This window comes from Butyrivibrio sp. X503 (assembly GCF_003625475.1).
GTDB lineage: Bacteria > Bacillota > Clostridia > Lachnospirales > Lachnospiraceae > Butyrivibrio.
Genome location: NZ_RAIQ01000001.1, coordinates 115,344 through 173,014, shown reverse-complemented (window position 1 = coordinate 173,014; position 57,671 = coordinate 115,344). Strand labels below are relative to the sequence as shown.

The 57,671-nt window shown below is 43.4% G+C and carries 44 protein-coding genes and 1 tRNA gene (2 of these 45 cut by a window edge); 39 read left to right on the top strand and 6 right to left on the bottom strand.

Going from position 1 to position 57,671, the window contains the following annotated elements:
* From D6853_RS00725 to D6853_RS00655, 15 genes are all read left to right on the top strand, one after another.
* Positions 1-351: the 3' portion of an MATE family efflux transporter gene (locus tag D6853_RS00725; protein ID WP_120655900.1), read on the top strand. 1,089 nt of this gene lie to the left of the window's left edge; 351 of the gene's 1,440 nt are visible here — the last part of the coding sequence; its start codon lies beyond the left edge, outside the window; the stop codon is at positions 349-351.
* 55 nt (positions 352-406) lie between these two features.
* Positions 407-1,321, top strand: a complete 915-nt coding sequence (locus D6853_RS00720; RefSeq protein WP_120655899.1) for a TIGR01212 family radical SAM protein — start codon at positions 407-409, stop codon at positions 1,319-1,321.
* A 1-nt stretch (position 1,322) separates the two neighbouring features.
* Positions 1,323-2,189: a ComEC/Rec2 family competence protein gene (locus D6853_RS00715; protein ID WP_120655898.1), complete on the top strand. Its 867-nt coding sequence runs from the start codon at positions 1,323-1,325 to the stop codon at positions 2,187-2,189.
* Positions 2,190-2,304: 115 nt separating this feature from the next.
* Positions 2,305-3,630, top strand: coding sequence for a replication-associated recombination protein A (locus D6853_RS00710; RefSeq protein ID WP_120655897.1), 1,326 nt, complete (start codon positions 2,305-2,307; stop codon positions 3,628-3,630).
* Positions 3,631-3,637: 7 nt separating this feature from the next.
* Positions 3,638-5,440: a DUF5722 domain-containing protein gene (locus D6853_RS00705; RefSeq protein ID WP_147367680.1), complete on the top strand. Its 1,803-nt coding sequence runs from the start codon at positions 3,638-3,640 to the stop codon at positions 5,438-5,440.
* 13 nt (positions 5,441-5,453) lie between these two features.
* Positions 5,454-6,602, top strand: a complete 1,149-nt coding sequence (locus D6853_RS00700) for an NAD(P)-dependent malic enzyme (protein WP_120655895.1) — start codon at positions 5,454-5,456, stop codon at positions 6,600-6,602.
* A gap of 15 nt (positions 6,603-6,617) precedes the next feature.
* Entirely contained in the window at positions 6,618-7,136 is a 519-nt protein-coding gene (locus D6853_RS00695) for a DUF4364 family protein (RefSeq protein ID WP_120655894.1), read from the top strand.
* Between the two features lie 107 nt (positions 7,137-7,243).
* Entirely contained in the window at positions 7,244-9,631 is a 2,388-nt protein-coding gene (locus tag D6853_RS00690; RefSeq protein WP_120655893.1) for a GH36-type glycosyl hydrolase domain-containing protein, read from the top strand.
* Positions 9,632-9,650: 19 nt separating this feature from the next.
* The gene (locus D6853_RS00685) at positions 9,651-11,075 is read left to right on the top strand and encodes a phosphoglucomutase/phosphomannomutase family protein (RefSeq protein WP_120655892.1); all 1,425 of its coding nucleotides are present in this window, start codon (positions 9,651-9,653) and stop codon (positions 11,073-11,075) included.
* Entirely contained in the window at positions 11,068-11,622 is a 555-nt protein-coding gene (locus D6853_RS00680) for a GNAT family N-acetyltransferase (protein WP_158588627.1), read from the top strand. Before D6853_RS00685 ends, D6853_RS00680 begins: the two co-directional genes overlap by 8 nt.
* Positions 11,601-13,247 carry a sensor histidine kinase gene (locus D6853_RS00675; RefSeq protein WP_120655890.1) on the top strand — a complete coding sequence of 549 codons (1,647 nt, stop codon included), beginning with the start codon at positions 11,601-11,603 and terminating at the stop codon, positions 13,245-13,247. Before D6853_RS00680 ends, D6853_RS00675 begins: the two co-directional genes overlap by 22 nt.
* A 1-nt stretch (position 13,248) precedes the next feature.
* A complete protein-coding gene (locus D6853_RS00670) occupies positions 13,249-14,001 on the top strand; it encodes a response regulator transcription factor (RefSeq protein WP_120655889.1) in 753 nt (250 codons plus the stop codon).
* Positions 14,002-14,085: 84 nt separating this feature from the next.
* Positions 14,086-15,027, top strand: a complete 942-nt coding sequence (locus tag D6853_RS00665; protein WP_092246768.1) for an ABC transporter permease — start codon at positions 14,086-14,088, stop codon at positions 15,025-15,027.
* A gap of 9 nt (positions 15,028-15,036) precedes the next feature.
* Positions 15,037-15,957 (top strand): carbohydrate ABC transporter permease, encoded by a 921-nt coding sequence (locus D6853_RS00660; protein WP_092246765.1) that lies wholly within the window; start codon positions 15,037-15,039, stop codon positions 15,955-15,957.
* Positions 15,958-16,000: 43 nt separating this feature from the next.
* Complete coding sequence (locus D6853_RS00655; RefSeq protein ID WP_120655888.1) at positions 16,001-17,620, top strand: ABC transporter substrate-binding protein; 1,620 nt, start codon at positions 16,001-16,003, stop codon at positions 17,618-17,620.
* A gap of 352 nt (positions 17,621-17,972) precedes the next feature.
* Here D6853_RS00655 and D6853_RS00650 read toward each other — a convergent pair.
* A tRNA-Thr gene (locus tag D6853_RS00650) sits at positions 17,973-18,045 on the bottom strand.
* A 99-nt stretch (positions 18,046-18,144) separates the two neighbouring features.
* Complete coding sequence (locus D6853_RS00645; protein ID WP_207667197.1) at positions 18,145-19,092, bottom strand: SGNH/GDSL hydrolase family protein; 948 nt, start codon at positions 19,090-19,092, stop codon at positions 18,145-18,147.
* Between the two features lie 124 nt (positions 19,093-19,216).
* Here D6853_RS00645 and glmS point away from each other — a divergent pair, with 124 nt between their 5' ends.
* The 5 genes from glmS (at position 19,217) to D6853_RS00620 (ending at position 26,263) form a co-directional block, all read left to right on the top strand.
* Positions 19,217-21,040, top strand: a complete 1,824-nt coding sequence (gene glmS / locus D6853_RS00640; protein WP_120655886.1) for a glutamine--fructose-6-phosphate transaminase (isomerizing) — start codon at positions 19,217-19,219, stop codon at positions 21,038-21,040.
* Positions 21,041-21,256: 216 nt separating this feature from the next.
* Positions 21,257-21,934: a response regulator transcription factor gene (locus D6853_RS00635; RefSeq protein ID WP_120655885.1), complete on the top strand. Its 678-nt coding sequence runs from the start codon at positions 21,257-21,259 to the stop codon at positions 21,932-21,934.
* On the top strand, positions 21,927-22,826 hold the full coding sequence (locus D6853_RS00630; RefSeq protein ID WP_120655884.1) for a sensor histidine kinase: 900 nt from the start codon (positions 21,927-21,929) through the stop codon (positions 22,824-22,826). Before D6853_RS00635 ends, D6853_RS00630 begins: the two co-directional genes overlap by 8 nt.
* Positions 22,827-22,949: 123 nt before the next feature.
* Entirely contained in the window at positions 22,950-23,633 is a 684-nt protein-coding gene (locus D6853_RS00625; protein WP_120655883.1) for an ABC transporter ATP-binding protein, read from the top strand.
* Positions 23,627-26,263: an ABC transporter permease gene (locus tag D6853_RS00620; RefSeq protein ID WP_120655882.1), complete on the top strand. Its 2,637-nt coding sequence runs from the start codon at positions 23,627-23,629 to the stop codon at positions 26,261-26,263. The genes D6853_RS00625 and D6853_RS00620 overlap by 7 nt, the downstream gene beginning before the upstream one ends.
* Positions 26,264-26,270: 7 nt before the next feature.
* Here D6853_RS00620 and D6853_RS00615 read toward each other — a convergent pair whose 3' ends face one another.
* Positions 26,271-26,783 carry a CAP domain-containing protein gene (locus D6853_RS00615; RefSeq protein ID WP_120655881.1) on the bottom strand — a complete coding sequence of 171 codons (513 nt, stop codon included), beginning with the start codon at positions 26,781-26,783 and terminating at the stop codon, positions 26,271-26,273.
* 296 nt (positions 26,784-27,079) lie between these two features.
* Here D6853_RS00615 and D6853_RS00610 point away from each other — a divergent pair, with 296 nt between their 5' ends.
* From D6853_RS00610 to nagA, 15 genes are all read left to right on the top strand, one after another.
* On the top strand, positions 27,080-28,345 hold the full coding sequence (locus D6853_RS00610) for a 6-phosphofructokinase (RefSeq protein WP_120655880.1): 1,266 nt from the start codon (positions 27,080-27,082) through the stop codon (positions 28,343-28,345).
* Positions 28,346-28,542: 197 nt separating this feature from the next.
* A complete protein-coding gene (locus tag D6853_RS00605; protein WP_120655879.1) occupies positions 28,543-28,971 on the top strand; it encodes a hypothetical protein in 429 nt (142 codons plus the stop codon).
* 281 nt (positions 28,972-29,252) lie between these two features.
* A complete protein-coding gene (locus tag D6853_RS00600; RefSeq protein WP_120655878.1) occupies positions 29,253-29,528 on the top strand; it encodes a hypothetical protein in 276 nt (91 codons plus the stop codon).
* 336 nt (positions 29,529-29,864) lie between these two features.
* Positions 29,865-31,520 (top strand): DUF4135 domain-containing protein, encoded by a 1,656-nt coding sequence (locus tag D6853_RS00595; RefSeq protein WP_120655877.1) that lies wholly within the window; start codon positions 29,865-29,867, stop codon positions 31,518-31,520.
* Positions 31,508-31,810: a hypothetical protein gene (locus tag D6853_RS00590; RefSeq protein ID WP_120655876.1), complete on the top strand. Its 303-nt coding sequence runs from the start codon at positions 31,508-31,510 to the stop codon at positions 31,808-31,810. The genes D6853_RS00595 and D6853_RS00590 overlap by 13 nt, the downstream gene beginning before the upstream one ends.
* 218 nt (positions 31,811-32,028) lie before the next feature.
* A complete protein-coding gene (locus D6853_RS00585; RefSeq protein ID WP_120655875.1) occupies positions 32,029-32,751 on the top strand; it encodes a LytR/AlgR family response regulator transcription factor in 723 nt (240 codons plus the stop codon).
* Between the two features lie 377 nt (positions 32,752-33,128).
* Positions 33,129-34,013, top strand: coding sequence for a sensor histidine kinase (locus tag D6853_RS00580; RefSeq protein WP_158588624.1), 885 nt, complete (start codon positions 33,129-33,131; stop codon positions 34,011-34,013).
* A gap of 253 nt (positions 34,014-34,266) precedes the next feature.
* On the top strand, positions 34,267-36,069 hold the full coding sequence (locus D6853_RS00575; RefSeq protein ID WP_120655873.1) for a hypothetical protein: 1,803 nt from the start codon (positions 34,267-34,269) through the stop codon (positions 36,067-36,069).
* A gap of 490 nt (positions 36,070-36,559) precedes the next feature.
* Positions 36,560-37,948, top strand: a complete 1,389-nt coding sequence (locus D6853_RS00570; RefSeq protein ID WP_199712988.1) for an MATE family efflux transporter — start codon at positions 36,560-36,562, stop codon at positions 37,946-37,948.
* A gap of 21 nt (positions 37,949-37,969) precedes the next feature.
* Positions 37,970-39,703, top strand: coding sequence for an ABC transporter ATP-binding protein (locus D6853_RS00565; RefSeq protein ID WP_120655871.1), 1,734 nt, complete (start codon positions 37,970-37,972; stop codon positions 39,701-39,703).
* A gap of 203 nt (positions 39,704-39,906) precedes the next feature.
* Entirely contained in the window at positions 39,907-40,896 is a 990-nt protein-coding gene (locus tag D6853_RS00560) for a LacI family DNA-binding transcriptional regulator (RefSeq protein ID WP_120655870.1), read from the top strand.
* A gap of 148 nt (positions 40,897-41,044) precedes the next feature.
* Entirely contained in the window at positions 41,045-43,351 is a 2,307-nt protein-coding gene (locus tag D6853_RS00555; RefSeq protein WP_199712986.1) for a glycogen/starch/alpha-glucan phosphorylase, read from the top strand.
* Between the two features lie 133 nt (positions 43,352-43,484).
* The gene (locus D6853_RS00550; RefSeq protein ID WP_120655869.1) at positions 43,485-44,600 is read left to right on the top strand and encodes a 5-methyltetrahydropteroyltriglutamate--homocysteine S-methyltransferase; all 1,116 of its coding nucleotides are present in this window, start codon (positions 43,485-43,487) and stop codon (positions 44,598-44,600) included.
* A 136-nt stretch (positions 44,601-44,736) separates the two neighbouring features.
* Complete coding sequence (nagB, locus tag D6853_RS00545) at positions 44,737-45,459, top strand: glucosamine-6-phosphate deaminase (protein WP_092246709.1); 723 nt, start codon at positions 44,737-44,739, stop codon at positions 45,457-45,459.
* A gap of 3 nt (positions 45,460-45,462) precedes the next feature.
* The gene (gene nagA / locus D6853_RS00540) at positions 45,463-46,593 is read left to right on the top strand and encodes an N-acetylglucosamine-6-phosphate deacetylase (protein ID WP_120655868.1); all 1,131 of its coding nucleotides are present in this window, start codon (positions 45,463-45,465) and stop codon (positions 46,591-46,593) included.
* A gap of 42 nt (positions 46,594-46,635) precedes the next feature.
* Here nagA and D6853_RS00535 read toward each other — a convergent pair whose 3' ends face one another.
* Positions 46,636-47,238, bottom strand: a complete 603-nt coding sequence (locus D6853_RS00535) for a TetR/AcrR family transcriptional regulator (RefSeq protein ID WP_120655867.1) — start codon at positions 47,236-47,238, stop codon at positions 46,636-46,638.
* Between the two features lie 266 nt (positions 47,239-47,504).
* On the opposite strand from D6853_RS00535, the gene D6853_RS00530 reads away from it, so the two are divergent.
* From D6853_RS00530 to D6853_RS00520, 3 genes are all read left to right on the top strand, one after another.
* Positions 47,505-49,631: an efflux RND transporter permease subunit gene (locus tag D6853_RS00530; RefSeq protein ID WP_120655866.1), complete on the top strand. Its 2,127-nt coding sequence runs from the start codon at positions 47,505-47,507 to the stop codon at positions 49,629-49,631.
* A 21-nt stretch (positions 49,632-49,652) separates the two neighbouring features.
* The gene (locus D6853_RS00525; RefSeq protein ID WP_120655865.1) at positions 49,653-52,358 is read left to right on the top strand and encodes a hypothetical protein; all 2,706 of its coding nucleotides are present in this window, start codon (positions 49,653-49,655) and stop codon (positions 52,356-52,358) included.
* 391 nt (positions 52,359-52,749) lie between these two features.
* Positions 52,750-53,814 (top strand): SGNH/GDSL hydrolase family protein, encoded by a 1,065-nt coding sequence (locus D6853_RS00520; protein WP_120655864.1) that lies wholly within the window; start codon positions 52,750-52,752, stop codon positions 53,812-53,814.
* Positions 53,815-53,830: 16 nt separating this feature from the next.
* On the opposite strand, the gene D6853_RS00515 is transcribed toward D6853_RS00520, so the two are convergent.
* Positions 53,831-55,378 (bottom strand): alpha-amylase family glycosyl hydrolase, encoded by a 1,548-nt coding sequence (locus D6853_RS00515; protein ID WP_120655863.1) that lies wholly within the window; start codon positions 55,376-55,378, stop codon positions 53,831-53,833.
* Positions 55,379-55,430: 52 nt separating this feature from the next.
* A complete protein-coding gene (locus D6853_RS00510; RefSeq protein ID WP_120655862.1) occupies positions 55,431-56,459 on the bottom strand; it encodes a glycoside hydrolase family 5 protein in 1,029 nt (342 codons plus the stop codon).
* A 210-nt stretch (positions 56,460-56,669) separates the two neighbouring features.
* On the opposite strand from D6853_RS00510, the gene D6853_RS00505 reads away from it, so the two are divergent.
* Positions 56,670-57,671: the 5' portion of an ABC transporter substrate-binding protein gene (locus D6853_RS00505; protein WP_120655861.1), read on the top strand. It continues 138 nt past the right edge of the window; 1,002 of the gene's 1,140 nt are visible here — the first part of the coding sequence; its start codon is at positions 56,670-56,672; its stop codon lies off the right edge, out of view.

The window sequence follows — 57,671 nt, the reverse complement described above, 5'->3', positions numbered from 1 at the left end:
GCGATCGCGGCGCCTTTTATACCGCAGGTTTACAATGTGGAACCTGATATAAAGTATCTTGCGACAAGATGCATCTGGGTGGTTGCGCTTTGCATGCCTATTCATGCCTATGCAAACGTATCGTATTTCACGATGAGATCGGGAGGAAAGACTGCTATCACCTTTTTGTTTGACAGTTGCTATGCCTGGATCATAACCGTACCCACGGCTTTTCTTATAAGCAAATATACGACAATTCCCGTAGTCAACGTATTTCTTATCGTTTCACTTGTTGAAATAGGAAAATGCGCGGTTGGTTTTATACTTGTAAAGAGCGGAGTATGGGTAAGGAATATCGTTGGGCAACCGTAGATAAGTGTTTCCGGAGGCGGTGTAGTTCCCGATATTTGAACCGTAAGGAGAAAAGATGGCGCGACGTCTTTCCACATACTTAAAAGAATTATACGGAGAAAAGATATACAGGTTGTCTTTGCAGTCGGGCTGTACCTGCCCAAACAGAGACGGTTCTATTGTTATGCCCGATGGAAAGAGGCTTACGGGCGGATGTACATTTTGCTCAGAGGGCGGAAGCGGAGAGTTTGCGGCGGAAGTGGCTCCGATTGAAGAGCAGATAGAAGAAGCCAAGAAGCGCATCGCCGGGAAGACGGACGCAAAGAGCTTTATCGCTTACTTCCAGTCATATACCAATACCTACGGTGATATAAACAGGTTAAAAGAGCTGTATACAAAAGCAGCAATGCGCGATGACATAAAGATCTTGTCTATCGGAACAAGACCTGACTGTGTCGGTCCTGAAGTTATAGAGATGCTTAAGGAGCTTAAAAAGATAAAGCCCGTATGGATAGAACTGGGACTTCAGACCATTCATGAAAAGACCGCACTCGAAATTCACAGAGGCTATACTCTGGATGTGTTTGAGGATGCGTATAAAAGGCTTAAGAATGCGGGAATTGAGGTCATTGTTCATGTCATAATAGGGCTTCCCGGAGAGACCAAGGAAGATATGCTTGAAACGATAAAATATCTTTCTGATCTGCAGCCCGTTCTTGATGGCATTAAGATACAGAATCTTCAACTTTTAAAAGGGACTGAGATGTATGAAGATTACAAAAAAACCCGGTTTGATGACAAAAATAAGTATGCGTTCATGTCAATGGAGGAGTATACTGATTTTGTATCGGCTTGTATAGCTCTTTTACCTAAAGAGACGGTCGTACATCGTATGACGGGCGACGGGCCCAGAAGTTTACTGGTTGAGCCCAAGTGGTCTACGGATAAGAAAAGAGTTCTTAATATGCTTACCAAGAAAGTGGGAATATAGGATGAAAAAGACATTTTTAGCAGCGAGTTTACTTCTTACTATGTGCCTTGGTGCATGTGCTTTCGAACCGGGCAGTACCAAAAATGAAAAAGTATACGAAGTTGATGAGAATTTCAAGATAGATCCCGGCACACTTTCAGTGACGGCGCTTAAGACATCCGCAGAAGATGCGTTTATTCTGGAGACCGAGAACCATACCTTTGTAATGGACACAGGTATGAACAGAAAAGGCAAAAAGCTTGTCGAGATCCTGAAAGAGCACGGCGTTGAAAAAGTAGACGCCATCATAATCTCTCACTACGACAAGGATCACGTCGGCGGAGCCGACAGAGTTATCGACAATTTCGATATCGGAACGGTCTATACTACCTACAGATCCAAGAACTCCGAAGAGATGGCTGAGTATTATGCGGCTCTTAAGAGAAAGAATCTGGTAGAGACCGTAGTTACCGAAGAAACCACATTTGAAGCGGACGGAGTTACGTTCACGATCTATCCGCCCAAATCTAAATCTTATGTAGAAGATGTAAGCAACAATTCATCACTTGCGATGAGAGTCGTAAACGGTAACAAATCGATGCTTTTTACCGGAGATGCGCTTGATGAGCGTATCGCAGAGCTTGTTAATACGCCCGGACTTGAGAGCGATATTTTAAAGGTTCCTCATCACGGCAGAGAAAAGGCGGATTTTGAGACATTTGTTAATTATATTAATCCCGAATACGCCGTTATCACGTCAAGTAAGAGCGAGCCTGCCGCACCGCAGGTCGTTGAGGCGCTTGAGAATAAAGGCGTCAAGATCTACTACACAAGAGATGATAAAATCATATTTACGATAACCTCAGACAATATCGAGGTTTCACGCTAAGAAACAAGTCAAACAGGGACGGAATGGCAGTTCATTATTTTCTTGATTGAACCGTCATTTTGTCCCTTAGTTTTTGCTTCCATTTTCCCTTTAAAAATAGTAGAATTATAGCGTTATGGATTTGTTTGAATATATGCGCGAAAACAACATGGAAAAAGAGTCTCCGCTTGCCGCAAGAATGCGCCCCAGAACCCTTGACGAAGTCGTGGGACAGCAGCACATTATTGCCAAAGACAAGCTTCTTTATCGAGCTATTTCTGCAGATAAACTTAGTTCCATAATTCTTTACGGTCCTCCAGGAACGGGAAAGACCACTCTCGCCAAGGTCATCGCTAATACGACCAAGGCGGAATTTACCCAGATAAATGCCACCATAGCAGGCAAGAAAGACATGGAAGAGGTGGTAAAAAAGGCCAAGGACAACCTTGGCATGTATGGAAAGAAGACCATACTCTTCATAGACGAGATACACAGATTCAACAAGGGGCAACAGGATTATCTCCTTCCTTTCGTTGAAGACGGCACCGTGATACTTATAGGTGCTACAACCGAGAACCCTTATTTTGAGGTGAACGGGGCTCTGATATCAAGATCTGTTATCTTTGAGCTCAAACCGCTCACGGCAGATGATATCAAGACATTGCTTAACAGGGCAGTAACCGATACAGAGCGCGGAATGGGTAGCTACAAGGCAGTTCTTGAGCCAGACGCGGCAGATTTTTTGGCGGATCTTGCAGACGGAGATGCAAGACATGCGCTTAATGCCATAGAACTTGGTATTATGACCACCGAGCGCAGCGAGGACGGTCTTATACATATAACCAAAGAAGTTGCGGAAGAATGCATTCAGAAAAAGGTTGCCAGATATGACAAAGACGGCGACAACCACTACGATACGATCTCTGCATTCATAAAGAGCATGAGAGGTTCCGACCCGGATGCTGCTGTTTACTATCTTGCAAGAATGCTTAACGCGGGAGAGGATCCCAAGTTTATCGTAAGACGTATGATGGTCTGTGCTTCCGAGGATGTCGGAAACGCCGATCCGCAGGCACTACAGGTTGCGGTAGCGGCTTCGCTTGCAGTTGAGAGGCTTGGTATGCCCGAGGCGCGCATTACACTGGCGCAGGCAGCGAGCTATATTGCTACGGCACCAAAGAGCAATGCTGCGATCATGGCGATAGATGAAGCATTGGAGGCAGTACGGGATACAGGTAATCTTCCGATACCTCCACACCTTCAGGATGCTCATTACAAGTCCGCAGCCAAGCTCGGACACGGCATCGGATACAAATACGCACATGATTATCCTGGCAACTATGTCAAACAGCAATATCTTCCCTATGAGCTTAACGGCAAGGAATTCTACAATCCTTCGGGGAATGGATATGAGAACAAGATAAAAGAACATATGAAAAAATTAAAAGGACAAGGAAAGTAACAGATCCATGAAAAGAAAAAAGCGCAGATTGCGTACAGGGAAAAGAGCCCGCCGGAATAGAAGATTGGTAATCCTGACAGGTTTAGCTGCACTAGCTGCGCTTGTTTTTGTGGTGGTTATGATCGCCACGCTTGTCGTAAGAATGAAGAGATCGGAAGACGGTCTTGCAGATGAGCCCATATTGGAGGCTTCATTGGAGGAGCATGAGACCAGACAGGTTGAATATGTCAATCCATCAATATTAAAAGATATTGTGGAGGGAGGTAAGTCTGTTTCCAGAGCGCTTTCCGAGAGACCCGCTACAGTTGATATGACTCCCGAGAATACTGCGGAGTTTGCAAATATCGGTAGCTGTACTATCGTAGAGGGCGGTAAGGTTGAGATTGCCGTTACTTCGGAAGGAATTCCAAGGAGCGACGACAAATACTACTATCTTTTTGAGCAGCCGACATATGATGATGAGTTCTCGGCGGAGCTTGAGCCTATTTCCAAGATATATAAGGGTGACGATACATCTTTTTCCATAGACCTTAAAAAGGGAGCGGCCGATTCAAGACTCTTTTCAAAATTCAGAGTTGCTGTTAAGAAGGACGGAGAATTTGTCAGCATCAGCCATCCCAAGTATATTACCAATCCCGGAGCATGTGCGGGAGGTAACTATGGCGGAATGTCACACAATTCAATAAAAGGAATACTTCCGTATCCGCTCAGACTTTCGGAGCTTGCGGATCTGGGTGTCAATTATTGTTCGTACAATATACCGCTTTCGCATATCCTTACCACATCAGGCGGAATTGAGTATTCCTATGGCGGTGTTACCTATCATTTTAATGCTCAGGTCATGAACAATTACGACGATCTGTTCAGGAAGCTCAACAGCATGGGAATAGACATCGCTGCGATCATACTTAATGATGCCAGCACCGCTGCTTTCCCTGAGATAACACATCCGAGTGCACGAAGCGGATCGACCGCTCCGTATTACATGTTTAATGCATCCGACGAAAGAGGCGTTAAGGCATGTGCGGCGATCGGAAGCTTTTTGGCGGGCAGATATTCCGGCTCGGGACACGGCAATGTCAGCATGTGGATAATTGCCAACGAGGTCAATGCCAGAAAAGAGTATAATTTCATGCAGCACGTAGACGTTGGAACTTATACCGCTGCATATACAAGGGCGTTCAGAGTCTTTTACAATGCGATAAAGAGTCAGAATGCGGGCGCCAAGGTTTACATACCTATAGATCAGAGATGGACATATAATACTGAGAAGACGGGCGATTATGATGCCAAGGACGTTATCGATATCTTTGCCGATTCAATATCGGCTCACGGCAATATCGATTGGGGACTTGCGGCACATCCGTACTCTTTCCCCAACGGAAATACGGCGTTCTGGAATCCGTCCAAGCATGTTAATCACACAGAGAGTACTCCTTGTATCACAATGGAGAACATTGATGTCCTTACCGGATATATGCAAAAAGAGCATATGCTTGATACACAGGGAAGAGTAAGGTCAATTATCTTAAGTGAGGTCGGATATTCTTCGACTTCCGGAGAAGCCGTTCAGGCAGCTGCTTTTGCTTATGCCTACACCAAGATGGTGCAGAACGGTCATATAGATGCGCTCATGCTCTCCAGACAGGTGGATGCCGGCGATGAGATCGCGGCTCTCGGACTTGCCCTCGGACTTGAGAATACCGGAGGTGGACACAAGATGATCTACAATGTATTCAAATACATAGATACCGATAAGCGAAACGAGGTAGTGGCATTCGCTTATGATATAGTAGGAAAAACGTTCTAGAGGAGAAGACATTATGAACAACGCAGAAAAAGCACTTAAGATGCATGAAGAATGGAATGGAAAGCTTGAGATATTATCCAAAGCAAAAGTTAATTCAAAAGAGGATCTTGCAATAGCGTACACACCCGGTGTTGCTGAGCCTTGCAAGCTTATCGCAGAGGATAAGAGCCTTGCTTACAAATATACGATAAAGTCCAATACCATCGCTGTAGTATCAGATGGAAGTGCGGTTTTGGGACTCGGAAACATTGGTCCTTACGCAGCAATGCCCGTTATGGAAGGAAAGGCGGTTCTCTTTAAGGAATTCGGCGGAGTTAATGCTGTTCCGATCTGCCTCGACACACAGGATACTGAGGAAATCATCAAGGCAGTTACATACCTTGCTCCCGGCTTTGGCGGAATCAATCTTGAGGATATTTCTGCACCGAGATGCTTTGAAATAGAAGAAAGACTTAAAGAAAAACTCGACATTCCCGTATTCCATGACGATCAGCACGGAACTGCGATTGTTGTTCTTGCGGGTATCATCAACGGCCTTAAGGTAGTCGGAAAGAAAAAGGAAGATTGTAAGGTTGTTGTAAACGGCGCGGGAAGCGCAGGAATAGCGATCACTAAGCTCCTTCTTCGCTACGGCTTTAAGAACGTTACAATGTGTGATAAATCAGGTATCCTTCATAAGAAATCCGCAGATCTTAACTGGATGCAGGAGAAGATGATGGATGTGACCAATCCCGATCAGCAGACGGGAAGCCTTGCGGATGCACTTAAGGGAGCTGACGTATTTGTCGGCGTTTCCGCACCCGGTATCGTGACCAAAGAGATGGCTCAGGGAATGAACAAGGATGCTATCATGTTCGCCATGGCCAATCCCGTTCCCGAGATCATGCCCGACCTTGCCAAGGAAGCCGGAATCAGAGTTATCGGAACAGGAAGAAGTGATTTTCCCAACCAGGTAAATAACGTTCTTGTATTCCCCGGAATCTTCCGCGGAGCGCTCGAAGGCGGAGCTAAGCAGATAACAGAGGAGATGAAGCTTGCGGCAGCAGAGGCTCTTGCAGGTCTTGTTGCGGAAGATGAACTCTCTGATGTAAACATTCTCCCTGCAGCATTCGATCCCAGAGTTGCGGATGTTATTTCGGCAGCAGTTAAGGCACATATTTAATTTGGAGGCATCACTGTGAGTTCACAGTATCTTACTTTATATAAGATGATCGTTCTGTACATGCTAAAGCGATGTGAAGTACCGCTTAGCAAGGCACAGATATACGATTTTATCTTAGAGAACGAATACACTACATTTCTGACACTGCAAGAGGTCTTTTCCGAGCTTGCGGTGTCAAAGCTCATTATAGAAAAGACGGTAGCAAACAGAACCTTCCTTGAGATCACATCGGAAGGTGATGAGACACTTAAGTTCTTCGGAAACAGGATCAATCCTTCGATCAGGCAGCAGATAGATGAGTATCTTCGAGCCAACAGTATGAAGCTTAGAAACGAAGCTTCGATACTTGCGGATTACAGGAAAACAGGCGACAACGAATACACAGCTCACCTCGTTGCCAGAGAGAATGGTCAAGACATAGTCGAGCTGAACTTCCCTGTTCCAACGGAAGAGATCGCACAGAGTATCTGCAACAACTGGCAGGAAAAGAATCAGGAGATTTATCAGTTCCTTGTTTCACAACTTATGCTGTGAATAAGTCTTACCAAAAATAAGCATAAAATAACAAGTACATACATTCATAATTAAATGCCATGAGACTAGAATAATTCATATAAGAGATTATATGGGAGGTCCATGGCATGAAGTATGGCTATTTTGACAACGATAATAAAGAATATGTGATCGACAGGATTGACCTGCCGACATCCTGGACAAATTATCTCGGCGTCGAGAAATTTGCCACAGTCATAAATCATACGGCCGGCGGCTATTCATTCTACGATAGCCCCGAGTATCACAGAATCAGTAGATTTCACGGAAACAGCATTCCGATGGACAGACCGGGATATTATGTATATCTTAGGGATGCCGATTCTTCCGACTATTTCACAATTTCATGGCAGCCTGTAGCAAAGGCGCTTGATAAAGCTAAATATACCTGCAGACACGGCTTATCATACACCGTTTACGAGTGTGAATATGACGGCCTTAAGTGTTCTCAGAAGATGAGCGTTCCGTTATCCGAGAACGTTCTTTTATGGGATGTCAGGGTAAAAAACACAGAGAATAAGGTCAGAAACCTTTCTATATTTTCATATCTTGAATTCTCATTCCATTCAATAGCAATTGATAATCAGAATTTCCAGATGAGTTTGTACTGCGCGGGAGCTTCATATGAAGACGGAATAATAGAAGAAGATCTTCATTATGAGCCTGACGGATTCCAGTACTTTGCTTCAAACTTCGATCCCGACGGATATGATTGCGAAAGAGATGTTTTCCTCGGAATGTATCACACAGAAGACAATCCCGTGGCAGTCGAGACCGGCAAATGTTCATCTTCGGAGCAAAAGGGCGGAAATCACTGCGGAAGTCTTCAAAAGAACTTTAGCCTTAATCCCGGTGAAGAAGTAAGATTTATCTTCATGCTCGGAGAAGGCGACAGAAGCGAAGGAAAAAGAGTAAAAGAAAAATACAGCGATCTTGCCAATGTAGACAGAGCCTACGAAGAGCTCGCAGAGTATTGGGATAAGAAAATATCCAAGCTTGTTATCGATACTCCCAGCGAAGGCATGAACACAATGATTAATACATGGACTTTGTATCAGTCCGAAATCAACGTTATGTTCTCAAGATTTGCTTCCTTCATAGAGCTTGGAGGAAGAACGGGACTCGGCTACAGAGATACGGCTCAGGATGCTATGACGATACCGCATTCCAATCCCGAGAAGTGTAAAGAGAGAATAATGCAGCTCTTAAACGGCCTTGTTTCCGAAGGCTACGGCCTGCATCTTTTCGATCCCGTATGGTTTGAAGAAGAACCCGAATCCGATGGCTTTAAGTCACCGACTGTTATTCCGGTATCTGCAAGCGACAGAGTTCACTCCAAGGAAGATGCCTGCGCAGATGACGCGCTCTGGCTTGTTCCCGCTATTACAGAGTACATAAAAGAGACGGGAGATCTCGGATTTGCCGACATGGTACTTCCGTACGCGGACGGCCCCGAGGGAACAGTCTATGAGCACATGAAAAAGATCCTTGATTTTTCCGAAAGAGAAGTCGGCCAAAACGGCGTGTGCAAGGGACTCAGAGCAGACTGGAACGACTGTCTTAACCTTGGCGGCGGAGAGAGTGCAATGGTAAGCTTCCTTCATCACTGGGCACTTACTCATTTCATAGAGCTTGCGAATAAACTCGGAAAAAGCGAAGATGCAGAGCACTACGGCAAAGTTGCCGATAAGCTTAAGGTATTAAGTGACGAAGTCCTCTGGGACGAAGAGTGGTTTATAAGAGGTATAACCAAGAACGGTAAGAAGATCGGAACCTCCAAGGACGAAGAAGGAAGAGTACACCTTGAGTCCAACGCTTGGGCTGTACTTTCCGGAGCAGCAACGGGAGCCAAGGCTTTGAAGGCAATGGAAGCTGTTGATAAATATCTTTTTACCGAGTGGGGAATCCTGCTCAACACACCTCCGTATACCAAGATAGATCCTTCTATCGGATTTATAACCAAGGTGTTCCCGGGACTTAAAGAAAACTCATCGGTATTTTCTCATCCCAATCCTTGGGCTTGGGCAGCAGAGTGTGTTCTCGGAAACGGAAATACCGCAATGAAATTTTATGATGCGCTCTGTCCTTATTATCAGAACGACAAGATAGAGACAAGAGAAGCCGAGCCGTACTCATATTGCCAGTTCATCATGGGACCTTCACATAAACAGTTCGGAAGAGCGAGACATCCGTTTATGACAGGTTCCGGCGGATGGTCATATTTCTCGGCAACAAGATATATTCTGGGAATCAGACCTTCGTATGATGAGCTTGTGATAGATCCTTGCATACCCGATATCTGGGCAGGCTTTAAGGTTGAAAGGATCTGGCGCGGCGCAAAATACTCGATTGAGATAACAAATCCCGACCACGTTCAAAAGGGAGTTAAAAAGATCATATTTGACGGCGAAGAAGTGGATAAGATACCGGCTTGCGAAGCGGGCACCGACCACAACGTCAAAGTTGTAATGGGTTAATTATGAGGAGGATGATAAAATGATCAAATTCGGTACAGGCGGATGGAGAGCCATCATAGGTGATGAGTTCATAAGAAGTAACATAGAGCTTCTTGCTAAAGCCCTTGCAACCAAGATGAAAGACGAAGGCGTTGCATCAAAAGGAATAGTAATAGGATACGACAGGAGATTCCTTTCAAAAGAAGCTATGCAGTGGTCAGCACGAGTTTTTGCAAAGGAGGGAATAAAGGCATATCTCATAAACAAGTCTGTTCCCACACCCGTAGTTATGTTCTATGTTATGAAGCATGAGCTTTCATACGGAATGATGGTGACCGCCAGCCACAATCCCGCTCTTTATAACGGTATAAAAGTATTTACCGCAGGCGGAAGGGATGCTGATGAGATCCAGACAGCACAGATAGAGGAGTATATCAAGAAAGTCGAGACAGGCGACCCCGTTGAATATATGGAATACGATGAAGTCAAAGAGGCGGGGCTTATTAACGAGATCTATCCTCTTAACGAATACATCGACAGCATAATATCAAGAATAGATATGGATGCCATCAAGGAAAAGAGCCTTCGAGTAGTTCTCGATCCTATGTACGGCGTAAGTGAGACGTCTCTTCGAATAACTCTTCAGACAGCAAGGTGCGAAGTTGAGACTATTCACGACAGACACGATACTCTTTTTGGAGGGAAGCTTCCCGCTCCTACCGCAGCTACGCTTCATCAGCTTCAGAACGTTGTTGTGGACGGACACTACGACATAGGAATCGCAACCGATGGAGACGCCGACAGGATCGGTGTCATCGACGATAAGGGCAGATTCCTTCACCCCAATGAGATAATGGCTCTTTTGTATTATTATCTCGAAGAGTTCAAAGGCTGGAAGGGTCCTGTTGTAAGAAATGTCTGCACAACGCACGTCCTTGACAGAATGGCTGAAGAATACGGCGAAAAGTGCTACGAGGTTCCCGTTGGATTTAAGCATATATCGGCCAAGATGAATGAGACGGATGCCGTTATCGGCGGAGAGTCATCGGGAGGTCTTACCGTACGCGGACATATCAAGGGAAAAGACGGTGTGTATGCCGCAATGCTTCTTGTTGAAATGATCGCGGTTACCGGTAAGAAGATGTCAGAGATCATAGAGGACCTTGAGGAAAAATATGGAAAGATCGCAATGGAAGAGAATGACTACCACTTCACTCAGGAGAAGAAGGAAGAGATCATGGACAGACTTCTCATCAAAAAGGAGCTTCCGGAATTTTCCTTTGATGTGGATAAGGTAAGCTATCTTGACGGCAGCAAGGTTTACTTTAAAAACGGCGGCTGGATAATAGCGAGATTTTCAGGTACGGAGCCGCTTCTTAGGATTTATTCCGAGATGCCCGACACCGAAGATGCCAAGAAGCTATGCAAATTATACGAGGAGTTTTTGGAACTTAAACATGAATAATAAAAAACTATTTGACACTTTATACAAGGATTTCCTATCACCCGAAAATCTGGCAAATATATCATCTGACAAAACCTATGAAGAGATGACACTTATGCTGGATTCCTATGAGGAAAACAAAGAATTATACATCCCCGAAAATATAGTATATGATTATTATAAAGGAGATTTTGAAACCTTCTTAAAAGCAGTAAGAGCGGTGGATGAATCCTGGGCTGACATATACAAACCCACTGACAGGATTTACTGTGGTTTCTGCGGGGGCAGAGTAGTCAGCTTTTGTATGATCGAAGATATGGGAATGTATGAGGAAGACGGTATTACCTACAAGGTTGGAGGCCCCGGATGTGTCGGAACAATCCCGGGCTTCAGGGAAAAAGGAATCGGTCTTAAGATGATCGATAAAGCAACCGTGATACTTAAGGAGCTTGGCTATGATATAAGCTATGTTCACTACACGGGAGTCGCACCCTGGTATTCCAAGCTTGGATATAAGACCGTCCTCAAGTGGAACAAAGAGGGTAAATGGGAAAGCGTGAGGGGTTAAGTAAAAAGAAGAGAGGCTTGTTTAGGGGTAAGCTTGGCTTATCCTCTTTACAGCGCTCTCTTTTTCTTATATTCATGGCATCGTGGATACTTCCGATCGCGGTGTTGTCTGCATTTATCTTTATCCAATATCAGGATGCATATGTAAAAAGAACAGAAAGAGAAATGGCGAATGAAGCCAAGGTCTCAGCTGTACTCATTAAATCTCAGATTGACGATGCAAGCTACAAGCTGCATAAAGAGTCGGTCGGAGGTGAATGGGAGAGACGCTCGCGAAATGAGAAATTCCTTATTTGGGCAAGATCCGAGCTAAACAGGAAATTCTACATGGACGGGCATTATTCCTGTGTTGCGCTCTACTATGAAGACGGTGAATCGCCGAGCGCATACGTCGGAAAGAACGGCTACGAGTATGATAAGTACATAAACTATATAGAGCCGGTGATCAAGGATAAGATTGATAGAAAAGAAAAGGGAACAAAGGTGGTCGTTGCCAATAACAGGATATACCTTGTTCAGAATCTTTTTTATTCCGCTTATGACAGACGCTATGCCACTATAGTCGCGGGGCTTGATAAGCAAAAGCTCTTTGCGGATATTCCGATAGACACCTCAAGCGCCATCTATATTTCTTTTGACAATGAAAAAGAATTTATTACCTACAGGGATTCGGATAAAGAGATCGAAGAAGATAAGAAGGAAGTGCTTGAGTATCTATCTTCCGGAAAAGACATCTATAGGAGAAACTTCAATATAATACCTTATTTCAGAAGGTACTATGAGGGCTACAGATGTGCTACCACCAGCATGTATTATGAGATGCAGTTCTTTTATCTGCAGAATTCAAAAGACCTGTATTATGAGCTTTTTAGGATCAACATCATCGTATTTATCACGATAATAGGAATGATACCGATCATGCTGCTTTCCTATTACTACATGAAAAAGAATACCGAGTATACCCAGAAGATGATGACGAAAGATGCGCAGATAGCGGCGCTTCAGGCGCAGATCAATCCTCATTTTCTTAATAATACTTTGGAGATGATGAACTGGCAGGCGAGGATGTCGGGAGATGTTGAAGTCAGCAAGATGATAGAATCGCTGGCTACTGTCCTTGATTCGGGCATCAACAGAGACAACGATACGCTGGTCAGATTGGCCGATGAGCTCAGATGCGGAGATGCTTTTCTTTATATCATGAGCATGAGATTCGGAGAAAGGCTTAAGGTTGAAAAGCTTATAGACAGCACGACGCTTGGAACTTACGTGCCGCAGCTTATCTTACAGCCGATACTTGAAAATGCCATCAAACACGGTGTTGAGAGCGTCAACAGAGGTACCGTGTGGCTCAATATTTTTGAAGAAAACGATGAACTTATAATAGATGTTATCAACAGCGGAAAAGATATTTCGGATGAGGAAGTGGACAGGATCAGAAAGATCATAAGCGGAGAACTCAAGCTTAAAAAGAGTGAACCGGGAACACATACTTCCATCGGTATCTACAATGTGAACAAGAGAATAGAGCTGATCTTTGGGGAAGAGTACGGACTTAGCGTTAGCAAGTCCGGCGAGAACAAAATGCAATTCAGAATGGTCATGCCTATAAGAAAAGAGGGATGAGATGAAGAAAGTTGTCATCATAGATGATGAGCCCATAATCGTACAGGGGTTGTCAAAAAGTGTAGATTGGGCCAAATACGGCTGCGAAGTGGTAGGAACTGCGGGAGACGGAGTTGAGGGAAAAAGAGTTATCGAAGAGCTACATCCGGATATTCTTTTCCTTGATATCTGTATGCCGCAGATGGACGGACTCACCATGATCGCGGGACTTAAGTCGGAATACTCGGATATGCAGATCGCTATTCTTACCGGATTTAGAGATTTTGAATATGCGCAGAAGGCGATCAACCTCGGAGTGTCCAGGTTTTTGCTAAAGCCGTCCAATATGGATGAGATAAATGAAGCCATAGCTCATATGGTCGAAAGATCGGATAAGATAAAAGGAACAAGCAGTGACTCTTCTGAAGACGGAGAGTCGGAAGAGGCAGTAGCCGATAACTTCATCGTTAGAAATGCTCTCAGCTACATAGAAGAACATTATAACGAGAAGATTCTTTTGTCCGATGTCGCAGACAAGGTCTATGTGAGCCAGTGGCATTTAAGTAAGCTTCTTAATAAGGAGACCGGCAAGAATTTCTCGGAGATACTCAATACCGTTCGTATCAAGAAAGCTTCCGAGCTGTTAAAAGATCCTTCGAAGCGAATAAGCGATGTCGCGGAGGAAGTCGGATTCTTGGATGTGGCCCATTTTTCAAGGGTTTTCAAGAAGGTAAAAGGCATATCCGCAAACGAATACAGAAATCACACAAAATAGTACAAAAATGAACAAAATGGTGCCGTGACTTAGGGATTTGCAGACTCTACAATATTCTTAGAGAAGTAAAAAAGGGGGCTGCAAATGTCTAAGACTAAAAAACGAGCAAGTCTAAAGAAAACTATATTTCTGACAAGCATGGTCTTGCCGGGAGCAATCTGGTTTTTTTTCTTAAGATATCTTCCAATGGCGGGAATTGTTCTCGCGTTCAAGAATTATAAAGTTTATCCCAAAAATCCAACATTCTGGAATAATCTGATGCATTCTGCGTGGTCAGGTTTAAAGAATTTCGAGTTCTTGTTTGCCACAACGGATTCCTGGATATATATAAGAAACACTATCTGTTATAACGTTGTATGGATCGCATTGGGCCTGGTGATCGCAGTTGCTTTCGCAATCATGCTGCATGAGCTTACCAATAAGTTTGTGGCAAAGACATACCAGACACTTATGTTTTTCCCATATTTCTTAAGCTGGGTTGTAGCAAGTTATTTCCTGCTTGCATTCCTTGATCCCACAAAGGGACTTATCGATCATTTCCTTATGACCAAAGGTCTTGAAAAGATAGACTGGTACAATACGCCGAAATATTGGCCGTTTATCCTGACGATATGTAATCTTTGGAAGAATATAGGATATTCATCAATCCTGTATCTGGCAGCCATAACCGGAATCGATACGACGCAGTACGAAGCGGCGGCTATCGACGGAGCTACCAAGTGGCAGCAGATATTCTACGTGACAATTCCTAACTTAAGACCGATGATCTGCATTCTTCTTATCATGAATGTCGGCAAGATCTTCAATTCCGATTTTGGTCTGTTCTACACGGTACCTCTTAATTCGGGATCTCTTTTCTCGGCGACGCAGGTTATCGATACCTATATTTACAGAGTTTTGACGGCAACCAATAATATCGGAATGTCGACGGCGGGAGGTCTTTTGCAAAATGCCGTAGGCTTCGTGTGCATTATGTTTGCCAATAAGGTGGTAAAAAAGATTGATGAGGACAGCGCACTGTTCTAAGGAGGATATATGGCTAACGTTAAGACTAAAAGAAGAAGGATAAATTCCATATCCGTTCCGGCAGAAATAATATGCCATATCGTGCTTATTCTGTTCTGTCTCTTGTGTATCGTGCCGTTTGTGTTTGTAGTGATCATCTCTTTTACATCGCAGGAGAGCATAAGAGCGATAGGATATTCGTTTATTCCCAAGACGACGTCGCTGGAAGCATACAACTATGTTATGAAGCTTGGAGATCAGCTTTGGAGATCGTATTTTAACAGCTTCTTTATAACTATCGTCGGAACGATACTTACGATGCTGGTTACAATCCTTTACTCCTACGGGCTTTACAGAAAGGATTTCAAATTCCGAAAGTTCTTTACCTTCTGGGCGTTCTTTACAATGCTCTTCGGAGGCGGCCTTGCACCTACATATGTTGTTTGTAAGACGGTTCTTGGACTTTCAGACAGCTACTGGGCAGTAATAATCCCGATGCTCCTTAATCCGTTCAACATCATTGTTATGAGGACTTTTTTCCAGAGTTCGATTCCGGAGGAACTCATAGATGCAGCGGCGATCGACGGGGCGGGAGAGTATACGACACTGTTTAAGATCATTATTCCCATTTCCAAACCTGGAATAGCAACGGTCGGTTTGTTATCGGCACTGGCGTATTGGAACGAGTGGTTCATTCCAATGCTTTATATAAGAGAAGCCAAGTTCTTCCCACTTCAGTATCTGCTTATGCAGATGCAGACCAAGGTGGATTTCCTTGTGAAGAACTCATCCATGATCGGTGCGGAGGCGAGCAATATCGTAAGCGATCTTCCGTCAGATTCACTCAGGATGGCACTGGTTGTTCTTATCGTAGTTCCGATTGCTTGTGCGTATCCTTTTTTCCAGAGATACATTGTTTCGGGACTTACGATCGGTTCGGTAAAAGGATGATGTTAATGATGCACGAGACGTGCTTTTAAAAAAGGAGGGTTATATGAAGAAGAAACTAATGGCAGTATTGTTATCATGTACTATGGTACTGGCTGCAGTCGGATGTGGGGCTTCAGGAGGTGCAACACAAAGTTCGGGCGATGCAGGAGAAGCAGCTCCCTCAGCGGAAGCAGCAGAGCCGGCAGCACCTGAGGAGATTGATGCAGCTTCTCTTGATCCCGTTACTCTTAAGATGTACTTCCACGGAAGTAACGTAACCGATGACAGCAAAGTGCTGGAAGAGGTTAACGCATATCTTAAAGACAAGATCAATGTTACTCTTGAGCCTATCTGGGGCACATGGGGTGATTTCGATCAGAATGCGGTGCTTGCGCTTCAGGGTGGAGACGATATTGATATTTACTTTACATGCTCTTGGAGTGCCGATGAGTACAACAAGTTTGCAAGAGACGGTTACTGGGTAAGACTTGATAATCCCGAGAACAACCTGATCGAGAAGTACGGACAGGATCTTTGGAAGCTCCTTCCCGAAGTTCTTATCAACGGTGCTACTATCAACGGTTCCGACGGATACGGCGTTTATGCTGTTCCCGGATACAAGGATATCGCTACTCAGAACTGCTGGGATGTTAACGTAGATCTTTTGGAGAAATACGGATACACACTCGATGATATCAAGAATACCGACTACTATGGATTTGAAGAGATCTTAAAGACTGTAAAAGAAGGCGAAGGAAACGACTTCTATCCTCTTCTTATCGAGGGTGCGGTTCTTGAGAGAATGGTAGACAACACTATCATCGTTACAGGTGACAGCGCAACAGGTAACTTCATGTCATACTATCTTGATCCTACAGACGTTTCAAAGCCCGGCAAGTACGGCAACAAGCTTGTAAACAAGTTTGAGACAGAGGAATTCAAGAAGTTCGTAGATCAGACAAGAAAGTATTATCTTGAAGGCTTCATCGATCCTGCAATGGGTAACAAGAATCAGGCCAACGATACAAGAACAAACAAACAGCTTTCAGGTGAGTACCTCATCGGAACACAGTCATATTCACTCGGATATGAGCTTCAGGCTTCACAGGAGAGAGGAATCCACGTAGAGATGGTTCCTTGCACAGACGCTTATGTTGATACAACATCTTCACAGGGCGCTATGATGGCTATCTCAACAGCTTCCAAGAATCCTGACAGAGCTATGATGTTCCTTAATCTCTTAAATACAGATCCTACACTTATGACACTTCTTAACTACGGTGTACAGGATATTCACTATACCAAGAATGATGACGGAACAATCACATTTACAGATAAGAGAGCTGATTATCAGCCTTGGACAAACGGTGTCGGCAACGTAACAATCCTTCCTCCTACAGACGCTCAGGGCACAGATTTCTGGGATGGATTTAAGTCATACTACGGAGCAGCAAAAGAGATTCCTATTCTCGGATATGCTTATGATTCTTCACAGGTAGAGGCACAGATGGGTGCCGTAGCCAACGTTGTTGATGAGTACATGCTCTCACTTTGCACAGGAACAGTTGACCCCGAAGAGAAGCTTCCTGAGTTCCTTAAGAAGCTTGATGATAACGGAATCAAGGGAATCATCGATGATGCTAACAGTCAGCTCGATACATTTATGGCGGCTAAGGGACAATAAAGCGGTCGCGAGGCTGAATTAAATTGAAATAATACTAATGATAAAAGTTCCACCTCATGCTTGCATGGGGTGGGATTTTTGTTTGAGATGTATATACGCTTTAATGATATACGGATTGCTCCACAGCTAAAGCTGTTTTCGCAATCCTACAATAATTCAGAGTGTCGTACCTTTTAGTTTTATTGATATACGGATTGCTCCACAGCTAAAGCTGTTTTCGCAATCCTACAAAAATTCGGAATCCGCGTTATCACGCTACTTCCTCATTTTTGTTAGGGTCGTAAATTAAAAGCAGTCCACTTTCATGCGAGCATGAAGTGGACTGTTTCAATTACGACACCTATATCAATAAAGCTGCTGACGGGAATCGAACCCGTGACCTCCGCACTACCAATGCGACGCACTACCGACTGTGCTACAACAGCTTGGGACTCATCAGAGCCACGAACATTATTGTAGCAATAGAATATGGCATTGTCAATTGAAAAATGGGTGGACCGTAAGCTTAGGTCCACCCATCATTTTTATACGTCTGTTCCTATTACTGACATGTAGTAAGAATAAAGGTTCTTGTACGTTGAACGGTTGTAATGAAGCCCGTCTGAAGCAGAGAATCCGTTCTGCTTAAGGAATGAATATCCGTCGATCCACTTGATACGAGGATCAAGCTCTGCCTTAAGTCTGGCATTAAATTTCTCAATCTGATCGTTGGATACAGTAGAGCAGTCGCCTACGGGAGTTACTGCAGCGTAGTAAACCGTAATTCCCTGTGCCTCCCATGCATCAATATTGCTGTTTACAAGCTTGATGTACTTGGAAGCATTGGCAAGGTCATTGACACCGAAGTTGATGACCATTGTTGTGCCCGCGCCGGCGCTTGCCTGAATCTGAGGCATTGCAGTGTTCTTAAACCAGTTGTAGCCCTCGCCGACCTTGGCTACATAAGCTTTATCATTGGAACCTACAGCCATCTGAAGCTGAACGGTTCTGGAATCACCTACGAAAAGATAAGGAATACCGGGAAGATTCTGTGACACGTAATTACCTATTATATATGCAACAGTGTCATTGTAGCTGATCTCATACCAGCCGTTGTCGGTAGTTCCTGTAACTGAAACACAGTTGCCCCAACCGAGTTTGCCGATGGGATTGTACTGTGTGCCCGCACCGTCGCGCACGTTGACGGTTTCGGTAACGTACATGGTAACGGGAGTTTCTAACTTAGTAACTGTAAAAGGTGTGGAAACTTCATAGGCAGCTGCATCCTCAGGCTGTTCAGCGACAGGTGCATCGGGCTGCTGTTCCGTAGCGGGTGCTTCCGTAGTTTCCACGGGAGCGGCTTCAGGAGTTTCTTCTGCAATACATACTGTTCCGTTTGCCAGAAATCCTAAAGCGAATATCATGGCAAATGCTGCTACAAAGGGACTTTTCGCTATTAAGTTGTTTGTTTTTTCGTTAGTTTTTTTCTTCATAACATTAAATTCCATAATTCCTAAGCATTGTACATGATGATCAATTTGATGTCAAATTTGACTATAAAGTAACAAACTTTTATAATAAATCAGTTGAATAAAAGGTAATCGAATAGGAGATATTATGTGCGGAATTATCGGTTATATTGGTAAGAGAAGTACCAAAGAGATACTTCTTGATTCACTTGAACTTTTGGAATACAGAGGATATGACAGTGCGGGAATAGCTCTTTTCCCCGGTGAGGCTGATGCACCTTTAGTTAAGAAGGTTGCGGGTCGCGTGTCCAAGTTAAGAGAGATCACTGCGGCAGATACGGAAGAGGCATGCGCAGGTATCGGTCATACACGTTGGGCTACACACGGCGGTGTCAGCGATGCCAATGCTCATCCCCACAATCAGGGCAGAGTAACTCTCGTGCACAACGGAATTATAGAGAACTACAAGGAGCTTGTTAAGGAATACAATCTTAAGGATAAGCTCGTTTCAGAGACAGATACAGAGGTAGCAGCTGCGATCATGGATCACTTCTATGACGGAGATGCAGAGAAGGCTATCAGATCAACTATCAGCGTATTAAAGGGAACATTTGCTTTCGCGGTTCTTTTTGCGGATCAGCCCGGCAAGATCTATGCGGCTCGTAACGTAAGCCCTATCGTTGTTGCCATGACCGAGCACGGCGCTATGCTTGCTTCAGACGTAGCGGCTCTCGGTGTTCACGCCAAGGAGTACGCTTTCCTTCCCGAGTATCACATCGCATGCCTTTCATCCAAGGGAATCGTGGTACACGATGAGAAGAAGCACGAGGTACCTCTCCAGCTTATGACTATCGACTGGGATACCAGCCGTGGCGGCAAGGGCGGATATGCTTTTTATATGGAAAAAGAGATCCACGAGCAGCCCGATGCTATCAGAGACACTATCATGCCTCATATAGTAGAAGGAAGAACAACATTTACAGCTGAGGGTATTCCGCATTCTCTTTTCAGAGAAAATCAGAATATTATCGTAATCGCCTGCGGAACAGCTATGCATGCGGGACTTATCGGACAGCAGCTCTTCCATACACTTGCCAACATCCACACCGATGTTGCGGTTGCTTCCGAGTTTACTTATACCAATCCTGTTATCAAGCCCGGTACTCTTGTTATCGCTGTTTCTCAGTCAGGTGAAACAATCGATACTCTTGAGGCTATCAAGTATGCCAAGAAGAGAGGCGCCAAGGTTCTTTCTATAGTTAATGTAAAGGGATCTACAATTGCCGATAACAGTGACTATTGCATTTACACACAGGCAGGCCCTGAGATTGCGGTTGCAAGTACCAAGGCATTTACAAGCCAGATTTCGATATTCTATCTGCTTGCCATTCATACCGCAAGACTTAACGGTATGCTCGAGCCCGAAGAGATGAAGGCGTACCTTGATGAACTTATGACTGTTCCCGATGCTATCGAGCAGATTCTTGAGAAAAAAGAATTTGTAAAGAAGATGACAAACAAGTTCCTTCACGCAGATAACGCATTCATGATCGGCAGAGGACTTGATTACTCTCTTCTTCTTGAGGGATCACTTAAATTAAAAGAAATCTCATATGTTCATTCAGAAGCATATGCTTCAGGTGAGCTTAAGCACGGAACGATCGCGCTTATCACAGACGGAGTACCTGTAGTTGCTCTTGTAACTCAGAGCTTACTAGCATCCAAGGAATACTCCAATATCAGAGAGGTGCAGTCACGTGGTGCCAGCATGATCCTTATTACCAAAGAGTCTCTCTACAAGGATATGAACATCCCCGAGGATGACACATTTATCCTTCCCGAGATGAGCGATATGTTCATGCCGTTCACTGCAGCAGTTGTAATGCAGCTCATCGCTTATTACACATCTTACACCAAGGGCTTTGACGTTGATAAGCCGAGAAACCTCGCTAAGGTTGTTACGGTTGAGTAATAGAGGATATTGGATAATATAGATCATATCAAGCCATAAGAGCGAAATATTCACTCTTATGGCTTTTTATTTTTCTTCTTTTATAAAACTACACGCAGAAAAGACTTTCAAATGAATTTGCGTGCTTGTTAGCAAGTTGGTGGATGACATTTATACTGCGCTTGATATCATGTATAATAAAAAACACGCTTTATAAACGATAGAGGAGATGATTATTTGGAACAGATTCTTATTGTTGAAGACGATATGACGCTTAATAACGGCTTGTGCCAGGCACTAAAAGATAATGACCGACAGATCGTATCGTGCGAGAGCATAACGGAAGCCAAAGAGCAACTGCTCCTTGGCATGGTTTCTTTGATTCTTCTTGATATAAATCTTCCGGATGGAAACGGAATAGATCTGCTAAAAGAGATCAAGGAAAAGAGTCCGCAGATTCCGGTTATCCTGCTGACCGCAAATGATACCGACAAAGATATTGTTGCCGGATTGGAACAGGGCGCCGACGACTATATAACAAAGCCCTTTTCACTTGCGGTGCTTAGAGCAAGGGTTAATACGCAGCTTCGAAAGATAAAGCCCGATAACAATACGGGGAAATATGTTGATGAAACTTTTGAGTTTGATTATAACAATATGATCTTCACTGCATATGAGCATCAGATCGAATTGTCCAAGACCGAGCAAAAGCTTCTCAGAATACTGACAGACAACGCGGGAATAACCGTAAAAAGAGAAGCTCTTATAGACAGGCTTTGGACCGACGGGGCGGAATATGTTGATGAGAATGCACTTTCCGTAACTGTTAAAAGACTTAGAGACAAGCTCTCCGCTCAAGAAAAGATAAAGACAATCTACGGAATAGGCTACAGCTGGGTAAAAGAGAATGGATAAGCTTATATTTGCATTTGGAATTCTTTTGATCATAATCGCATTTATCATTGTTATAACGGATAAGCTTCGTACAAAAAGAATTCTTGATTCAATTGAAAAGATGCTTCATTCAGCGGTCCGCGGTGAGTTTTCCGCTGATTCTTTTGACGAGGGAAGACTTTCCAAATTAGAATCCGAGCTTTCCGATTTTTTGAGTTCGTCTGCTCTCTCCGCAAATAATATCCGAGGTGAACGAGATAAGATCAGATCGCTGATATCCGATATTTCACATCAGACCAAAACCCCGATCGCAAATCTTTTGTTATACAGCGAGCTTTTGGAAAACAGTGAGCTTTCCGATGTGGAAAGATCCAATGCGGAAGCAATTCATGAACAGGCCGAGAAATTAAGGTTTCTGATAGACAGTCTGGTAAAGCTGTCAAGGCTGGAAAACGGAATTCTTTCGCTTGAACCGAAAGAGACAGCATTATATCCTTTGCTGCAAAACGTAGTCAGGGAGTTTATGGAAAAAGCCGAAGCTAAGGGCCTGTTACTTGAACTTGCAAAAACGGATTCAGTAGCCGTTATCGATGAAAAATGGACACGGGAAGCAGTCGCGAACATCGTTGATAATGCGATCAAGTATACCGAGAAGGGAAGCGTTAAAATAAGCGCTGTAGATTATGAAATGTTCGTGCGAGTAGATATAGAGGATACCGGAATAGGAATTCCCGAGGAGGAGTACTCCAAAATATTTACGCGTTTCTACCGCGGAAAGGCAGTAAAACAAAAAGAAGGAGTGGGAATCGGACTTCATCTTGCAAGGCAGATTCTTTCGGGAGAAGGCGGTTATATCAAGGTTGGTTCCAAGGAAGGCGTAGGTACTGTCTTCTCTGTCTTTTTACCAAGATAATAAAATATGTCAAAACTGTAAGAATTCACTTCGCTCTGCGAAAGAATCCTGAAAGATTTGTATGGGATAATCATCTGTGTAAAGGTATGAACACTTTATGCAGATGATTTTTTTGGAGGAAAAATGGAAATATTACATGTAACCGACTTAAAGAAGACATACGGAAAAGGGGACACGGCGGTTGAGGCTCTAAAGGGCGTTGATCTTTCCGCTGAAAAAGGTGAATTCATTGCGATAGTAGGAACGTCGGGAAGCGGCAAATCCACACTTTTACATATGCTGGGTGGACTTGATCGCCCTACATCCGGAACGGTCTCTATCGACGGAAAAGATATTTTTACTTTAGAGGATGAGGAACTTACCATATTCAGGCGCAGAAAGATCGGCTTTGTTTTCCAATCTTTTAACCTGGTACCGATCCTTTCGGTTTATGAAAACATAGTGCTTCCCATAGAACTTGACGGAAATAAGCCAGATAAAGAATTTGTTGATAGGATAATCGATACTCTTGGATTATCAGGCAAAATAAACGCTTATCCGAACGAGCTTTCCGGCGGTCAACAGCAGCGAGTTGCAATTGCAAGAGCGCTTGCTGCAGCGCCGCAGATAATATTGGCGGATGAACCCACCGGCAATCTTGATTCCAAGACAAGTCAGGACGTTATGGGTCTTTTAAAGGTAATGGGAGAGCGCTTTTCCCAGACGATCATTGTTATCACACATAATGAAGAAATTGCGCAGATGGCGGATAGGATCATCAGGATTGAAGACGGTCTCGTTGTGACTAAAGAGGTACAGGCATGTTAAAAGATAAAAGAGCAAAAGGTCCTGCTGTAGGCAATGGAAAAGTAATACGTAAGCTTGCTTATAAATCGGTAAAAGCTAATTTCAGGAAAAGTCTTGTAGTGATCGTTTCGATCGCACTTTGCACTCTTATGTTTGCAACGCTTTTTACGATTGGAGGAAGCATAATAAGTAAATTTCAGGAGCAGGCCTCAAGACAGGTAGGTTCCAAGAGTGTCGCCGGAGTAAAGTATCTGACCGAAGCTGAATACGATCGCCTTGCTTCCGACGATAAGTTAAAAAGCGTATCCAAGATGATACATATCGGAACTGCTGTAAACGATGAGCTTAATAAGCTATACACCGAGATAGTTTTTTTAGATGCTCCTTGCGCCCAAAATAGTTTCTGCTATCCCGAAGTAGGACGCCTTCCGGAAAAAGAAAATGAGATTTCGGCAAGCAGCTTGGTTTTGCAGGCTTTGGGAATGAACATTACATCAAAAGAGGACTACGAGGAGCTTTTGGGAAAGACGGTCTCCATAAAGATTGAAGGGAAAGACAGCGTTTTTGATCATGAATTTGTGATAGTCGGAATCCATACGGGCGACCGCGCCTCGCTGGCACAATCGGTTTTGGTATCCGAAGAGTTTCAGAAAAAATATGCTCCCACGCCGACAACCTCTTACTATGATGAAGAGGTTCATGAGGGAACGAGGGCGTCTTTTGGAAGAATTGACGCGGAGGTTGATTTCTTTTTCCCTCTGGCTTTTCAATATCAGCTTGATAAAGCTGTTGAAAGAGACGGGCTTCCTTCGAATGTGGAAACCGGTGTGAATTGGGGATATATGGGTTCGAATATGGATCCTTCCACCGTTATCTTTACGACTATATTGCTTCTGACCATTTTTTTGTCGGGATATCTTATTATAAGCAATATTTATCGTATCAATGTTTACACGGACATTCGCTCATACGGGCTGTTAAAAACTGTGGGTACAAGCAGTAAACAGCTTAAGAAGATAATAAAATGGCAGGCAATCTTTCATTCAATACCCGGAATAACAGCAGGTCTCATAGGAGGCCTTGCATTCGGAAGCTTGCTGCTTCCGCTGATTATGAAGATTCTGGCTTTTTCCGAAACTACTGACTCTCGTGCCAGCGTAAATATATGGATACTTTTGTTCTCTGCGCTTTTTTCATATATTACCGTGAGGATATCTGTAGGAAAAGCAGCAAAGACAGCATCAAGAGTAACCCCGATAGAGGCGGTCAGATTTACGGAGAAAGATAGAAGCGGTAAAGGCAAAAAAAGAAAGAAAAAAGCATCATCATTTAACGTCTTTGAATTTGCTTTAAGAAATGTCCTCAGGGAAAAGAAAAGATGCTTTTTTGTGGTACTTTCGTTGTCACTTTCTTTGACGGTGTTAACCATCGTATATACCATGCTTGTTGGTTTTGATGAGAATAAATTCGTCGCTTCTTTTGTGGCAACCGATTTTTCCGTTGCGGATTATTCAACGGATAGCCTTGCCGTTTCGGTGAATTGCTACGATGGGGTTACCGAAGCTTTTTTGGACAAGATAAAAAAACAGGATGGAATACTTAACATCGGAAATGTCTATGCGCAGGAGTATTCTATGCAGAAGCTTAATGAAAGAGACTTCGCAAGATTTAAGGAACGTCTGCTCGATAACGAAAACGTCAAAACCCCGATGCGTGATATGTACATGGCATCCACTGCCGAAGCGGGTGAAGCTTTTGATGAAAACAATACTATTGCGCGAATATACGGAATGGATGAATATCCCATCAGTACGTTGAATATCCTGCATGGCACGTACGACGCCGAAAAGTTTAAAACCGGAAAATATATTTTGGTAAATGAGTATTCTTACGGCAACGAATCAGGAGACGATCCTTTCCCGTATTTCCTGCCGGGAGAAACGGTTGCCGTAAATAATGACGATGGAGAGATCAGAGAATACGAGGTAATGGCAACGATGGACATTCCTTATGCCGTTAGGATACAGGCGTATACGGATATGGATGTGGCTTACGTGCTTCCTTCGGAGGAATTCCTGGATTTCTTTGGAGACAGGATGCCTATGAGAACTCTTATAGATACTACGGATGAAGCGGAGCCTTCATTGGAAAAATGGATGGATGACTATACAACAAAAGTTGAGCCGTCACTTACGTATTCTTCAAGAGCGGTTTATAAAAAGATGTTTTATCAGGTCACCAATATGTTCAAGGCTGTAGGAGGTCTTTTGACGATCATACTTGCTCTTATAGGAATTTTGAACTTTACAAACACCATTGTGACATCGGTTATCTCAAGAAGGCTTGAGCTTGCAATGCTTGAAGCAGTGGGAATGACAAAGAGCCTTCAGAGAAAGAGTATTTGCCTGGAAGGCATTATATACGGAGGCTTGGCGCTGGTATTCGGAGCACTTTTCAGCAGCATTATTTCAATACTTTTTATAAAGCCGATCGAAGGAGAAATGTGGTTCTTTACATACAGATTCACGCTGTTTCCTATTTGCGTTATTTTGCCGTTTCTGATCGTTGTAATGCTACTTATCCCGTATATTGTTTATAAGAGGGCAATGCGGGAAACGGTGATCGAAAGACTAAGGCTTGCCGATGCATAGGATGATCTTACTTCGCAAATACCTGTATCTGATAGCAATTGCCGTTGTAATTGGTGAGGAATCCTCCGCCGTAGTATTTCCAGTAAGGCTTTAGCATGTTCTCACGGTGGCTGTCACTGTTTACGTATGCTTCAAAGATATATTCAACGTATTCGTCGCCGCTGTCGTTTTGGAAATCCCAATCATCGAGAATTTTGGCTATATTTTCGCTTCCGCGCTCATATTTGTTATTAAGTCCAAGCTCGTTGTATACGGTCTTGTAGCTCTCTCCGTTAGGTCTTGTGTGGTCAAAATTGACTGGGAGCTCATAAAGGCGCACATCGGCTACGTCAAAAAGATCGTCGTTTAATTCAAGAGCGGACAAACCGTTCTCTTCCCTGAACGAATTGATCTTTTGAAGCATTATGATGTCATAAAGATCGGGTGGATTAGATGATCTTGCGTATGCGCTTCCCTCAAAAGCAAAAACAGAACATGTGATAATAAAAAGAGCAAGGATTATTCGTAATGTCTTTTTCATAGCTTACACCTATTTGTGCCTGACTATGATGTTAGCTGACTGTAGTTACGATCCCCATTTACAAACTTTTTTCTTATCCTAGATTAATGATAAGGTCGTTTTTGTACCCAAATCAAATAAATAAATAATAAAAATCTATAAACTTTTTAGACAGGAGAAAAAACGCCGGAAAAGTCAAGACTTGTTATTTACTTGGGTGTAAGGCATTATTATCTTAGTTGTGTGAAAATTGCGGGTCAGATCCGTGATATATAAAAAGAAACTACACAAAAATTTAGTTAAGTTGGGAGGGACTCATGAATAACGTCATAATCGGACAGTCAGGTGGGCCTACGGCCGCTATCAATGCGTCTGTGGCCGGCGCTTATGTACGCGCCAAGGAACTCGGAGCACCAAAGGTATTCGGTATGCTCCATGGTATTGAAGGTCTTATTAACGGACACATCGTCGATCTGGACAATTATTTGTCGGATACGACCAATGTGGAACTGCTTAAGAGAACGCCTGCAGCGGTGCTCGGAACATGCAGATACAAGCTTCCTGTAGCAAGTAAGAATGAAGCTGACTACATCAAGATCTTCGACGTTCTTGAGAAGAACAATATCGATATGGTTTTCTATATCGGTGGCAACGATTCAATGGATACAATCATGCAGTTGTCGGATTATGCAAAAGAAAAGGGTAAATCCCAGCGTTTTATCGGCATACCCAAGACAATAGACAATGATCTTCCTATCACCGATCATTGCCCCGGTTTTGGTTCTGCAGCCAAATATATAGCGACCAGCGTAAAAGAGCTGATCCGCGACAATCAGGCAGCTGACAAAAGAAATCCTGCGACCGTTATCGTAGAGATCATGGGAAGAAATGCGGGATGGCTTGCGGCAGCGGCATCTTTATCCAAATCTGATGATTGCTCGGGACCCGATGCAATCTTTCTTCCGGAGAGACCTTTTGACATGGACAAGTTCATGGAGCAGATGAAGGAACTCTCTTCCAAAGGTAAGCCCGTACTTATTGTAATTTCAGAGGGAATCAAACTTGCCGACGGCACATATGTGTGCGAGCTCGGAGGCAAAGTTGCAACGGATACATTCGGTCATAAGCAGATGAGCGCAGCTTGTAAGGTACTTGCCGACAAATTAAGTGCAGAGCTTGGCTTACGTACAAGAACCGTTGAGCTCAGCACTCTTCAGAGAGCAGCTTCTCACATGGCATCACTTACAGACGTAAGAGAGGCTTATCAGTGCGGCTATGAAGCTCTTAATGCTGCCGTTGCGGGTGAGACCGGCAAGATGATCATCATGAAGAGAGCTATGTATCAAGACTTCGGTAAGGAAGAGTGGAGCAGTGATTGCCCTTACATCTGCACTTACGGAACCTACGACATACACTCTATCGCCAACTGCGAGAAGATGATCCCCGATGAGTGGATAACACCCGACGGATGCGGCCTTACAGAGCAGTTTGACAAGTATGCCCGTCCTCTTATCTTCGGCGAGATGATGCCGATCATTTCAGGCGGACTTCCCAGACACCTTGTTATCGCTGAGGCTGTGTGAGATTACCGGTAAATTGAATTACGGATTGAGTTAAGTGGAGAGCTCTGAGGAATAAGTCCTCAGAGCCTTTTTTTTATTACAAATGTTAAGAAAACCTGTTGTTCATAACAAAAAAAACGTCGTTCATCACATTGATGTTGTAATTGCTCTGCAAGGGCTGGTACGCTAAATAAAATAGAATATTATGGAGCGTGAGAATGAATAATTTACTATTTGTGACTGGATGTGCCTGGATAATATGGGCACTATCAAAATGGAAGGTATTTAATTTTATATGGGAAAATAAAGTAATCAAAGTTTTTGGTTGTATTTTGGGGGCTTATAATATGTTTTTGGCTTTTTTTGCCAAGAGGCCAATGGGCGAATTGCTCCTTTTCATCGACTTTGTCCTTGTTTTTGCATTAGATATTTACTTTTTTATGATCAGATTGAAAAAAGGCCAAAAAGGAATTATGAAGATATATCAATTAGTGCTCGGATCTATCTTTATCATTACGGCTTTATGGATGCTTTGGCCTGATCACAGAAGAATTTATGTGGGTGTAGCTACGTTAACAGGTGCTATGATGATGATTACCGCGCCGTTTCAAGAAGGTATAGAAAAATTGAATAAAGAAAAAGCATAACTATTTAGCCTGAATTATATTTCTGGATAACGTTTTAAAACTCCGCGGAAATTTTCCGCGGAGTTTTTTGTTGATTTAAATCACGTTTAACGTTTAACGTTAAAAAGTTTGTTGTTCATAACAAAAAGACCGTCGTTCATCACATTGGTGTTGTAATTGTTTTTAAATGATTGATACGCTATAGAAAATCGTTAATTTTTTATTGGTTCATAGTTAACAGAAAAACCGGTAAAGAAATCAGTATTGACGAAAAAAAGGAAAGTGAGGAGAACTGTAGTATTATGGAAAATCTGATCATTGTTTTCATTCATGTTATTTTATTGGCCCTATGGCTATTTACAATGTGTAAATTTTGGAAAAAAATACGTGGAAAAAAGCATAATTATGAGCGCATTGAAGATGTTTATGAAATAGCTTTGTTTGATATATCCATAATTTTATTACTCATGTATGTGGCGATGATGTCTTTTGGAGTGGGAGTATGGAGCTGTGTTTGTTTGGTCGCGGCCATATGTTTAAGCGCTGTAAATACAAATATAAAGCAGGTGATGGATTAGGAATGGAAATAGCATTTAACGTTTAACGTTAAAAAACTTGTCGTTCATAACAAAAACTTGTCGTTCATCCCATTGTTGTTGAAAAACGTTTTCGGACACATTAAGCTTGGGGTGTAAGGATTTAACGCCTTACCATAACATTATGGGGGAAGTCAAAACACAATGAACAATTAAATGTGCATGAATAACAAAGTCTCTAACATCATTATTGATATAAGTGGATAAAACCAAAACTACTATAACCTGATTATTATTTTTATCCATAATGTTATGCCAAAAGCGGGCCGGAGTATGTCGTGATACTCCGGTCTTAATTAAACGGATTGGACGGGGGAAATGCAAAAGGATGAGAGTACGGTCAAGGAAAAATATATGTTTGAATCCATATATGAATCTTTGGCCAAGGAAAAGCTTAGAAACTTTTACAAGGATGTATGTGTTCTGACAAGCCGCTACGAAGAGACCGGCGGAGAGTGCGTTAATATCAGAAGGATAAAGAGACAGTTCAAGGAATATCTCAAGGGGGAAATAAGAGATATCAGCCAGTCACTTCTTATCACGGATATAAACGAGCAAAGATCGGGGGTTTTGGAATTCTGGGATCTTAACCCGGATTCACAATATAAACAGTATATAGATCGCTTTTTTGAAAAGTACTACTACGAAAGATTCATTGCCAAGTATAAGCTGTGGTATGAAAAAGTCCATAGGACCATGGATCTTGCCTATGCGTATCTTTTGGGAGTGATAAAGAATTACCTGACCGATATAAATAAACTTGTAAAAAAAGGTCTTGTAAAAGAAGCTGAAAAAACCATTCTTTCGGAAGTTGAATTCATAGGAGATAAAAGAAACAGCGGGAAATGCACGGTCAGATGCAAGATCAATGAAGACTATGTTATTTACAAACCCGAGAGCGGAAGAATATTTGAACTTTACGGTAAGCTTATAAGACTTGTAAGCGCCGATGACGATTACAAGATTTTGAATATGGTTCAGGGAAACAAGTATTTCTGGGCTGAGCATCTTGATAACGATAATTGTGATAAAGAGAGCGAGATAAAAGAGTTTTACAAAAATGCAGGATATATGCTCGCTGCAGCGTATTTGATGAATGCAGTCGGCATCAGCGAGGAAAAGATATACTCCGTAGGGAAGTATCCCGTGATGGTTGATGCAGAGACGATTTCTTCGATGAATCTTTTTTCAAAAAAGATGACCAAAGGGAAAAAGCTTTTTGATAGATCTGTATTTAAGACAGCGATCATTCCTATGCATTACAGCAGGGAAAACAAAGATATAATAGAGCACAACGCTTTGGGAGATGTGATATTTGTTGCTCGTTCCGAGAGTGATATAACAGATGAGTTCACGTCCAAGGCAAAAGAGCGATGGGAAGTCAGAAAATACAAAGGAAAACATACGCATTTACCGAAGTTGTCCGGCGAAAGCGTTCCCGTATGGGAGTATGTTGATGATGTTATAGAAGGGTTTGATGAAGGCTATGACAATATCATGGATAGCCTCCCTGCTATATATAAGCTTTTAAAAGATTATGAAAATACCAAGATAAGAATAAGTTTAAGAAACCGCGAATTTTATTCTCAAATGCTAAAAAAGCTTAATTCACCTGAGCTTTTAAAGGATAAAGAGACTACGCAGGATTATATAAAATTAGTTTTTACAGACAGCAGTATAGATGAGTATTCGCTTAAGCATGAGATACAGCAGTTGATGAGAGGTGATGTGCCTTATTTCACAACGCTATTAAAGGACAGAACAGTCTATACCCAGGAATGGGACAGGGCGCTTAAAAGACGCTACGAATCTCCGTTAGAATGCATAATAAATAAGCTCGATGATTTTTCTAAAGAAGATAAAGAAAAACAGATTGATTTTATAAGGAGTGCATTTGACTACGATCACTGCAGCTTAGCTTACTTTGATAATGACAAAAATATAGAAAGTGTGGTGAATGAATGGATTCTATAAAACACGGCATTACAGTCCAGAGACTGGCATTTACTTTTGCTTTGATCGTGGCGTTACTATTGTCAGCATTCAACAGAAACGAAGGTTTGATAGAAGGATTTTATATATCGAATTATGTTATATTATCAGCCTTTTCTCTGATGTTTATTTACAGGATTCTTTTTCGGGAAGATAAAAAAAATAATTCAAGGTTTATTTTGGATATGGAGCCGCCGGAAAAGGTATTGGCGGGATTAAATCTTGTATTGGTAATAGCCTGGCTTTTATGCCAGATAAGTTACTTTCAATAAAGCAAACGATGGAAGGAGGATTGAAGAATGGGATATATTCAAAGCATATTTATTTCTTGTGCATATTGGGAAGGCGTTTGTGATGCTGTCAAAGCGCTTTTAAATGTATGATTGCGTTTTTTTATAAGGGGGATTTGTAATCAGGAGTCGATTTTTCGGCTCCTGATGTGCTATTATGGACAAAGAGGATTGAAAAATATAAATGGGGAGAGAGTAATATGTTCACAATAGCTATTTGTGATGATGATGAGAGGATCAGAGAGTTCATCCAAGATTGTGTGAATGAATTTTTTTCTGTATCAGGGGCGCAGTATAATTTTATCTTGTGTAAAAATGGGGAGGAGCTTGATAAAAAGCTATCTTCGGGGGATGTTTCTATAAATATTCTGTTTCTTGATGTTGAGATGCCGGGGAAAACAGGCATTGAGATAAAAAACAGTCTACAAAAAAATTCCGCTGTCGAAAAAATAATTTTTATAACAAGTCACACCGAAGCAATGCAACAGGCTTTTGGACTTAGGGTAGTCGGCTTTATGAATAAGCCGCTTGATAAAAAGCTTGTGTGCGAATGGATCAGGAATATATATAAGGAATACAGCAGTAAGGAAGGTATTACCTTTGGTGATAAGGTTTATAACTACGATGATATTCTTTATATAAAATCAGACGGAAACTATCTTGTTGCCAAATTGTCAAACGGAAAAGAAACTGCTTCGGAAAGAATGGGAGTGACATCTTTTTTAAAAAAGCTTGAAAATAGATTTGTCCGTATCCATAGGTCGTATATAGTTAACTTGTCTCATGTACAAAGAATCAAATACAATGAGATATGCATCGATAATGAAGAGGCTATTCCGCTTGGAAGAAGTTTTTCTGAAGATGTAAAGAATAAATATGATGACTATGTACTTGCTAAAGTTAAAGGACGTATGGGATGGTAATTTTTTTATTGGATTGTTTATTTGTTTTCTTTGATCTATGTATGTATTTGATAATATACAGATTGATATTTGGAGCTCGTTATAAGAAAAATGCGACGTTTTCGGTCGTTGTCCTTGTCGGGGTGTGTATTGTACTTAAAATATTATCTGTAATATACGCTGAACTCTTTAATATAGATTCAATTACCTTATGCTCCGGTTTGGTTCTTCCTTTTTTGTTCAAAGGAAAAACTTCTAAATGGTTGGGGCTTTATTTTCCTGTATTTGGTGTTCCTACGACTATAGCGTCTATAATAAATATTTGGATTTATTCTTTTAATACTATTTCTCAGGAAAGTATAATAGAAAGCTATTTCAATAGATTTCTTGGAGTGTTTGTGACGTGCGGACTTTTATATCTTGTATTTAGAACCAGAAGAAATTCGCGCGGAATAGAACTAAGTGCTATGCAGATAATTCTTTTGAATATTTGCACAGTTTTGGTCGGGATTGCTATTGGGGAAAAAGAGGCTGTAATAAAGCAAAGAAAATTGGTTGAAACCGAAATGTATGTTAACACGGTTATTATCATGAGCCTTATTTTCTATATTCTGGTAATGTACTCGATTTATCTTGAAAAATCGCGAATGCATGAAAGATTTGTTTCGGAATGCCAAAAAAATACATTAAATTCGCAAAAAGAGCAGATTGATGCGATTTTGGAGAGTGAGAAAAAGCTAAGATCATGCAGACATGATTTTAAGGCACACATCTATGCGCTAAGTTCCCTTGCAGAGGCCGGAGATACGGAAGGTCTTAAGAAGTATTGCGGCGGTCTTGTCGAAGATTCGGAAAAATACAGCAAGGCTATTATTTCCGGAAATGTTGCTGTTGACGGAATACTGGGACGGTGTGCCGATATGTGCGAGGAGAAAGGAATTACATTCACGTATCAGGTCGCACTTCTTAAGGAAAATAAAGCGGATGATTATGAGCTTTGTATTATCTTTTCCAATATTATGAACAATGCGATCGAGGCCTGCGAAAGCGGCGATGAGATAAGACTTGTGTGCTATCCATACAACGATGTTTTGTGTATCCTGCAAAAGAACCCGATCCATAAGGAACTAAAATATGAGAATGGTAAGCTTGTAACGACCAAAGAAGATAAAGAACTCCACGGACACGGCCTTGATAATGTAAAGACAGTTATAAAAAAGTACAACGGCCACATGGAGGTCAAAGTCGAAGACGGAAACTTTGTTGTAGAGCTGATATTGTGACATCTATATCATTTTATAAAGGACAAGAGGTTTGAACTATGGGCACAGTCCCAAAGTCCAAACCTTTTATATTTCTGAATTCATAAAAAATTTACTGTTAATTCGGTATGAAATATTAGATAATATTAGTAGACGGTTTATAGTGAAAAATATGTTGCTATTCTATGATGATATTGGAGATTTTTGAGCCCTATGTCATAGTATGGCGACGGAAATATATTTGAAGGGTTTTCGGTTCGAAAGGAGACTTTATATGGAAGGCATGAGTACTCAGGATATTCTTAACGGACAGGATTTATCTACTGCGAATGTTGACGACCTTTTGGCGGCTATGAAAGCTGAGGAGAACGCAGCAGCTGCTGCGAGCGCAGAGGCGGAAGCCGTTGAAGAAACTGTGCCTGAAGCACCTGCGGAAGAGGCCCCCAAGCCTAAGAGAACCCGTAAGAAAGCGGCTGCGCCTGCTCCGGAAGCAGTAGAAGAAGCTGTGCCGGAAGTTGCGCCTGAAGCTGCTGTTGAGGCTGCACCCGAAGCAGTACCAGAAATGGAGACAGTTGCAGAGCCGGATATTCCGGATCTTGAAGAGATATTGGCCGAAGAAAAGGCTAAAACAGCGGCAGCAGAAGCTGAACCTGATGCTGAGATTCCCACCAGCCCCGCTGAAACAGCTGAAGCCGATGCAATGGCAGCAATGGCTGCTATGGCCGGTGAAACAGCGGCTGAACCTGCAGCGGAAGCTGTTGATATTGATGCTATGTTGGCTGCAAGCGGAAGTGAAGCTTCCGGAGCGGAAATTCCTGCAGAGGAACCTGCACCTGAGGCTGCGCCTGTAGATGTAGATGCGATGCTTGCCGCAATGGCAAACGCCGAGACGGCTTCAGATGTTGATGCGCTGATGGCAGCAGCTACAGCAGAATCGGAAGCCGCAGCAGAGATGCCTGCGGAAGCGCCCGCAGACGGCGGCGCGACAGATATAGATGCTATGCTTGCTGCAATGGGAGCAAGTGATGTAGCCAATGAAGCTCTTGCACAGGCAATGCCCGAGCTTGCATCGGATGCAGCACCTGCAGAGGTTGCACCCGATATTGATATTTCCGCTATGGCGGACAACGCGTTTGATCTGGGCGCCGCACCGGCAACAGATGAGCAGGCATCTGAGTTGGAAGTACTTGGATCTGCATTGACAACAGAAGAACAGGCAGCTGAGCTTGAAGCGCTCGTAGCTGCATCGGAAGCTGCAATGCCGGCTGAAGAGCCTACACCGGAAGCTGCGCCTGATATTGCAGCTGAAGAGCCGGCGACGGAAGCAATGCCTGATATTGCAGCAGAAGCACCCGCAGAGATGCCTGATATCGCGGCAGAGGCACTTGCAGAGCCTACACCCGAAACGATGGAAATTCCCGATATCGAGGAGCCTGTTCTTGCAGAGCCCGCAATAGAAGAGCCTGCATTAGAGGAGCCTTCGCTAGGAGACGTTGTTGCGCAGGAGACGGCGGCAGAAGCGATTGCACCTGACGCCGGAGCTGCAGAAATACAGATGCCTGATGTGGCAGCACCTGAGGCCGGAGCGCCGGAAGCAATTGCTCCTGAGGCAGCAACTGCAGATGCAGCCGAGATGGATGTCCTTATGGCTGCAATGGCGGCTGCTGAGAGCGACGCTGCTATGGCAGAAAACGCAGGTCAGAGCCTTGATGATATCCTGAATGCGGAAGTTGATGCGCTCACAGAGCCTGTGGAAGAAGAGCCTTACGATTCCGGAATGACGATGGCAGATGCCGTTGCCGGAGCGGTTACAGATATAGAGAGCTTCCTTGATACCGAGGATTATGAATATACAGTAGTAAGCAGCGGTGCCAAGACTCTTATCATTATCAAGACCAATGAGAGTAACGCACTTGCGGTTACTTATGAAAACGGCGAATTCGAATCTCTGCAGCCCGGATACAGCAAGGAAGATAAGCGTGGCTACAGTGATATCATGAATGCCTTTGTCAAAGAGACTATCTCATCCGGAGGAAGCTTCGAGATCAAGAGACACAAAGGCAGCAAGTTTGTATAATGTAGAACCGATTGATTAGAGGACACTCTTGGCTTTGATTTAGAGTCAAATCATTGTTTTGTACATGCATATACCTACTTTTAGCTAATATGCATGTCATTTTTGGAAGAATTTACGTTATTTCAATCTGTCAAAAAAATGAAAAAGCATGCATTACAAGATAAAAAGAGTTAATGCATGCTTTTTTTGTTGCTTCACAGCCGAAAACATCCGATAGTCGTAACAATTAAGCATGCATATTTGAGGCAAAGGTAGATATACATGCCGATTGACGGTATTACGTAGAATTTTTGGCCGCTGTCAATTCCATTATTCCATTTATACCGGAAAACCTACTGATTCTTAAATGAATCTCGGCCCGGATTTCACAGAAAATGATAAGCATATATGCTTTTTTGAATGGATTTCTTCCCATACAAAGAGTACAATAGAGAAACTTACACTTTAGTTATGGAAAAGAGAGTATTTCAGGCAAAATATGGGAGAAGTTATGAGAGAGAAAAAAAGTTTATTCGGTGATGTTTCTTTTTACAAAAGCGCACTTGCGATAGCGATTCCGATCATGCTACAGGCGCTTATTCAGAACATGGTATCGCTTATAGATAATTTTATGGTCTCGGGGCTTGGAGATGTCTCCATGTCCGGTGTTAACGTCGCGGGCCAGATTCTGTTTATTTTTATGGTGTTTGTAAATACAATAACCATGGCAGGCGGAATCTTCTTAACACAGTTTTTCGGGGCAAAAGACAAGGCGGGAATGCAGCAGGCATTTGTATTCAAGGTATTCATGGGATTATCTGCGTTTATACCTTATTTCTTTGTTTGCCGTGTTTTCCCAAGGCAGGTGCTGTCACTTATGCTGATAGGAAACAGCCAGGCGCCGCTTATCCTCGATGAGGCGGTCAGATATATACGCATAATGTTCTTTATGGGACCTCTTATGACGCTGTCTGTCAGCATTGCAAGCTCACTGCGAGATATGGGAAGAGTTAAGGCTCCGCTTGTTGTCACGGTTATTGCGACACTGACCAATACTGTATTTAACTATATTCTTATTTACGGACACTTCGGGTTCCCCGCGCTTGGCGTAAGAGGAGCTGCGGTTGCGACCGTTATTGCAAGAATTGTGGAATTTTTGATCTTTTTAGGCATATATATTAAGGTTAAGCCAGAGTTTGCGATTGAATTCGGAAAAGGTTTTAAAGTTGACTTCAGGCTCTTTGGTGAGATACTAAAGAAGGGCGCGCTCATGCTTTTCTGCGAGATGACTTGGGTATTTTCCGAGACGGTAAATACCGCAATCTTCAACAGCAGAGGCGGCGCTGAAGTCGTATCCGGAATGTCGGCGAGCTTTGCGATAGCAAATCTCTTTTTCGTGGCATTCGGAGGAATTTATTCTGCAACAAGCGTTATAATAGGTAAGACGCTGGGAGAAGGAAATCTTGAAAAAGCGCGTGATCAAAAGAATTGGCTCTTATCCGGATCTATCGTGTTTGGGTGCCTTATGACACTTCTTGGTTTCTTTACGATAGCGCTTGTTCCCGTCGTCTACGGAAGACTTAGTCCGGAAGCGATCAGCATAACCGAAAGAATGGTAGTTGTACTTGCACTCTTCATGCCTGTTTGGGTTTATATCAACGCACAGCAGGCGGTTGCAAGATCCGGAGGCGATACCAAGATGGGGGCATACGGGGATGCGCTTGTAACCCTAGTTATATTGATCCCTATGATACTTATCCTTGGAATATACACAAGCATCGGCCCTATTCAGCTTTTTATCTATATCAAGCTTGTTGATTTCATCAAAGTTACGATATTCTATTTCTGGCTGAAAAAAGAGCGCTGGCTTAAGAACCTCGCGGAGGGACACGCCGCGTAAATACTTAAAACGGAGACATACATGGATCTTATCAAGAAATTTATACCATATTACAAACCATATATAGGAGTATTTTTGTTCGACCTTTTCTGCGCCACGGTCTTATCTGTTATAGACCTTGTTTTCCCGCAGTTTATACGGATACTCAGAGCAACACTTTTCTTGGAAGAACCACAGGTCATAATAAAGAGAATCTGGATAATCGGACTTGTTTTGTTGGTCCTGTATTTCATCAGATTCCTCTGCAGATGGTATGTTACCTACTGGGGCCATATGATGGGCGCAAAGATGGAATCGGGCATGCGAAAAGAGCTGTTTGAGCGCTTTGAAGCATTTTCTTTTTCCTACTATGATACGCACAATACGGGCGAGATGATGAGTAAGCTTGTCTCGGACCTTTTCGATATTTCCGAGCTTGCGCACCACGGCCCCGAGAACATATTTATTTCTTTTATAAAAATAGTCGGATCGATCATTTTGCTTATGCGAATAAACGTGCCGATGACGCTTTGTCTTGTCGCTGTAGTGCTTGTTATGGCTGTTTTTTCCGTTAGCCGCAACAAAAAGATGAGAGCAACGTTCTCCGACAACAGGAAGAAGGTTGCCGGCATCAATTCATCACTTCAGGATACGCTCGGCGGCATCAAGGTCGTGAAATCCTTTACCGGTGAGGAGATCGAGGAAAAGAAATTTGACGAAAGTAACCTCGCTTTCCTTGAATCCAAGAAAGACAATTACAAGCAGATGGCTCTCTTCCATTCGGGAAATAATTTCTTTGAAGGGCTTCTGTTTGTGACCGTTATCGTTGCAGGCGGCGTGTTTATCGCCAAAGGGCAGATGAGCGTAGAGGACATGGCTATCTATGCGCTCTACATCAATATCTTCATCAATCCCGTGAACGTACTTGTCGAGTTTACGGAGCAGCTTCAGAAGGGCCTTGCGGGCTTTGGAAGATTCTGCGAGGTTATGGATACAATGCCCGAAATAGTTGATAAAGAGGGGGCAAAAGAGCTTACGAAGGTGGAAGGCGTTATCGACTATGAAAATGTTTCTTTTGCCTATGGAGAAGAGGATAACGTTCTTGATCATATAGATCTTCATGTTGATAAAGGCAGAAATGTAGCGATTGTCGGCCCTTCCGGCGGTGGAAAGACAACGCTTTGCTCGCTTCTTCCGAGGTTTTACGATGTTACGGGAGGAAGCGTCAAGATAGACGGAATCGATATCCGCGACGTTACGCAGAGGTCGCTTCGCTCATTTATCGGTATCGTGCAGCAGGATGTATATCTTTTTAACGGGACCGTCAGGGATAATATCGCATACGGCAAGCCCGACGCCACATTTGAAGAAATCAGAGAGGCTGCGCAGAAAGCAGATCTTTTGGAGTTTATAGATTCTCTTCCAAACGGCTTCGATACGCTTGTCGGTGAGAGAGGAGCAAGGCTTTCGGGCGGACAGAAGCAGAGGATCGCTATCGCAAGAGTGTTCCTTAAGAATCCCCCAATCCTTATCCTTGATGAGGCTACGAGCGCGCTTGATAACGAGAGCGAGAGATATATTCAGGATAGTCTTGAAAAATTGTCGGTCGGAAGAACGACGATAACGATTGCGCACAGACTTTCTACGATACTTGGTGCCGATGAGATCATCGTGCTTGGAAACAACGGTATCGAGGAGCGCGGAACCCACAAAGAGCTTGTGATGAACGGCGGCTTGTATGAGAAATACTATCGCATGCAGTTAGGGAAAATCTAGAATGATATACGAATTGCTCCATGGCATAAGCCATTCTCGCAATTCTGCAAATATTCGGAAATCGCTGATTTGCAATGCAAACAGCTTTTTTCCTCATATTTGTTAGGGTCACTAATGCCCAAAAGTTTATTCATGCAAGCATGAAAACTTTTTGGGCATTGTGACGCCTATATCATAGTATAATGTAATACAGAGGCAAATATATGGTATCGATAAAAGATGTGGCCAAGGAGGCGGGAGTTGCTATTTCAACGGTCTCCAAGGTTTTAAACAACTATCCGAATGTAAGTGAAGCTACAAGGAAAAAAGTTAATGAAGTGGTGGACAGGCTCGGTTTTGTTCCCAACACCGTAGCTGCGACGCTTTCCTCCAAGAAAGCCGGCAGAGTGGCGCTTCTTATACGACTCGGGCAGCGCAGCAATTCAAGAGATGAGATCAATATGCAGTATATTTCAGGTGCGGTGCACAAGGCAAAAGAACTGCAGATGGATGTTATCACTGTTTTCATGTCCATGATAGAGGATATGACCGTTGCGGAAGTTACGAATTACTTTGTTTCACAGGGAATAAAGGGACTTATAATCTACGGCATGACTACCAAGGATAAGGTTCTTCATAAGCTCATTGAGAGCGGTAATTTCAAGATAGTTGTTGTTGATGCGCCCATGGTAAATGAGACGACATCATCGGTCAGCGTTGATCAGGCTAAGGCTCAGTACGATATAGCCAAGAAGACGATCACAGAGAATAAGAGCAAGAAGGTTCTCTACATTTCCGGAGATGAGTACGGATACGTCACCGGAGAGAGGCTTGAAGGAATCAAGAAGCTCTGCGATGAAAAGAAGCTTAAGCTTACTGTGAAAAACGGCAAGTTCTCCGAGCTTACGGCCAGAGAGATAACAATGAAATTTGCCAAGAACAATGACATAGTCGTATGCGCATCCGACCTTATGGCTATAGGAGCTATGAAGGCACTTATAGATATGGATATATTCAGGCCGGTATGCGGTTTTGACGGCATCATGCTTATGGGCTACGTAGGAAAACAGATGAATACCGTAAAGCAGGACTTTGCGGATATTTCAGGGATTGCCCTTGAGGAGTTGGCAGGACTTATGAACGGAGAGAAAGGCCGCAAAATAGTGGCTTCTCATGAGCTTGTGCGAATGAAATACGAGGATATAATCTATTAAAAGGTTATTTATTCAAGAATTTCAGATGATTCTTGATTTTATAAAGTTGCACTTGCAGAAAACGTTTTCCTATGGTAAAGTACCGGTATAGAGTTTTGGAAAACGTTTTCCGAAATCAATTTACCTGATTTAGAGAGGAGAAGAAAAAATGTCCAAGCACACAAACATGCAGCGTGACGTATTGGTTCTCAATCTTGAGGAGCAGCTTGACGGAATTGCAGAGGAGTTATTCGGAAAGACACTTAAAGAGTGCACAGACAAGGAGACTTACTATGTGCTTCTTGAGATGACAACGAGACTTATGGACGTTACTGAGCTTAGTAACGGTGAGAAGAAGATTTACTACATTTCAATGGAGTTCCTTATCGGTAAGCTTCTTTCCAACAACCTTATAAATTTAAGAGTATACGACAGGGTTAATGCCATCCTTGAAAAGAACGGCAAATCCCTTGCACAGATAGAGGAGTGCGAGCCCGAGCCTTCACTTGGAAACGGCGGACTTGGAAGACTTGCGGCATGCTTCCTTGATTCCATCGCTACACTCGGACTTTCCGGAGAGGGAATCGGACTTTGCTATCACTACGGACTTTTCAAGCAGGTATTTAAAGATCACCTTCAGAATGCGGAAAAGAATGACTGGATCGAGGATATGAGCTGGCTTGAGAAGACGGATACCACCTTCGAAGTTTCTTTTGGCAAGAAAAAGGTCGTATCAAGGCTCTACAATATGAACATCGCGGGCTACGATACCGGTGTTAACAAGCTTCGTCTTTTCGATATAGAGTCTGTTGATGAGAGCCTCGTTAAAAAGGGCATCGATTTCGATAAGACCAAGATAGACAAGAATCTTACTCTTTTCCTCTATCCCGATGATTCGGATGAGGCCGGTAATTTACTTAGAATATATCAGGAGTACTTCCTTGTTTCCAACGCTGCTCAGCTTATCCTAAGAGAGCAGAAGGAGCGCCAGTACGATCTTCATGAGCTTCACAATCATGCGGTTATTCAGATCAATGATACGCATCCTACAATGATCATCCCCGAGCTTATCAGGATTCTCGTTGAGGATAAGGCGTTTAACATTGACGAAGCGATAAGCGTTGTAAGTAAGACCTGCGCTTACACCAACCACACAATTCTTGCCGAGGCACTCGAGACATGGCCTCTTGCTTATATGGAGAAGGTTGTTCCTCAGCTCGTTCCGTATATAAAAGAGCTTGATAAGAGAGTTAAGGCTAAGCACAAGAACCCCAAGGTTCATATCATAGACAAGGATAAGAAGGTGCACATGGCCTTTATCGATATCCACTATGGCTTCTCAATCAACGGTGTTGCCGCTATTCACACGGATATCCTTAAGGACAGTGAGCTGAACGACTTCTACAAGATCTATCCCGAGAAGTTCAATAATAAGACCAACGGTATCACCTTCAGAAGATGGCTTATGTCATGCAACCATCCGCTTACCGATTTCCTTTCAAAGACTATCGGCGACGGCTTCAAGAAGGACGCACTTAAGCTTGAAAAGCTCCTTGATCATATTGATGAACAGGAAGTCCTTGATGAGCTCGATTCCATAAAGAAGGGCAAGAAAAAAGAGCTTGCTCAGTACCTTAAGAAGCATGAGAATATCGAGGTCGATCCCGAATCTATCTTTGATATCCAGGTAAAGAGACTTCATGAGTACAAGAGACAGCAGATGAATGCTCTTTATATAATCCATAAGTACCTTGAGATCAAGGGCGGCAAGAAGCCTGTACGTCCCATCACATTTATTTTCGGTGCTAAGGCTGCTCCTGCTTATGTTATAGCTAAAGACATCATCCACCTTATTCTTGTTCTTTCCGAGATCGTAAATAACGATCCCGATGTAAACAAGTACATGAAGGTCATCATGGTTGAGAACTACAACGTTACTTACGCTGAGAAGCTTATTCCTGCATGTGATGTTTCCGAGCAGATCTCCATTGCTTCCAAGGAGGCTTCCGGAACAAGTAACATGAAGTTCATGCTCAACGGTGCTGTTACACTCGGAACCGATGACGGAGCCAATGTTGAGATACATGAGCTTGTCGGAGATGACAATATCTACATCTTCGGAGTTAAGGCTGATGAAGTAATCGAGCATTACAAGAAAGCCGATTATGTATCCAAGGACTATTATAAAAAGAGTCCTGTGATAAAAGAGGCTGTGGATTTCATCGTAAGTAAGAAGTGCCTTGCGGTCGGTCACAAGGAGAACCTTGAAAGACTCTATAAAGAGCTTATAAACAAAGACTGGTTCATGACACTTTTGGATCTTGAGAGCTACATCAAGAAAAAGGATGAGATCTTTGCAGATTATGAGAACCGCGATAAGTGGAAGAAGATGATGCTTACAAATATCGCCAAGGCAGGCTACTTCTCATCGGACAGAACGATAAACGATTACAATAAAGACATTTGGCATTTATGATGCATTTGATCTAAGCGGGCTATCCATAGATTAAATCTATGGATAGCCTATTATATTTTATATTATACCTACTGATGCGATAGGCTTATACTCATCTCATTAAACTGGCAACTATTGGAAGGAGACAACATAGATGAGTAAGATTCAGACACCATATCGTTATGACTTTGTAGGAAGCTTTTTAAGACCTCAGGCACTTAAGGATGCCAAGGCTTCTTTTCAGGAAGGAAAGATTACACAGGAAGAGTACGACAAGATAGTAAATGATGAGATCACCAAGGTAGTAGCCAAGCAGAAAGAGCTTGGATATCACATAATCACTGACGGAGAGTTCAGAAGAACCTTCTGGCACCTCGATTTCATGTGGGGATTTGAAGGCGTTGAGCACAAGGCAACAGGAAACGGAGTTCCCTTTAACGGAGAGCTCGCTGTTCTTGATGACACATACCTTGTAGGCAAGATCAAGGCTAAGGCACATCCTTTCGTTGAGTATTTCAAATTCCTCAAGCAGTTTGAAGATGAAAATACAGTAGCAAAGTACACGATCCCTGCACCTGCACAGACTTTCCAGCAGATGATCGTACCTGCAAACTTTGAGAGAACAAGACAGTTCTATCCCGACAACAAAGAGCTTATTCAGGACGTTGCCGCAGCATACAGAGATGTTATCAAGCAGTTCTACGATGCAGGCTGCAGAAATCTCCAGTTCGATGACTGCACATGGGGAGCTATCGTAGGAGATGCCGCTAAGCTCAGATACAAATCACTTGGTATAGATCTTGAAGAAGTACAGGATCAGCTCCTTGAAGTTAATAACCTTGCACTTGAAGGAAAGCCTGCCGACATGGTGATCACATCACATATCTGCAGAGGTAACTATCATTCAACATATTTCACAAGCGGCCCCTACGACACCGTAGCGGATCACGTATTTGCCAAAGAGAATGTATCAGCTCTTTTCCTTGAGTATGATGATGAGAGATCAGGCGGCTTCGCACCTCTTTCCAAGGTATCGGATGATAAGAAAGTAGTACTCGGCCTTATCACAACAAAGTCACCCGTCCTTGAAGACAAGGAAAAAGTGATCGCAAGGATCCACGAGGCAGCTAAATACATTCCGCTCGATCGTCTGTATTTAAGCCCTCAGTGCGGTTTCGCATCCTGCGAGATCGGCAACAAACTCACAGAAGAAGAGCAGTGGGCTAAACTCAAATTGGTAAAAGAGATCGCGGAAGAAGTTTGGGGCTGAGAATAATAATCAAAAATAACAAAGCCGTACAACAAAGCACAAGTTGTTGTATGGCTTTTGTTTTACCCCGGTGCTATTATATACACATAGTAGGTTAGTTTTATTGGGTAAAAAGTAATAAAAAGGGGTTATAGTTATGCAGATTTACGTTGAGAAAAACTACGATGCTGTCAGCAGAAGGGCAGCAAATCTTATTTCCGCGCAGGTTATCTTAAAGCCTGACAGCGTTCTCGGACTCGCAACGGGTTCATCACCTATCGGTACTTATAAGCAGCTTGTCGAGTGGTATAACAAGAACGATCTTGATTTTTCCAAGGTGCGCACGGTTAACCTTGATGAGTATGTCGGACTTCCCAAAGAGGATGAGCACAGCTATCACTATTTCATGAATGACAATCTCTTTTCCAAGGTTGATATCAAACCTGAAAACGTGCATCTTCCAAACGGAATGGCCAGAGACATCGAGATGGAGTGTAAGGATTACGACGACCTTATCGCTTTATTCGGAGGAGCGGATCTTCAGGTGCTCGGTCTTGGAAGAAACGGTCACATCGGATTTAACGAGCCCGATGATCATTTCTCAACGGGAACTCATCTCGTAAATCTGACTCAAAGTACGATAGAAGCCAATTCAAGACTTTTTGATGATGAGTCTATGGTTCCGAGACAGGCTATCACAATGGGAATTAAGAGTATCATGTCCGCCAAGAAGATCGTACTTATCGTAAGCGGTTCAGACAAAGCGGACGCCCTTAATAAGTGCCTTAACGGAGTAATTACTCCCGAGGTTCCGGGTTCGATCTTACAGCTTCACAATGACCTTTATATCGTTGCAGACGAAGCAGCTATGGGGAGATAAAACATGATAATTAAGAATGCAGCTGTTTTTACCGAAGAAGGCTCCTTTGTATCAAAAGATATCTTTATAGACGGTACTAAGTTTGCGGCGGAGGGTAGCGGCGAGGTTTTGGATGCATCGGATTGTTATGCGATCCCGGGACTTGTCGATATCCATACTCACGGTTGCGACGGTGTTGATTTCAGCGACGGAGAGCTCAGCACTTTGGAGAAGATCCTCGACTATGAGGTACGTCAGGGCGTTACGACGCTCACACCGACGACGATGACTCTTTCAGAGGAAGACCTTGCGAAGGTCATGAAGAACGCTGCTTCCTACAAGGAAAATCAGGAAGACGGAAAAAGAGCTTACTTCCAGGGCATAAACATGGAAGGCCCTTTTATCTCAGAAAAAAAGTGCGGCGCGCAGAATACGAAATATATCAAAAAGCCTGATATAGACATGTTTAACAGACTCTTTGAGATTTCAAAAGGCTGCATAATGCTTTGCGATATCGCTCCCGAAGAGGACACGCCTTCTATGGATTTCATAAAAGAAATATCCAAGAAGTGCAGGATATCGATCGCGCATACGGATGCCGATTATGAAATAGCAAAAAGAGCTATAGATGCGGGCGCAAGACATATGACACATCTTTATAACGCGATGGCACCGCTTCATCACAGGAATCCCGGACCTATCGCGGCAGCAGCCGAGGACGGCGACGTTGTTGCGGAGCTTATCTGCGACGGTATCCATGTTGCGGCACCTATGGTAAGAGCGACATTTAAGCTCTTCGGAAAAGAGAGAGTGGCGCTTATCAGTGATTCAATGATGGCTACGGGACTTGCGGACGGAGAGTACGAGCTTGGTAAGCAGCCCGTTACTGTAAGAGGAAACGAAGCTAAGCTTCATGATGGAACCATAGCGGGATCCGTCACCAACCTTATGGGATGCCTTAGACATGCCGTTTTAAATGTGGGAATTCCGATTGAAGACGCAGTTTATTCTGCGACGGTAACGCCTGCAAAAGCGGTCAGATGTTATGAGTTTACGGGATCGATCACACCCGGAAAATTTGCAGATCTGGTACTTATAGATAAAAAGACATTCGAAGTAAAAGCCGTATTTGCAAGAGGAAACAAAATAATTTGATAATAAACGCCTGCTCTATATTGGTGATAGAGCAGGCGTATTTTAATTCTTAATATGTTGCCTGATAATGGCGCGAACGGTCTCTTCAAGATGCGGCTTTAGCTCGTCGAGTGATACGGGATCACCGTACATGATGGAGCTGTAGCCGGTTGAGCCGACAAGCTCGATTATAAGGAACAGCATGACTTCCGGATCGTTGAATTCATATCCGGATTCATCAAGCATCTTTTTATAGACTGCTTCAAAGTCTACTTCCGAGCCTGTAGAGGGCGAAGTGAGAGCTTTTTTGAATACAGCCCAGCTTAGATCCTTGTAGATAAACGCAAGAAGTCCTTTGTTCTTGGCAAGCTCATCAAGAACATAATCCATGATAAAAATAAGTCTATCTTCAAATGCAGTCAGCTTTGCTTTTTGCAACGCTTCATAAGCCTCCATAAAAAGGAGGCTTGATTTATGTGCGATCAGTCTGTTCTTGACGTCATATTTATCCTTGAAATAAAGATAGAATGTACCCTTCGCAACGCCGGCCTTTTCTACGATATCTGAGATCGAGGTCTTGGTGATCCCTTTGGATGTAAAGAGGTCAAAGGCGTTATTGAGAAGGTTTTCCATTTTCACTTTTTTGTTCTGATCTGCTTTTCCCATAGTTATGCCTCATGCGCTTTTTTCTACTATACCACATAATCAGTGAAATTGCCTCTTGCCATTTATGTTAGCAATTGCTAACATAAAATCCTAAAATATCGGAAGATCGGACTCATACCTATGAGCGAAGCACTTAAAAACGTGGAATAAACAGGCTTTTCGGAGCTTTGAGAAAATTCCTCAACTAAATTATTGACCAATGGTCATAAAAGTGATATACCATATTTAGAAAAATGACCATTAGTCATAAATTTAGGAGGAACATTATGAACAAGCTGTCAAAAGTGATCGTGAAAATGCGATATATCATACTGATACTGGCTTTTGCGCTTCTTGTTCCTTCCGCGATCGGCTATTTTAACACGAGAGTCAACTACGATATCCTCACATATCTTCCCAAGGATATCGAGACAATGAAAGGACAGGACATTCTTCTTGATCAGTTCGGCACAGGCTCTTTTGTGTTATATGTCGCCGAAGGCATGGAAGAAAAAGATGTCGCGAAATTAAAATCCAATATAGAAAACGTGGATCATGTCGCCAAGGTTCTTTGGTACGACTCGGTTATGGACCTGTCCGTTCCGATGACAATGCTCCCCAAGGATGTGTATGAGGCGTTTAACTCGGGCGATGCAACGATGATGTTCGTGATTTTCGATGAAGGTACTTCCGCGGATGCGACGATGGACGCCATTGAAGATATCCGCAAGGTTTCAAACAAGCAGTGCTTTATGAGCGGTATGAGTGCGATAGTTACCGACACCAAGAATCTTGCGATGGCTGAGACTCCGATATATGTAGGTATCGCGGTTCTTTTGGCGGTTATAGTTCTTTCGCTTACGATGGATTCCTATCTTATCCCGCTGTTCTTCTTACTCAGCATAGGAATGGCGATAGTTTACAACATGGGAACCAATGTATTTAAAGGCGAGATATCTTTTATCACGCAGTCACTGAGCGCGGTTTTGCAGCTCGGAGTAACGCTTGATTATTCGATCTTCCTATGGCACAGCTACGAGGAAGAGCTTGAGAAGACCGGCAATAAAGATAAAAAAGAAGCCATGGCAAATGCGATAACAGCGACCTTCCAGTCCGTTATAGGAAGTTCGATAACAACGGTTGCCGGCTTCGTAGCGCTTTGCTTTATGAGCTTTACGCTTGGACTTGACCTCGGCGTGGTAATGGCCAAGGGCGTAGTATTCGGAGTTATCGGATGCGTTACGATCCTTCCGAGCATGATACTTGTTTTTGACAAGGTTATCGAAAAGACAAGACATAAGCCTCTGATGCCTGAATTTACAAGGCTTCCCAAGGTAATAGCTAAGTTTTATCCTGTGTTTTTTGCTGTTTTTCTTGCATTATTGGTACCTGCAATCTACGGAAACGAGCATGCGAATGTTTACTACGATCTTACGCAGACGCTTCCCGATAAGCTTGAGAGCGTGCAGGGCGCGAATGAGGTTGATGCAAAGTTCGATATGAACTCGGCCTACATGCTTTTAATAGATAAGAACCTGGATGAGGCTTCGACTCAGCAGATAATAAAAGAGCTTAAGAATACCGACGGCATTCTTACTGTACTCGGCGCAGACACGGTACTCGGGCCTTCGATTCCGAGAGAATTTATTCCTGAAGATCTTTTATCCGATCTTGAGAGTGACGACTGGAAGCTGATTCTTTTGACAACAGATTATAAGATCGCTTCCGACGAGATCAACGATCAGATAGCGAAAGTCGACAGGATCGTAAAAAGCTACGATCCTAAAGCTATGGTAGTCGGAGAGGCTCCGTGCACCAAGGATCTTATAAATATAACGGCGCACGATTTTAAGGTGGTAAATGCCGTTTCGATAGGACTTGTTTTCCTTATCATCGCGTTTGTACTTAAATCGGTCTCACTTCCGTTTATACTCGTTGCGGTTATCGAGTTTGCGATATTCGTAAACATGGGACTTCCGTATTACACAGGGACGACAATACCTTTCATCTCATCGGTTGTAATAGGAACCATACAGCTCGGTGCGACGGTTGATTACGCGATACTTATGACGACGAGATATCTTTCCGAGAGAAAGAACGGACATGACAAAAAAGAGGCGACGCTTATATCTCTTTCAACCGGTATGAAGTCGGTAATTGTAAGTGCGCTCAGCTTTTTTGCGGCAACCTTTGGTGTCGGACTTATCTCCAGCATCGATATGATCGGCTCTCTTTGCAACCTTATGGCGAGGGGCGCGATCGTAAGTATGTTTACCGTATTACTTGTACTTCCTGCCATGTACATGATATTTGACAGGCTTATCATAAAGACCACGTTCGGAATGAATGGCGTGGACGTTCCTAAAGGACATATACATGAATTTATACATGATCACATGCACAGAATAGCTTAAGCGTGTTAGAGAGGTGATATTATGATCAGAAAAAATCTTATTAAATCATTATCTGTTGTGATGGCGGCAATGCTCGCGGTTATGACGGTGGCGTGCGGAGCAAACTCGCAGCCTGAGGAAGCTACAGCGGTAGAAGAAACCGCTCAGGAAAAAGAGCTTGAGGATAGCATAATAAAAAGTACGGCGGGCGCATCTGATGAAGCCGGAAAGGTAGAGACTGTGTACGTTACGGCGGATGCTAACGGAGCGGTTGATGAGGTTATAGTCAGCGAGTGGCTTAAGAATGCAGATGCTTCGGATACTCTTTCGGATAAAACAACTCTTCAGAACATTGTTAATGTAAAGGGCGATGAGAGCTACACGGACAACGGCGACGGAACACTTACATGGAATGCCAAGGGCTCAGACATTTACTATCAGGGTACCACGGCAAAAGAGCTTCCGGTTAAGATGAAGGTTTCATACAAGCTCGACGGAAAAGATATTTCTCCCGAGGAGCTTGCCGGAAAGAGCGGAAAGGTAACCATCCGCTTTGACTATGAGAATACCGACAAGCAGACGGTTGATGTGGACGGTAAGCAGATCGAAGTATACACACCTTTTGCGATGATATCCGGAATGACTCTTGATCCCGACAAGTTCAGTGAGGTTGAGGTGTCCAACGGAAAAGTTATTTCAGAGGGTGGCAATATAATTGTTCTTGGTATTGCACTTCCGGGGCTTAAGGACAGTCTTGATATCGATGAGGATAAATGGGATGAGCTCAATGAGGACGGAGATCTTGACAGTAAACTTGCAAATTATTTTGAAGTAACTGCAAACACTACGGACTTTGAGCTTGGAATGACAATAACGATGGCAAGCTCCGATGTGCTTTCTGACTTTGGCATTACTGATATAACAGAATCGAATAAGATCAATGATCTTAAAGATGACATGGGAGAGTTAAACGATGCTTCCGATAAGCTTGTCGATGCCAACAAGGAGCTAAAAAACGGAACGGGCGAGTTAAAAGACGGAGTGGGAGAGCTTTACGACGGAACTAGCGAGCTTAAGGACGGAACACTTGATTTCTACAACGGAATCGTTGCTTATACCGATGCTACAAGTAAGATAAACGAAGGTGCTTCGGCTCTTGCAGACGGTGCAAGCCAGGCACATGACGGAACTCATAAGATGAAAAAAGCTATGGATGAAGCTAAGCTTGTTGAGAATGCCAACAAACTAGCTGAAGGTTCAAAACAGGTAAGCGACGGCGTTGCCACAGTAGCCAAGATGGCTGAGAGCTTATCCGGATTGTCATCATCAGTGCAAGAGCTTGCGGGACAAAAGGCTGCTTTTGAGGCAACCGCGGCTTGGCTTCAAAACGGCGGTGATTGCACGCCTGAAATTGTTGCCTGCATGTATAAGCTTACAAACGGTGGTATTGACTCAGCTGACAAGGCTGTTGCATGGAGGAACGCACATTTAAGAGCTGTAGCTGAAGTAAATAAGCTTGGCAGTTATACGATAGTTGCAACACCTGTACCCGGTGGAGATGAGGCTCCCGAAAGAGATGTGACTGAGGGAGAGCTTAACAGAGACGGTTCCGGGGATAATACCGGAGATAATACCGGAGACGGCAACAATGGAACCGGAAGCGGCGATGACGGAAACGGAAATAGTAACGGAAACTCCGGAAGCGGAGACAACAGCGGCGGAAATGCCGGAAGCGGAAGTGAAGGCTCAGGCATTGATGGCGGCAACGGAAATGCAGGAAGTGGAGACGGTAACGGAAGCGGCGCAGGAAACAGTGATGGCGGCAACAGCGGCGATGGAACCGGCGCAGGAGACAACAGCGGCACAGGAAACGGAAACAGCGACAATGGAAATGGTAGTGCTTCCGGAACCTTAGGCGGCGACAATGGCGTAACTTTAAACACAAGCAGATCACAGCTGCCTTCGGGAGACGGAATGACCGCGGAAGAGAAAGCTGCAATGCTTGCGGGAAATCAGATAGTAGTCGGCGGAAATGGTCTTGTGAGAAGTAATTCCGGGAACATGCTTATGAGCGTTACTACTCCTGACGGAAGTATCGAATATGGGCAGGGTGAGCTGGCCGGATACGTTAAGGCGGCGAATGAGTTTTATAGCTTGATAGCGGCTGCACAAGGCACCGCAAATACACTTGGAACAGTCTTAAGTGCGATGAGCACAGCAACCGGAGGAAACACCGGCATGACTCCTGATACAGCAAAGCAATTACAGCAGCTTGTTCTCGGCGCACAACAGGTCGCAGAAGGAAACAAGGCTCTTGCAGGCGGTCTTTCACAGCTTTACGACGGAACAAGTCAGCTTGACGAAGGTCTTGGAAAGCTCAGTGACGGAGCTAAACAGCTCTCTGACGGAACAGGCACACTTGTATCCAATAACGAAGCCCTCGTAGACGGAGCATATCAGCTTAATGACGGAACGCATCAGCTGGGCGACGGAGTTAAAGAGTTATATGACGGAGTCATAGAACTTGACGACGGTGTACAGGAGCTTGTGGACGGCGTGATCAAATTTGACGAAGAAGGAATAGACAAGCTCTATGAAGTATTTGACGGAGATCTTTCCGAGTTTACCGATAAGCTTACGGCAATACAGAAAGCCGGCTCTGAGTACAAAACATTCGGCGGAGCTGCGGACGACATAGACAGCAGCGTGAAGTTCATCATCAGAACCGACGGAATAAAAGAAGCTTGACGAATCGGAATTATGAAGCTTGATGCATTTCAGCGCATCAGGATAATCATCGGAATGAAAAATGTACGCAATATAGATAACCGGCATGTAAAACAAGCTTTTCCTCATATATGCATGCCGAAAAGCTGATGAATTTTAATATAAGGCGGATGCAAAAGCATGTACTTTAAATGATTTGCTTAAAGTGCATGCTTTTTTTCTTTTGAAAGTCACTGGAATACCGATAATTTCCTTAAAAAAGGCATGTATATTTTAAGTTTTTGGCGATATGCATGTCACAGCACCGAAAACTCGCCGGTTGCAGTCGCGGTAGCATCTGAGTGATGATATAATTGATTTTATGATGTGGCACCGCTAAAGGTACTACGTGTTTTAAGGAGACAGAAAAAACATGAAGCCGGGATTATTTGTAAAAGAGAAGAAATTACAAGTATACGGACGCTCGCCGATAGGAGAAGATATCACACTTTTTCTAAGCGGAAGCGGAGTTCGATTTGTCACGGATGCGACAGATGTATGGATTGAGCTGGAGGCAGTATTTGACAGGCTTGATCTGTGGATAGAAGTATTAGTAAATGATGAGCTGTCACAGAGAAGATCGCTTGAAAAAGGCAAGAACAGGATTCATCTGTGGGGCGGCGGAGAACTTAGAAAGAACAGAGAATTCAAGATACTTAGGACGACGCAGGGATACTTTGAAGACACTGTATCATATATCAAGATTAAAGATATAGAGGCAAACGGGGAGTTCGCAGAGGTAAAAGAAAAGGATCTTTTCCTTGAATTTATCGGCGACAGCATTACTTCCGGTGAAGGCGCGGCGCTTACCAAGGAAGAAGACTGGGTTCCGGCGGTGTTTAGCTGTTCCAATGATTATGCGTATCTTACGGCAAAAGAGCTTGATGCTGATTACAACGTAGTATCACAGAGCGGATTCGGACTCTACGCTGCATGGAACGGAGATCTTACGCTTGTTATACCGCCGCACTATGAGCAGGTCGCGGGAACTCTCGGTGGAGCAGAGAACGCAGCAGCGGGCGCTCAGGATGACTGGGATTTTGGGAAAAGACCTGTCGACGCCGTTATACTTAATCTCGGAACGAATGATCAGTTTGGGTTTAAAAATTTGGAAGGCAAAAAAGAACAAGAAAAATTCTTGCAAGATTTTAAAGCAACAGCAGTCGATTTCCTTAAAAAGATAAGAAAGAACAACCCGAAAGCATATATTTTATGGGCTTACGGAATGATGGGTGCAGATATAAAGGATACAATAGAGGCAGCAGTCAAGGAATACAGCCTGGCAGCAGGTGATGAAAAAGTATCTCTTTTCATTCTTCCGCTTTGCACAGCCGATGAGCTTGGAATGAGAGATCATCCCACACTCAAAGGCCATATTAAAGCAGCAAAGGCTCTTTCCGAAGAACTTCGAGGAGTACTGTCTGGTTCCGTCGAGTGAATGTGAGAGCGGAACTTTATCTAAATACCGCAAATGACTGCGGAGAAATGGTAAGCATGCCGTTATCGCAGCTTGCTGTTCCTATAGTATAGACAGGAGTGCCCGCTACATTTGCTTTTGCGGATATATTAGCGCTGCATTCCTTGCCTGAAGGATTGATAGCAATTACAAGATTTCCTCTTCTGTAAATGAAGGGGAAATTTTCTTTTTCTGCGTAAATAACTTCAAAGGATGCATCGGCGTTAAGATCAGTGTACTCGTGCTTAAGAGCGGTAAGTCTTCGCACTTCGTTTAGCAGTGACGAAGGATCTTTTTCCTGAGCTTCTACCGTAGGAGCATCTTTCGATTCATCGACAGGGAGATAGAACTTGTCCTTGGAAGCCGATGAGAAACCGCGGTTTTCGGAATTATCCCACTGCATGGGGGTTCTTGAACCTGTTCTATGGTAGCCGCCTTCTTTGGTGCGAACATCAAGATAACGCATTCCAATCTCGTCTCCGTAGTAGATAAAAGGCACTCCGGGGAGAGTCAGGAACATTGCATATGCAAGCTTGAGCTCTTCATTTGAAAGAGTTCTTGCAGGTCTTGGTGTATCGTGGTTGCAGGTGATAAAGCTTATGAAGCCCATATCTTTTGTTTCTTCATATTTTGGAAGATAGTCATCGAGAAAACGCATGATGTCGCCGCCACTGTCTTTTTTAAGGAAGCTGTGGTCACCGCCCTCTGTCTCGTAGTCGCGGATAAGCGTGTTATAGCCGTTACCCCAGTGATCAAGATAGAAGTCCGAATGGAAACCGGAGCTGAGAGCCTGTCTTGGATTACACCACTCGGAAATAAGAGCCGCATCCGGATAATCTTTATCCATCATCTCTCTGATATTTTTCCATACTTTTCCTGTTGCGGATTTATTTTCGTCATCCTCTTTTACAAGGGAATCTGCCATGTCGACTCTGAAGCCGTCGCAGCCCTTATCAAGCCAAAAGCGCATAACATCCTTCATTGCTTCTCTTGTGGCAATACAAGAAGGATCGTCGGGGGCTTTCTGCCAGCTTTCTGTGCGATTAAGAAAGCCGTAGTTAAGAGCGGGTTGGCACTTGAAGAAGTTGAGCATATAGCAGCCGTCTCTGTCGGCTTCGCCTCCGATATAAGGGTGTCCGCCGATTCCGCAGAATGCACCGTTGGTCCAAACGTATCTGTCTGAGTATTCGTTTCTGTCTATCTCACAGCTCTTTTTAAACCACTCATGTTCCTCGGAAGTGTGGCCGGGAACAAGATCGAGCAGAATCTTGATGCCGCGCTTGTGAGCTTCGTCAAAGAGTCTTACAAGATCATCGTTTGTTCCGTATCGTGAAGCGACTTTTTTGTAATCTCTGACATCATAGCCTGCGTCCTTAAAGGGTGAATCAAAGCAAGGGTTGAGCCATATTGCGTTGCAACCAAGGCTCTTTACATAGTCGAGCTTGTCGATGATACCCTGAATATCTCCGATTCCGTCGGCATTTGTATCATTAAAGGATTGTGGATATATTTCGTAAAAAACAGCGTCTTTTAACCAGTTTGGCATTGTAACCTCCTAAGATGAAAACCGGCCCTTGATATAAGGACCGGATTGATGATCAAAGTAATTTTGTGATTTCTCCGATAACGCCCTTCATGCGCTCGTCTGAAAGACCGAAGTCCATTTCCTTGTAGCTCCATGCTGCTCGGCCGATACCGTACTTATCGAATGTCTTGCAGATGACCTTGTACCACTTGAGAGCATCTTCGGGAGTTGCTCTGTCGATAACTCCGTACTCGCCGCAGTAGAGCATTACGTTTCGCTCTTCGGCAACTTTAACGGCCTCTGCGAGATATCTGTCAAAGAACTCCGGACCGAACATAGCCTCTTTATCAAACGCTGACATGTCGCCGGTTATATGGTCGAGATGCTTGTTGTTAAATTCGATGTACTGACCGTAGGTTGAATCAAAAGGCATTCTGAACTCGGTGTCCATCTCCTTTATCCACGGCGCTCCCTGATGCGTAAAGATGAGGGGCTCATAGCAGTGGAAGTTATAGACGATGTTGTCATCATAAGGTTCCGCAAGGTCTTTTAACGCCTCGATACTGTTGTTGTAGTAACCGCCCACGAGAATCTTGATATTAGGAGAGATCTTTCTGATCCTTGTGATGCATTCTCTCGAAACATCGTTCCAGATCTCACAATATTCTTTTTTGGTAACTTCGTTGAGAAGCTCGAATGCGAGCATGTTATCGTTCTTGCCGAATCTTATCGCAAACTGCTCCCACAATTTATAAAAGCGATCCTGATACTCTTTTTTCTCAAAGAATCCGAGCTCGCCTTCGCCGCTGTCAAAGCTGTAACCGAAGGTCTTATGGAGATCGAGTACCATATTGAGCTTATTCTTTTTACACCACTCGATCGCTTTCTGAATATATGCAAAACCGTCCTCTTTGTAGTTGCCCTGAGCATCTTCAACAAGGTCGTAGTCAACGGGAACTCTGATGTGATCCATTCCCCAGCTCTTTATAACTTCTATATCGCTTTCTGTGATAAAGAAGTCATACCTTTCCTTGGTGTGGTCGCACTGTGAAAGCCATCCGCCAAGGTTAACTCCGTGCATATACCCCTTTAGTTTTTTCATATTTGCTCCGTTCCGCCGCAGGATAAAATGCGGCAAATGTTTTTCCTTTTTCCCCTTAGATAAGTTTAAGGTTTTTTGGGTGCTACTTCAAGTGAAAAAGAATAGTAGAAGCAGAGCGGAAAGAACGACGTAAGCGTTGAAGAAATGCGCTAAAAAAGGTATATTTGTTTAGGACAATATGAATTATTACATTATAAAAGGAGAAAAATAATGAAAAAGAAAGTTTTAGCTGTGATCATGACCGCAGCCATGGCTGTGTCTGTACTTGCGGGATGTACAAGCAAATATACCGTTACACCCAAAACTCCGGAGAAAGAGCCTCAAATAACAGAAGTTGAGCCCGGAAGCGGCGAGAGTACAGATGAATCAAATGCATCAGGGAAGCCTGTTACCGACAGAAGCGGCAACGCGGTAACTATTCCCGATGAGATTAATGCGATAGTTTCAATGGCGCCTTCGACAACTCAGATTCTTATTGATCTCGGTCTTGCCAATAAGATCATAGCTTGCGATACATATTCGGCAGCGAGCTACGGAGATGTTCTTACAAAAGACATTCCTCAGTTCGATATGATGACTCCCGATCAGGAGCAGATTATCGCACTCGGAGCTGACGTTGTTTTCACAACCGGAATGAGTGCAAGCCACGGTGAAGATGTTTTTGCTTCGGTAAAAGAAGCGGGTGTATGTGTTTGCGATACTCCAAGCAGCGCAAGCCTTGAAGATATCCAAAAAGACATAGAGTTTTTCGGCGCGGCAGTCGGAAAGAGCGATGAGGCTGCCAAGATCAATGAAGAGATGAGTGCTTCTATCGATGAGATAAAAGAGATTGCGGCTACAATTCCGGAAGACGAGAAAAAGACGGTTCTTTTTGAACTTTTCACTCCTTCGGGTGATACACCTACTATCTACACTGCAGGCTCAAACACATATATAAACGAGATGCTTGAGATTGTCGGTGCCGTTAATGTTGCGGGAAAAGAAGCTGAGCAGTGGCCGGCTCTTACCGAGGAAGCTGCAGTCGCTATGGATCCCCAGGTTATCCTTACTGCTGACATGTACACGGATGATGTTATCAATGTGCTTCTTACAATGAAGGGCTGGGAGAACGTTTCTGCAATTAAAGACAAGGCAGTTTATCAGATCGACAACGATACCGTAAACCGCCCCAATCAGCATGTTATCAGCGCTATGATTGAAATGGGAAAAGAT

Coding starts and splice junctions, on each gene's coding strand:
- D6853_RS00700 (WP_120655895.1), top strand. CDS start 5,454: ATGAACAACGCAGAAAAAGCACTTAAGATGCATGAAGAATGGAATGGA.
- D6853_RS00510 (WP_120655862.1), bottom strand. CDS start 56,459: ATGAAAAAACTAAAGGGGTATATGCACGGAGTTAACCTTGGCGGATGG.
- nagA (WP_120655868.1), top strand. CDS start 45,463: ATGATAATTAAGAATGCAGCTGTTTTTACCGAAGAAGGCTCCTTTGTA.
- D6853_RS00685 (WP_120655892.1), top strand. CDS start 9,651: ATGATCAAATTCGGTACAGGCGGATGGAGAGCCATCATAGGTGATGAG.
- D6853_RS00550 (WP_120655869.1), top strand. CDS start 43,485: ATGAGTAAGATTCAGACACCATATCGTTATGACTTTGTAGGAAGCTTT.
- D6853_RS00535 (WP_120655867.1), bottom strand. CDS start 47,238: ATGGGAAAAGCAGATCAGAACAAAAAAGTGAAAATGGAAAACCTTCTC.
- D6853_RS00630 (WP_120655884.1), top strand. CDS start 21,927: ATGGATAAGCTTATATTTGCATTTGGAATTCTTTTGATCATAATCGCA.
- D6853_RS00625 (WP_120655883.1), top strand. CDS start 22,950: ATGGAAATATTACATGTAACCGACTTAAAGAAGACATACGGAAAAGGG.
- D6853_RS00720 (WP_120655899.1), top strand. CDS start 407: ATGGCGCGACGTCTTTCCACATACTTAAAAGAATTATACGGAGAAAAG.
- D6853_RS00525 (WP_120655865.1), top strand. CDS start 49,653: ATGATCAGAAAAAATCTTATTAAATCATTATCTGTTGTGATGGCGGCA.
- D6853_RS00520 (WP_120655864.1), top strand. CDS start 52,750: ATGAAGCCGGGATTATTTGTAAAAGAGAAGAAATTACAAGTATACGGA.
- D6853_RS00585 (WP_120655875.1), top strand. CDS start 32,029: ATGTTCACAATAGCTATTTGTGATGATGATGAGAGGATCAGAGAGTTC.
- D6853_RS00655 (WP_120655888.1), top strand. CDS start 16,001: ATGAAGAAGAAACTAATGGCAGTATTGTTATCATGTACTATGGTACTG.
- D6853_RS00705 (WP_147367680.1), top strand. CDS start 3,638: ATGAAAAGAAAAAAGCGCAGATTGCGTACAGGGAAAAGAGCCCGCCGG.
- D6853_RS00605 (WP_120655879.1), top strand. CDS start 28,543: ATGAATAATTTACTATTTGTGACTGGATGTGCCTGGATAATATGGGCA.
- D6853_RS00610 (WP_120655880.1), top strand. CDS start 27,080: ATGAATAACGTCATAATCGGACAGTCAGGTGGGCCTACGGCCGCTATC.
- D6853_RS00675 (WP_120655890.1), top strand. CDS start 11,601: ATGGGAAAGCGTGAGGGGTTAAGTAAAAAGAAGAGAGGCTTGTTTAGG.
- D6853_RS00665 (WP_092246768.1), top strand. CDS start 14,086: ATGTCTAAGACTAAAAAACGAGCAAGTCTAAAGAAAACTATATTTCTG.
- D6853_RS00565 (WP_120655871.1), top strand. CDS start 37,970: ATGGATCTTATCAAGAAATTTATACCATATTACAAACCATATATAGGA.
- D6853_RS00715 (WP_120655898.1), top strand. CDS start 1,323: ATGAAAAAGACATTTTTAGCAGCGAGTTTACTTCTTACTATGTGCCTT.
- glmS (WP_120655886.1), top strand. CDS start 19,217: ATGTGCGGAATTATCGGTTATATTGGTAAGAGAAGTACCAAAGAGATA.
- D6853_RS00590 (WP_120655876.1), top strand. CDS start 31,508: ATGGATTCTATAAAACACGGCATTACAGTCCAGAGACTGGCATTTACT.
- D6853_RS00620 (WP_120655882.1), top strand. CDS start 23,627: ATGTTAAAAGATAAAAGAGCAAAAGGTCCTGCTGTAGGCAATGGAAAA.
- D6853_RS00555 (WP_199712986.1), top strand. CDS start 41,045: ATGTCCAAGCACACAAACATGCAGCGTGACGTATTGGTTCTCAATCTT.
- nagB (WP_092246709.1), top strand. CDS start 44,737: ATGCAGATTTACGTTGAGAAAAACTACGATGCTGTCAGCAGAAGGGCA.
- D6853_RS00690 (WP_120655893.1), top strand. CDS start 7,244: ATGAAGTATGGCTATTTTGACAACGATAATAAAGAATATGTGATCGAC.
- D6853_RS00645 (WP_207667197.1), bottom strand. CDS start 19,092: ATGAAGAAAAAAACTAACGAAAAAACAAACAACTTAATAGCGAAAAGT.
- D6853_RS00575 (WP_120655873.1), top strand. CDS start 34,267: ATGGAAGGCATGAGTACTCAGGATATTCTTAACGGACAGGATTTATCT.
- D6853_RS00670 (WP_120655889.1), top strand. CDS start 13,249: ATGAAGAAAGTTGTCATCATAGATGATGAGCCCATAATCGTACAGGGG.
- D6853_RS00600 (WP_120655878.1), top strand. CDS start 29,253: ATGGAAAATCTGATCATTGTTTTCATTCATGTTATTTTATTGGCCCTA.
- D6853_RS00530 (WP_120655866.1), top strand. CDS start 47,505: ATGAACAAGCTGTCAAAAGTGATCGTGAAAATGCGATATATCATACTG.
- D6853_RS00570 (WP_199712988.1), top strand. CDS start 36,560: ATGAGAGAGAAAAAAAGTTTATTCGGTGATGTTTCTTTTTACAAAAGC.
- D6853_RS00710 (WP_120655897.1), top strand. CDS start 2,305: ATGGATTTGTTTGAATATATGCGCGAAAACAACATGGAAAAAGAGTCT.
- D6853_RS00660 (WP_092246765.1), top strand. CDS start 15,037: ATGGCTAACGTTAAGACTAAAAGAAGAAGGATAAATTCCATATCCGTT.
- D6853_RS00560 (WP_120655870.1), top strand. CDS start 39,907: ATGGTATCGATAAAAGATGTGGCCAAGGAGGCGGGAGTTGCTATTTCA.
- D6853_RS00615 (WP_120655881.1), bottom strand. CDS start 26,783: ATGAAAAAGACATTACGAATAATCCTTGCTCTTTTTATTATCACATGT.
- D6853_RS00595 (WP_120655877.1), top strand. CDS start 29,865: ATGCAAAAGGATGAGAGTACGGTCAAGGAAAAATATATGTTTGAATCC.
- D6853_RS00680 (WP_158588627.1), top strand. CDS start 11,068: ATGAATAATAAAAAACTATTTGACACTTTATACAAGGATTTCCTATCA.
- D6853_RS00515 (WP_120655863.1), bottom strand. CDS start 55,378: ATGCCAAACTGGTTAAAAGACGCTGTTTTTTACGAAATATATCCACAA.